Origin of the sequence: Frigidibacter oleivorans, assembly GCF_003993775.1 — a bacterium.
Classification (GTDB): domain Bacteria; phylum Pseudomonadota; class Alphaproteobacteria; order Rhodobacterales; family Rhodobacteraceae; genus Frigidibacter; species Frigidibacter oleivorans.
In genome coordinates, this window is the sequence record NZ_RJRZ01000026.1 from 1 (window position 1) to 41,403 (window position 41,403).

General features: G+C 70.1%; 40 protein-coding genes and 3 tRNA genes. 27 read left to right on the plus strand and 16 right to left on the minus strand.

Going from position 1 to position 41,403, the window contains the following annotated elements:
* A partial coding sequence (locus EEY80_RS19225) for a hypothetical protein (protein WP_126979439.1) occupies positions 1-2,489 on the minus strand: 2,489 nt, incomplete at its 3' end.
* A gap of 164 nt (positions 2,490-2,653) precedes the next feature.
* Between EEY80_RS19225 and EEY80_RS19230 the strand changes: the two genes are divergently transcribed.
* A complete protein-coding gene (locus EEY80_RS19230) occupies positions 2,654-3,400 on the plus strand; it encodes an SIMPL domain-containing protein (RefSeq protein ID WP_164738330.1) in 747 nt (248 codons plus the stop codon).
* 64 nt (positions 3,401-3,464) lie between these two features.
* Here EEY80_RS19230 and EEY80_RS19235 read toward each other — a convergent pair whose 3' ends face one another.
* The 3 genes from EEY80_RS19235 to rlmB form a co-directional block, all read right to left on the minus strand.
* Positions 3,465-3,914 (minus strand): CoA-binding protein, encoded by a 450-nt coding sequence (locus tag EEY80_RS19235; protein WP_126979443.1) that lies wholly within the window; start codon positions 3,912-3,914, stop codon positions 3,465-3,467.
* A 213-nt stretch (positions 3,915-4,127) separates the two neighbouring features.
* Positions 4,128-4,598, minus strand: coding sequence for a YHS domain-containing (seleno)protein (locus tag EEY80_RS19240; protein ID WP_126979445.1), 471 nt, complete (start codon positions 4,596-4,598; stop codon positions 4,128-4,130).
* A 108-nt stretch (positions 4,599-4,706) separates the two neighbouring features.
* Complete coding sequence (rlmB, locus tag EEY80_RS19245) at positions 4,707-5,504, minus strand: 23S rRNA (guanosine(2251)-2'-O)-methyltransferase RlmB (protein WP_126979447.1); 798 nt, start codon at positions 5,502-5,504, stop codon at positions 4,707-4,709.
* Between the two features lie 178 nt (positions 5,505-5,682).
* Between rlmB and EEY80_RS20235 the strand changes: the two genes are divergently transcribed.
* Positions 5,683-5,766 (plus strand) — tRNA-Tyr (locus EEY80_RS20235).
* A gap of 55 nt (positions 5,767-5,821) precedes the next feature.
* Here EEY80_RS20235 and EEY80_RS19250 read toward each other — a convergent pair.
* Both EEY80_RS19250 and EEY80_RS19255 read right to left on the minus strand, forming a co-directional pair.
* Positions 5,822-8,485: a cation-translocating P-type ATPase gene (locus EEY80_RS19250; RefSeq protein WP_126979449.1), complete on the minus strand. Its 2,664-nt coding sequence runs from the start codon at positions 8,483-8,485 to the stop codon at positions 5,822-5,824.
* A 119-nt stretch (positions 8,486-8,604) separates the two neighbouring features.
* Positions 8,605-9,768, minus strand: a complete 1,164-nt coding sequence (locus tag EEY80_RS19255) for an alpha/beta hydrolase family protein (protein WP_126979451.1) — start codon at positions 9,766-9,768, stop codon at positions 8,605-8,607.
* Positions 9,769-10,172: 404 nt separating this feature from the next.
* On the opposite strand from EEY80_RS19255, the gene EEY80_RS19260 reads away from it, so the two are divergent.
* From EEY80_RS19260 to EEY80_RS19310, 11 genes are all read left to right on the plus strand, one after another.
* Positions 10,173-11,243, plus strand: a complete 1,071-nt coding sequence (locus EEY80_RS19260; RefSeq protein WP_126979452.1) for an HlyD family secretion protein — start codon at positions 10,173-10,175, stop codon at positions 11,241-11,243.
* Positions 11,240-14,011 carry a ribosome-associated ATPase/putative transporter RbbA gene (gene rbbA, locus EEY80_RS19265; RefSeq protein ID WP_126979454.1) on the plus strand — a complete coding sequence of 924 codons (2,772 nt, stop codon included), beginning with the start codon at positions 11,240-11,242 and terminating at the stop codon, positions 14,009-14,011. Before EEY80_RS19260 ends, rbbA begins: the two co-directional genes overlap by 4 nt.
* Entirely contained in the window at positions 14,011-15,120 is a 1,110-nt protein-coding gene (locus EEY80_RS19270) for an ABC transporter permease (protein WP_126979456.1), read from the plus strand. Before rbbA ends, EEY80_RS19270 begins: the two co-directional genes overlap by 1 nt.
* A 264-nt stretch (positions 15,121-15,384) precedes the next feature.
* Positions 15,385-16,668 (plus strand): WcaI family glycosyltransferase, encoded by a 1,284-nt coding sequence (locus EEY80_RS19275; protein ID WP_126979458.1) that lies wholly within the window; start codon positions 15,385-15,387, stop codon positions 16,666-16,668.
* Positions 16,665-17,786, plus strand: coding sequence for a GDP-mannose 4,6-dehydratase (gene gmd / locus EEY80_RS19280; RefSeq protein ID WP_126979460.1), 1,122 nt, complete (start codon positions 16,665-16,667; stop codon positions 17,784-17,786). The genes EEY80_RS19275 and gmd overlap by 4 nt, the downstream gene beginning before the upstream one ends.
* Positions 17,787-17,788: 2 nt before the next feature.
* Positions 17,789-18,832 (plus strand): sulfotransferase family protein, encoded by a 1,044-nt coding sequence (locus tag EEY80_RS19285; RefSeq protein WP_126979462.1) that lies wholly within the window; start codon positions 17,789-17,791, stop codon positions 18,830-18,832.
* Positions 18,829-19,764 (plus strand): GDP-L-fucose synthase, encoded by a 936-nt coding sequence (fcl, locus tag EEY80_RS19290; RefSeq protein WP_126979464.1) that lies wholly within the window; start codon positions 18,829-18,831, stop codon positions 19,762-19,764. The genes EEY80_RS19285 and fcl overlap by 4 nt, the downstream gene beginning before the upstream one ends.
* Complete coding sequence (locus EEY80_RS19295; protein ID WP_126979466.1) at positions 19,752-21,191, plus strand: hypothetical protein; 1,440 nt, start codon at positions 19,752-19,754, stop codon at positions 21,189-21,191. The genes fcl and EEY80_RS19295 overlap by 13 nt, the downstream gene beginning before the upstream one ends.
* Positions 21,188-21,745 (plus strand): putative colanic acid biosynthesis acetyltransferase, encoded by a 558-nt coding sequence (locus EEY80_RS19300; RefSeq protein ID WP_126979468.1) that lies wholly within the window; start codon positions 21,188-21,190, stop codon positions 21,743-21,745. The genes EEY80_RS19295 and EEY80_RS19300 overlap by 4 nt, the downstream gene beginning before the upstream one ends.
* A 302-nt stretch (positions 21,746-22,047) precedes the next feature.
* Entirely contained in the window at positions 22,048-22,806 is a 759-nt protein-coding gene (locus EEY80_RS19305; protein ID WP_164738331.1) for a glycosyltransferase family 4 protein, read from the plus strand.
* A complete protein-coding gene (locus EEY80_RS19310) occupies positions 22,803-23,936 on the plus strand; it encodes a glycosyltransferase (protein WP_126979472.1) in 1,134 nt (377 codons plus the stop codon). Before EEY80_RS19305 ends, EEY80_RS19310 begins: the two co-directional genes overlap by 4 nt.
* Positions 23,937-23,942: 6 nt before the next feature.
* Here EEY80_RS19310 and EEY80_RS19315 read toward each other — a convergent pair whose 3' ends face one another.
* The 6 genes from EEY80_RS19315 to EEY80_RS19340 form a co-directional block, all read right to left on the minus strand.
* The gene (locus EEY80_RS19315) at positions 23,943-24,539 is read right to left on the minus strand and encodes an MATE family efflux transporter (protein ID WP_126979474.1); all 597 of its coding nucleotides are present in this window, start codon (positions 24,537-24,539) and stop codon (positions 23,943-23,945) included.
* Positions 24,509-25,168, minus strand: a complete 660-nt coding sequence (locus tag EEY80_RS19320) for a polysaccharide biosynthesis protein (RefSeq protein ID WP_126979476.1) — start codon at positions 25,166-25,168, stop codon at positions 24,509-24,511. The genes EEY80_RS19315 and EEY80_RS19320 overlap by 31 nt, the downstream gene beginning before the upstream one ends.
* Before the next feature lie 116 nt (positions 25,169-25,284).
* Entirely contained in the window at positions 25,285-25,956 is a 672-nt protein-coding gene (locus tag EEY80_RS19325) for a polysaccharide pyruvyl transferase family protein (RefSeq protein WP_126979478.1), read from the minus strand.
* A 42-nt stretch (positions 25,957-25,998) separates the two neighbouring features.
* Positions 25,999-26,349 carry a hypothetical protein gene (locus EEY80_RS19330; RefSeq protein ID WP_126979480.1) on the minus strand — a complete coding sequence of 117 codons (351 nt, stop codon included), beginning with the start codon at positions 26,347-26,349 and terminating at the stop codon, positions 25,999-26,001.
* An 81-nt stretch (positions 26,350-26,430) separates the two neighbouring features.
* On the minus strand, positions 26,431-27,864 hold the full coding sequence (locus tag EEY80_RS19335; RefSeq protein WP_126979513.1) for a mannose-1-phosphate guanylyltransferase/mannose-6-phosphate isomerase: 1,434 nt from the start codon (positions 27,862-27,864) through the stop codon (positions 26,431-26,433).
* Positions 27,865-28,333: 469 nt separating this feature from the next.
* The gene (locus EEY80_RS19340) at positions 28,334-29,533 is read right to left on the minus strand and encodes a glycosyltransferase (RefSeq protein WP_126979482.1); all 1,200 of its coding nucleotides are present in this window, start codon (positions 29,531-29,533) and stop codon (positions 28,334-28,336) included.
* Between the two features lie 181 nt (positions 29,534-29,714).
* Here EEY80_RS19340 and EEY80_RS19345 point away from each other — a divergent pair, with 181 nt between their 5' ends.
* Positions 29,715-30,671, plus strand: a complete 957-nt coding sequence (locus tag EEY80_RS19345) for a DUF6635 family protein (protein ID WP_235829919.1) — start codon at positions 29,715-29,717, stop codon at positions 30,669-30,671.
* 21 nt (positions 30,672-30,692) lie between these two features.
* Here EEY80_RS19345 and EEY80_RS19350 read toward each other — a convergent pair whose 3' ends face one another.
* Complete coding sequence (locus EEY80_RS19350; RefSeq protein WP_126979484.1) at positions 30,693-31,106, minus strand: NUDIX hydrolase; 414 nt, start codon at positions 31,104-31,106, stop codon at positions 30,693-30,695.
* 378 nt (positions 31,107-31,484) lie between these two features.
* Here EEY80_RS19350 and EEY80_RS19355 point away from each other — a divergent pair, with 378 nt between their 5' ends.
* The 5 genes from EEY80_RS19355 (at position 31,485) to EEY80_RS19375 (ending at position 34,242) form a co-directional block, all read left to right on the plus strand.
* Entirely contained in the window at positions 31,485-32,558 is a 1,074-nt protein-coding gene (locus EEY80_RS19355) for a glycosyltransferase family protein (protein ID WP_235829920.1), read from the plus strand.
* Between the two features lie 41 nt (positions 32,559-32,599).
* Positions 32,600-32,980, plus strand: a complete 381-nt coding sequence (locus tag EEY80_RS19360; protein WP_126979486.1) for an MAPEG family protein — start codon at positions 32,600-32,602, stop codon at positions 32,978-32,980.
* 85 nt (positions 32,981-33,065) lie between these two features.
* Positions 33,066-33,140, plus strand: a tRNA-Gly gene (locus EEY80_RS19365).
* Between the two features lie 164 nt (positions 33,141-33,304).
* Positions 33,305-34,105 carry a DUF72 domain-containing protein gene (locus EEY80_RS19370; RefSeq protein ID WP_126979488.1) on the plus strand — a complete coding sequence of 267 codons (801 nt, stop codon included), beginning with the start codon at positions 33,305-33,307 and terminating at the stop codon, positions 34,103-34,105.
* Positions 34,106-34,167: 62 nt separating this feature from the next.
* A tRNA-Gly gene (locus tag EEY80_RS19375) sits at positions 34,168-34,242 on the plus strand.
* A 52-nt stretch (positions 34,243-34,294) separates the two neighbouring features.
* Here the strand turns inward: EEY80_RS19375 and EEY80_RS19380 are convergent.
* Entirely contained in the window at positions 34,295-35,500 is a 1,206-nt protein-coding gene (locus EEY80_RS19380; RefSeq protein WP_126979493.1) for an MFS transporter, read from the minus strand.
* A gap of 108 nt (positions 35,501-35,608) precedes the next feature.
* Here EEY80_RS19380 and EEY80_RS19385 point away from each other — a divergent pair, with 108 nt between their 5' ends.
* The 3 genes from EEY80_RS19385 to hisH all read left to right on the plus strand — a co-directional run bounded on the left by EEY80_RS19385 (position 35,609) and on the right by hisH (position 37,259).
* The gene (locus EEY80_RS19385; RefSeq protein ID WP_126979495.1) at positions 35,609-35,941 is read left to right on the plus strand and encodes an ArsR/SmtB family transcription factor; all 333 of its coding nucleotides are present in this window, start codon (positions 35,609-35,611) and stop codon (positions 35,939-35,941) included.
* A 92-nt stretch (positions 35,942-36,033) separates the two neighbouring features.
* Positions 36,034-36,621: an imidazoleglycerol-phosphate dehydratase HisB gene (gene hisB, locus EEY80_RS19390; RefSeq protein ID WP_126979497.1), complete on the plus strand. Its 588-nt coding sequence runs from the start codon at positions 36,034-36,036 to the stop codon at positions 36,619-36,621.
* Complete coding sequence (gene hisH / locus EEY80_RS19395; protein WP_126979499.1) at positions 36,621-37,259, plus strand: imidazole glycerol phosphate synthase subunit HisH; 639 nt, start codon at positions 36,621-36,623, stop codon at positions 37,257-37,259. The genes hisB and hisH overlap by 1 nt, the downstream gene beginning before the upstream one ends.
* Before the next feature lie 16 nt (positions 37,260-37,275).
* On the opposite strand, the gene EEY80_RS19400 is transcribed toward hisH, so the two are convergent.
* Complete coding sequence (locus EEY80_RS19400) at positions 37,276-37,656, minus strand: DUF2147 domain-containing protein (protein WP_126979501.1); 381 nt, start codon at positions 37,654-37,656, stop codon at positions 37,276-37,278.
* A 173-nt stretch (positions 37,657-37,829) separates the two neighbouring features.
* Here EEY80_RS19400 and hisA point away from each other — a divergent pair, with 173 nt between their 5' ends.
* The 5 genes from hisA to EEY80_RS19425 all read left to right on the plus strand — a co-directional run bounded on the left by hisA (position 37,830) and on the right by EEY80_RS19425 (position 41,211).
* Positions 37,830-38,561 carry a 1-(5-phosphoribosyl)-5-[(5-phosphoribosylamino)methylideneamino]imidazole-4-carboxamide isomerase gene (gene hisA / locus EEY80_RS19405; RefSeq protein ID WP_126979503.1) on the plus strand — a complete coding sequence of 244 codons (732 nt, stop codon included), beginning with the start codon at positions 37,830-37,832 and terminating at the stop codon, positions 38,559-38,561.
* On the plus strand, positions 38,561-38,848 hold the full coding sequence (locus tag EEY80_RS19410) for a hypothetical protein (protein ID WP_126979505.1): 288 nt from the start codon (positions 38,561-38,563) through the stop codon (positions 38,846-38,848). Before hisA ends, EEY80_RS19410 begins: the two co-directional genes overlap by 1 nt.
* 67 nt (positions 38,849-38,915) lie before the next feature.
* Complete coding sequence (gene hisF / locus EEY80_RS19415; protein WP_126979507.1) at positions 38,916-39,677, plus strand: imidazole glycerol phosphate synthase subunit HisF; 762 nt, start codon at positions 38,916-38,918, stop codon at positions 39,675-39,677.
* Entirely contained in the window at positions 39,674-39,985 is a 312-nt protein-coding gene (locus tag EEY80_RS19420) for a phosphoribosyl-ATP diphosphatase (protein ID WP_126979509.1), read from the plus strand. The genes hisF and EEY80_RS19420 overlap by 4 nt, the downstream gene beginning before the upstream one ends.
* Before the next feature lie 59 nt (positions 39,986-40,044).
* Entirely contained in the window at positions 40,045-41,211 is a 1,167-nt protein-coding gene (locus EEY80_RS19425; protein ID WP_126979511.1) for an MFS transporter, read from the plus strand.
* 34 nt (positions 41,212-41,245) lie between these two features.
* Here EEY80_RS19425 and EEY80_RS20745 read toward each other — a convergent pair.
* Positions 41,246-41,403 (minus strand): biotin/lipoyl-containing protein (locus tag EEY80_RS20745; protein WP_164738312.1); only part of this gene is annotated, 158 nt, incomplete at its 5' end.

A 41,403-nucleotide genomic window follows, 5' to 3' on the forward strand; every position in this document is an offset into this window, starting at 1 on the left:
GGCGCGTCGGTGGCGCGGTCGGGGGCGGGGGCAAGCGCCGCCACCTCGCGGTCGGCCAGCGCCGGATCGGCGGCCGGCGGGGGCAGGCCCTCGGTCGCGTCGGGCAGCGGCCCCGCCGCCGGGGCGGCCGTCTCGGCGGTCAGATCGGGCGGATCCGGGGACGGCGCGGCCTCGGGTGTCGCGGCCGGAGCGTCGGCCGTCGACGCAGCGGCGGCAACGTCGGCGGCAGGGTCATCGCCCGGCGCGGCAGGGGGCTGCTGATCGGCGGGCAGGGGCGGGGGCGGGTCGGCCTCGTCCTCGGCCGCCGGGGTCACGTCGATCATGGCCGGGTCCGGGCCGGTGTCGCCGTCGCCGTCCGCGATCGTGGCGGGGTCCACGTCCAGCGGCAGGTCGTCATCGGGCACCGGCGCATCCGACAGCGCGACACCCGGCTCGGCCTCTTCGCCATCGGCGGCGATCTCGGCCTCGGTCTGTTCGCTGGCATCGAGTGCGGTGCCCGCCGCGATCTCGGACGGCAGGTCCGGCGCAGGCACCTCTTCGACGGCGGGTGCGGAGGCGGTGGAGGGTTCCATCCCCGGGTCCGCCAGCAGCGACCACAGCGCCACCGCTGCCATCAGCAGCACCAGCCCCAGCGTCAGCGCCAGGCCCAGGTAGCGGGGCTTGCGCGGCGGCGTGGCCTCCTGCCGGCGGCTGCCGAACACCGTGACGCCCGGATCGGCCTGTGCGGCATCGATCGCCTGCGCCACATCCGTCCGCCGCGGCCGCCCGCCGATCCGCGCGTCGCGCGCGGCTCGGGCAGCCTTGCCCGCGGCGATCACCGCCTTGCCGAGCTTTTCCTTTGCCGCGGCCTTCGCGGGCCCGACCTTGGCGCGCGGGTCGGCGGGGTGCCGCGGGTCGGGCGCGATCCCCAGCCGGGGGGCGATCACCGAGGGCGGCGTCTCGCCGGGCGGAACGGTCGCACCGGCCTTGCCTGCGGGTCGGGCGGCCATGTCGGCAGTGGCGTCACCCGGGGCACGCAGGCGCGGCGGCAGGCCGGGATCCCGGCGCAGCGGCGGTTCCACCCCCGGCGCAACCTTGGGCGACAGCGTGGCCGCCGCCGCCGTGGCGAAGGCGGGCGGGGTCAGATCCTCGGCGCGGGGCGGCGCCTCGGCCCTCGGCAGGGCGCTGTCGGCGGCGTCCGCGGCATCCGGCGGCAGGTCCGGTCCGATGGTGTCGGGGGCGGAACCGGCGGCGCGGAGGCTGTCCTCGCCCTCGTCCTCCCTGCCGTCCTCCCCCGCGTCCTCAATGGCGATGTAGGGCGCATCTTCCACCGGGTCCGGGTCGGTCTCTCCGGGGCCAGCCGCCGCCTCGGTCGCCGCATCGGCAAACGGCAAGGCGGCCTCGGCAGGTGCGACGGGACCGGCGGCAGGCTCTTGCGGCTCTGGCTCCGGTTCCGGGGCGGCCTCGGTGGCCGGTGTCTCTTCTCGGGCGGGGGCGATGCCCTCTGCGGTGACGCCCGCGCCTTCGTCCGGGGACGGGGCGTCAGCGTTGTCCTGCGCCGCCTCGGCCGGCATCTCGGGTTCCGGCGGGAAGCCGGGCAGGCCGGCCTGCGTCGCGGGCGGGGGTGGAGGCGCGGGCGCGTCGTCCTGCGTCTGCTCGGCCCCGGTCCGGCGCCCCGCCCGGGCGCGGCGCCGCTCTGCCCGGCTTTGCGGCGCGGGCTCCGTCTCGGCGGGGTCCGACGCCGCGACCGGCGAGGCCGCATCGTCCGGCTCCGGCAGCTCGGCAGAACCGGCCTCCGCCGGATGCGACGGCGGGGGAGGGGTTATGTCCCCGAACGCTTCAACCGTCTCCCCGGTCAGCTCCGCCGGCGCGCCTGTCCCGGGCTCCGGCTCTGCCGCGGGTGCGGCGACCTCCGCGACCGCCCCCGCCGTGGCGGCCAGCGCCGTCAGCTCCTCGATGCTCAGCGCGCCGGTGACGCGCACCGGGTCCTGATCGCGGACCAGACGCTCGCCCTCGGGGATGAAGGCCCTGGCCGATCCGGTCTGGCCGAAGAAGGGCTCGCCGCGGAAATGGCCGTTCTCGGGCACCGCGGCGAAGGAGACCGGGTTGAACATATGTTCGAGCGCAAAGGCCTCGGCCTCTTCCAGCGTCTCGCGCGCCACGACCGCCACATTGACCTGCGGCCCCGTTCCCGACCAGTCGAAGACCAGTTCCTCGACATCGTAGGGCGTGCGCCCGACGAGCGCCCGGGCGATCTGGCGGCGGCGGCTGGCGGCATCCGGCCCTGGAGCATCGACCGAGACGTAGAGAATCTGCGACGGCGGCAGCAGCAGCTTGGTGGTGAACCCTTCGGGATGCAGGGTTTCCGCAAGCTCGCGCAGCGCGGCCATGTCCTGCCCCACGTCCTCGCCATCCAGCGGCACCTCCGCAGCCTTCAGCCAGCCGCCGCCGGTGCGTTGCAAGAGGCGGATGCCGTCGGGGGCAAGGTCGAGAGCGAAGGCTGGTTTCATTCCGAGGCTCTGGCTGGAGGATGCGGGCGCCCCCCGCAGGGACCCCGCCGGGGACGCGTCCCGTCCTACAGCAGCTTTCCGCACATGGGAAGGAATTCGGCCCGGAACGGCTTGCCATGCGCGCGATGATGCCCAATCTGCGAAGGGCCCGAACGGAGGATATCATGAAGGCATTTCACACGGTTGCGGCGCTGCTGACGCTGGCTTTGACGACGGCTTCGCCGGCCGCGGCGCAAGAGGTCGGCGGGCCGGGACCGGGCCGGGGTCACATCACCGTGACCGGCGAGGGCATGGTGCAGGCCAGCCCCGACATGGCGACGATCGCGCTGGGGGTCGAGACCGAGGCCGCCACCGCCGCCGAGGCGATGGACGAGAATTCCGCGGCGCTGTCGGGGGTGATGGAGACGCTCTCCGCAGCGGGGATCGCGCCCCGCGACATCCAGACCAGCGGTCTGAACCTGAGCCCGGTCTATGAGGAATACCGCGAAGGCGCGCCGGCCGACGGCCCCCGCGTCCGCGCCTTCCGCGCGCAGAACACCGTGACCGTGCGCGTGCGGGCGCTGGACCAGCTGGGCGGTGTGCTGGACGCGGCGGTGGGCAGCGGCGCCAACACGCTGTACGGGCTGGGCTTCGGTCTGCAGGACCCGCAGCCGAAGATGGACGAGGCGCGCGCCGCCGCCGTGGCCGATGCCCGGCGCAAGGCCGAACTCTACGCGGAGGCGGCGGGCGTGACGCTGGGGCCGGTGGCCGCGATCAGCGAACAGGGCGGCATGCCGGTGCCGATGATGGAAATGCGCGCCGCGAGCTTCGCCAAGGACGCGGGCGTGCCGGTGTCGGCGGGCGAGCTGGATCTTTCCGCCAACGTGACCGTGGTCTGGGAACTGGGCGAGGCGCAGCCGCCCCGGCCGTGACCGGCCTCGGGGCGGCGAGGCCCGGGGCCGATGTCAGGCCCCGGCAAGCCGCGGCCCCGGGACACTACGCCCCGGCCAGCGGCGAGGCGCCGGCGAAGAGGCGCGGGATCTCGATCTTCGGGCAGCGGTTCTCGACGACGGCCAGCCCCGCCTCGCGCGCCGTCAGGGCCGCGCCCTCATGCGCCACGCCGATCTGCATCCAGACGGTGCGCAGATGCGGCAGATGGGCGATGGCCTCCTCGACGATTGCCGGCACCGCCTCGGGCTTGCGGAAGATGTTGACCATGTCCACGGGCACATCCCCGGCGATGTCCGACAGCCGCGCCACCACCGTTTCGCCAAGCGCGGTCTTTCCGGCCTGACCGGGATTGACCGGAATCACCCGGTAGCCCTGCTGCTGCAGATAGCGGGCCACGCCATGCGAGGGCCGGTCCGGATCGGGCGAGAAGCCGACGACGGCGATGACGCGCGTCGAGGCCAGCGTGTCGCGAAGGAAGGTATCGGTGTCGGTCATCGGAAGCTCCTGCAAGGGACCCTGGTCACCGCCGGACAAAAAAGCGCCCGGGGTAAAGCCCGGGCGCCAGTGGCGGAACGAGGGACAGTGAAGAGAAACACGACAGTTCCGTTGCCGTCTTCCTGAACAGGAGATAGGGGCGATCCTGTGTCATGGAAGACACGCTGACGAAAGCGTGAACACGAAAGTTCTTGCCGTCGCCCGGACGGGGTGTCACCGCGCGCGAAGCAGCTTCCACGCCACATCCGCCTGCATCCGGAAACCGGCCGGATCGTCCAGCATCGCCGCCCGTTCGGCGGCCGAGCCGAACAGGTACAGCCGCCCGTCCAGCACCAGATAGTGATCCGGATCGCCGGCGCGCGGCTTGCCCGCAATCACTGATTTCACTCCGTTGCCGCCATAGCGCGGCGCATAGGCGGCGGGATTCGCCTCGAACTGGTTCAGGCTTTGCGCGCTGGCAAAGAACCAGACCAGCCCGCGCCAGTGCAGCGCATGGCCGGCGAGCCCGGGCTTCGGCCCCTCGGCGGTGAAATAGCTGACCGCATCGCGCCCCTCCAGCGCCAGCCGCCCCTCCGCACGCAGCGGCGCGGGCCAGGCGGCAGCCCCCAGCCCCGCGACCAGCGTCAGCAGGGCGAGCGTCATCCGGAGGGTGGCGGGCGGCTGGAACGAGGGATGCAGGGTCATCGGCTTCGGCAGATCGGGCGGTGGGTCAGGGGCAGGGGCGACATCGGGGCAGACAATGCCAGCAGCCCGCGCGGCCCGAAACCCCGGGGTGGCGCGCGGACCAACACCTTATCGTGTGGCCGCGGCATAGAGCGCGATCGCCGCCGCGTTCGAGACGTTCAGCGAGCCGAAGCCCGAAGCCGCCGGGATCCGCGCCAGGTGGTCGCAGGTGGCGCGGGTCTTGTCGCGCAGCCCCGGCCCCTCCGCCCCCAGCACCAGCCCCACCGGGCGCGGCCCGGCCTCGGCCAGCGCGGCGTCGAGCGTCGTCTCGGCCTCGCCGGCCAGGCCGATCAGCACGAAGCCCGCGTCGCGCAGCTTCTGCATCGCGTCGGCCAGGTTCACCACCCGCAGATAGGGCTGGCGTTCCAGCGCCCCAGAGGCCGTCTTGGCCAGCGCACCGGTTTCCGGCGCCGAATGCCGCGCCGTCGCCACCACCGCCCGGGCGCCGAAGACCTCGGCCGAGCGCAGGACCGCACCCACGTTATGCGGGTCGGTGACATGGTCGAGCAGCACCACCAGCGGCCGTCCCTCCTGCTCGGACAGGCTGCCCGCGATGCAGACCTCCTCGAGGCTGCCCCAGGCCAGCGGCTTCACCTCCAGCGCGGCGCCCTGATGCACGCTGTCGGGGGCGAGCGGCACGGCGGCGTCGAACTTGCGGGCATCGACGATCTCGGGGGCGATGTCGGCGGCGTCGAGCGCCGGCCCCAGCCGGTCGGCGGCGTTCTTGGTCAGCACCAGCCGCAGACGCTTGCGCGCCGGATTGGCCAGCGCATCGCGCACCGCATGCAGGCCGAACAGCCAGACCGTCTCGGCCGCGGCGGCCCGCTTGGCCCGTTCCTTGTCGATCACCCAGCTGGGTTTCTTCATCGCGTTCCCCTTCCGACAGCGCCGGACAATGGCCAATGCCGGGCGCCAAGGCAAGCGCGGCGGGCCTTGCGCGCGGCACCGCGCCGGAGGTCCCGCCGGCGCCGGGGCCGGCGAAAAACCCGGCGGAAAAACCCGCTTGACGCCCCCTGGACCCTCCGCTATCCCCGCCGCCAGCGTCGGGCGACGAGCTGCAAGGTGCGGCAGCGGACTGTAACTCCGCCGGGGAGACCCATGCCTGGTTCGATTCCAGGGTCGCCCACCATTTCCTCCCGCGCATCCTTCAGTTCCGGCGCCTCGCCGCGGTCGATGACACCCCGTCACGGGTCAGACGCCCCCCGTCCCTCCCGCGCGACGGGGCGGCGCGGCCGCATCCGGCGGGCCGCCTCTTCCACCGCCAGCGGCGCGAGGCTGAGGCCGAGGATCAGCGCCCAGGCCCTGGCGTCCGGGGGCGTGAGGCCGAAGAGATCGGCCAGTGGTCCGACATAGGGCGGCACGGCCAGCAGCGCGGTGCAGAGGCCGAGCGCGCCCCAGACCCAGGGGTTGCGCGTGATCTCGTTGCGCCAGATGCCGGCGCCCTCGGACCGCATGCCGAAGACCTGCCAGAGTTGGGCGAAGGCCAGGGTCAGGAAGGTCATCGTCACCGTCGTGGCGGCATCGAGACCCAGCCACAGCCGGCAGGCCGCCAGCTGGGCGAAGGTGGCGCCGGCCATCAGCGCCGCCTGCCACAGGATCCGGCGCCATTGCGGCCGGCCGAGGATCGGTTCGCGCGGGTTGCGTGGCGGCCGGTCCAGCGCCGCGCCATCGCCCTCGCCAAGCGCAAGGGCAAAGGCGGGGAAGACATCCGTCACGAGGTTCAGGTAGAGGATCTGCAGCGGCAGGATCGGCAGCGGCTGCGCGGCGAGGACGGCAATCCCGACCACCAGCACCTCGGCCAGGTTGCAGGCGAGCAGGTAGGCCGCGAAGCGCCGGATATTGCCGAAGATCACCCGCCCCTCGCGGATCGCGGCGACGATGGTCGGAAAGGCGTCGTCGAGCAGGATCATCGCGGCGGCCTCGCGCGCGACATCCGTGCCGCGCAACCCCATTGCGACGCCGATATCGGCCTGCCGCAGGGCCGGCGCGTCGTTGACACCGTCGCCGGTCATCGCCACAACCTCGCCCCGGGCCTGAAGCGCGCGCACCAGCTCGAACTTCTCCTGCGGGCTGACCCGGGCGAAGATGTCGGTGCCGGTCAGGCTGCCGCCATCGCCTTCGGCCAGCGCGGCAAGGTCCAGCCCTTCGGCCACGGCGGCCGTGGCGGACAGTCCCACCGCGCGGCCGATGCTGCGGGCGGTGGCGGCGTGGTCGCCCGTCGCCATCACCACGCGGATGCCCGCCCGCTGGCAGGCGAGGATCGCGGCCGGGACATCGGCACGCGCCGGATCCTCCAGCCCCGCAAGCCCGAGAAAGATCAGGTCGGCATAGGGTGCGACCTCGGACGAGGCCGCGGTCTTGCTGGCGAAGGCCAGCACCCGCAGCCCGCGATGGGCAAGACCGGCGACATGCGCGGCCCAGGCGGCGCGATCCTCCGCCGTCAGGGCCCGGGCGGCGCCCTCCGCCGCGATGAAACGGCTCGCCGCCAGCACCGCCTCGGGCGCGCCCTTGACGGCGACGAGACAGGCGTCGTCCGCGGCGTGCACCGTCGCCATCATCCTGGTAAAGCTGTCGAAGGCGTGCTTGCGCAGCAGCGGCATCGCCGCCAGCAGGCCGTTGCGGTCAAGGCCGGCCTCCTGCCCCGCCCGCAGCAGCGCCCGTTCCATCGGGTCGCCGACGCCCGCCCCGTCGCCCCCGATCGCCGCGTCGTTGCACAGCACCGCGACCCGCAGCAGCGCCCGGGCATCGCCCTCCTGCCCGGCCTCGCCGGTCGTCGCCGCCTCGATGGCGACCTCGCCCGAGGGCAGCCACAGGCGACGGACCGTCATCCGGTTCTCGGTCAGCGTGCCGGTCTTGTCGGTCAGGATGACCGTCGTGGCGCCCAGCGTCTGGACCGCGGGAAGGTGCTGGATCAGCGCGTTCTGCCGGGCCATGCGCCACATGCCGCGGGCGAGGGTGAGGGTTGCCACGATCGGCAGGCCTTCGGGAACGGCGGCCACTGCCAGCGCGATCGCCGCCTCGACCATCAGCAGCGGATCCTCGCCCGAGGCGAAGCCGAGCGCCGCGATTGCCGCCGCCAGTGCCAGCATCGCCCACAGCAGCTGGGTCGACAGCTGCGTCAGCTTGCGCTCGATCGGGGACAGTCCCGCATCCGCCTCGGAGACCAGCCTGCCGATCTGCCCCAGCTCCGTCGCGGGGCCGGTCGCCACCACGACCGCCAGTGCGCTGCCCCGGGTGATCGAGGTGCCGCGGAACAGCATCGGGGCGCGATCGGCCAGCGATGTCGCGGCGGGCACGGGGGCGGGGGATTTGGTCACGGGCGCGGATTCGCCGGTCAGCGCCGATTCGTCCGCCTGCAGGTGGGAACAGTCGATCAGCCGCAGGTCGGCCGGAACTGCATCGCCCGCGTCGAGGCGCAGGATGTCGCCGGGCACCAGCGTTTCGGCCGGGACCAGACGGTCCTGCCCGTCGCGCCGGACCCGGGCAAGGCGGGTGTCGAGCGCCCGCAGCGCCTCGATCGACCGCGCGGCCTTGCCCTCGGTCACGAATCCGATGGTGGCGTTGAGGGCCAGCACCGCGGCGATGGCGAGCGCCTCCAGCCGTTCGCCGAAGATCCAGGCCAGCGCGGCGGCGCCCGCCAGCAGCCAGATCACCGGGCTGACGAACTGATGGGCCAGAAGCCGCAGCAGGCTGTGCCGGCGGCGCTGTTCGATCCGGTTCGCGCCGGCGGCGGCGCGCCGCGATGCCGCCTCGGCCTCGGTCAGTCCCCGCGCGGGATCGACCTGCTGCCGCGCCAGCACCTCTTCTGCGGGAACGGCATGGGATGGGCCGCCTGCTGCCTGCGCCATTTGGCATGATCCGATCGCTTTGGCTGTCGCCTTCCACTGTTAGATGCTGCGGCGGGCCGATCCCTTGATCCACGTCAGCGAAAAGCGGATTTGTGGCGCCGGATTCACCGCGGGCCGGCTCAACCGGCGGAGGCCGGGGACCCGCGCGTCGCATCCGGGGCCGGGCCGCGACAATGGGCGCGGATCGCCGGCAGGACCGCGCGCCGGCAGATCTCGCCGTGGAACAGCGAGAAATGCCCGCAGTCTTCCACCACGAGCGCCTGCCGTTGCCCGGCGGAAAGACCGGGGCAAAGCCCGTGCGCGGCGCTGGTCTGGCCCGGCGCGGCGATGTCGTCGCTCGCACCCTCGACGGTCAGCAGCGTCGTGTCGCGGATCGCCGAGGGGTCGATGCGGCGGCCGTCGAAGAAAAGCCGTCCCCGGGCCAGGTCGCGGCGCAGAAACACGCGGTCGATATTCTCGGCGAAATGCCGGGCGTCGATGTCCATCACCGAGGTGACGAGGTCCAGGAACGGAAAGCGCAGCGGGTCTAGGCCGTCGTCCTGCCGGATCTTGCGGGCGATCTCTCCGTCGACCGGCAGTTGGGCGAGCAGGTACAATTGCAGCGCCGCAAGCTGGGTCCGGGCAGGATAGACCCAGCGGCTGGCACCGGGCCATCCGCCGGGCACGCGCCCGATCGGCACGATCTGGTACCAATAGACGCTGTGGCCGGACAGCCGCGCCCCCAAGGCGGTCGGATTGACCGCGGGGTCGATGGGCGCGCCCATCAGGACCAGATGCGCGGGCGCCGCATCCGGCGACCGGGCGGCGATGTCGGCAACGGCGGCGAGGCTGGGAACGCCGCCCTGGCAGATGCCGAGCACCGACGCCCGGGGGCCAAGCCGCCGGATCGCGGCGGTGATGGCCCGGAGGTTGTCGTCGAACCCGAAGCGGCCGCAGGACGGCGGAACATGCCGGACATTGGCCCAGTCCAGCACATGCAGCCGGAAATCGGCGAGCAGCCCGACCATCAGGTCATGCAGCAGCGCCGGAAACAGCCCCGAGATCGGTGGAACGACCAGCATCGGCGGCAGGCCGGCGCCGCCATCGCGCGTGAAACGGCGCAGCGTCCAGAACGGCGTTTCCTCCAGCGTCGTCTGGTGCAGCCTGCGCCCCCGGCCCGGCTGGAGGACATCGAGGCCAAGGTCGCGATACTTCGGCTGCCGCGCACCCTGGAACAGGGCACAGGCATCCCGGTGCGCGATGCGCGCGCCCCCGGTCTCCTCTTGCCTTGTCCGTCTGGCCACGGCGCGCCTCGCTGATGGCGGAGGTCCCCCCTCCTGTGGTCCCGCCGGCGGCGACAGGCGGCCCGGACCCCGGCCCGGATGGCGGCGGGCATCGGAAGGCCAGGGGCGGATGCAGGCGTGGCGGCTGTCCGCCGCGCTTTCCCGGGCCTCCGGATCGAGGGTCCGCCCGAGGTCGGGTCGCTGTCAAGCGCGGCCACCCTGGGTCACGCGCTTCTGTTGTCGCAGCCCCCGGCACCGGTTGACCTCGATCAAGGCCGCCGGGCGCGATTCCGTGTTCGTTGGCGCCGGAACTCTTGGACGCGAACGGAGGTCGGGACTGTGGAGCGGTGGGATCGTCCTGCGGGCGTGGTGTCTGCCGATGGGGCAGGGGATGGGCGGCGGCCTCTGCAATGGCGGTGGTCGGCATGACCCTTCGCCGCGGCGGCTGGATGACGCTCGCCCTGATCGCGGCACTTGTCGCCGGGGGCGCCTGGACATGGCAGCAGGCGCGGTCCGGCCGGCTGCCCCCCGGGATCGCGAGCGGCAACGGCCGCATCGAGGCGGTCACCATCGACGTGTCGGCGCGCTCCGCCGGCCGGATCAAGGAGATCCTGGTCGAAGAGGGCGGTTTCGTGGCCGAGGGCGAGGTGCTGGCCCGGATGGACACGGCCCAGCTCGAGGCGCAGCGGCGGCGCGCCGAGGCGGAACGGCAGCGCGCGGAGGTTGCCGTCGACACGGCCCGGGTGCTGATCGCCCAGCGGGAGGCCGAGCGCAATGCCAGCCTCGCGGGGGTCGAACAGCGCGAGGCGGAATTCGAGGCGGCGCGGCGGACGCTGCAACGATCCGAGCAGCTGGCGGTCACGGACACGATCTCGCAGCAGCTTCTCGACGATCACCGGGCCAGCGAGCGCAGCGCGGCCGCGGCCATTTCCGTCGCGCGGGCGCAGGTCGCGGTCAGCGAGGCGGCCATCGACGCGGCACGGGCGCAGGTCGTGGATGCGGGCGCGGCGGTGGCGGCGGCCCAGGCCCTGATCGACAGCATCGACGCGGAAATCGACGACGCGGCGCTGCGGTCGCCCCGCGACGGGCGCGTCCAGTATCGCGTGGCCGAGCCGGGCGAGGTGGTCGCCGCCGGCGGCCGCGTCCTCAGCCTTGTGGATCTGGCCGATGTCTACATGTCCTTCTTCCTGCCGACGGCGCAGGCCGGCCGCGTCGCCATCGGGGCAGAGGTCCGCATCGTGCTGGATGCGGCGCCGCAATACGTCATCCCCGCGAAGGTCACGTTCGTGGCAGACGTGGCGCAATTCACCCCGAAGACGGTGGAGACCGAGGAGGAACGCCAGAAGCTGATGTTCCGCGTGAAGGCGCGGATCAGCCCCGAGCTGCTGCGGAAATACGTCCAGCAGGTGAAGACCGGCCTGCCCGGCACGGCCTATGTGCGGATCGATCCGGACATCGACTGGCCGCCGCAGCTGCAGGGGATCCTGCTGCAATGAGCGGGGCGGAAATCGCGGAGGCGGGGCGCTTCGTGGCCCGGCTCGACGGGGTCGGCCTCGGCTATGGCCGGACCCGCGCGCTCGACGGCGTGTCGCTCGACATTCCCGCGGGCTGCCTCGCCGGGGTGATCGGGCCGGACGGGGTCGGCAAGTCCAGCCTCCTGTCGCTGGTGGCGGGCGCGCGGCGCCTGCAGGACGGCCGCCTGCAGGTGCTGGGGGGCGACATGGCCGATGCCCGCCACCGGCGCGCCAGCTGTCCGCGGATCGCCTACATGCCCCAGGGCCTGGGCCGGAACCTTTACCCGAGGCTGTCGGTCTTCGACAACGTGGACTTCTTCGGCCGCCTGTTCGGCCATGCGCGGCAGGAACGGCACAGGCGCATCCACGCGCTTCTGCAGGACACCGGGCTGTCGCCCTTCGCCGACCGGGCGGTGGCGCATCTGTCGGGCGGGATGAAGCAGAAGCTGGGCCTGTGCTGCGCGCTGATCCACGACCCGCAGCTGATGATCCTCGACGAACCGACGACCGGCGTGGACCCGCTGTCGCGACGCCAGTTCTGGCGGCTGATCGACCGGATGCGGCAGGACCGCGGCGGGATGAGCGTCATCGTCGCCACCTCCTACATGGAGGAGGCGGCGCGGTTCGACTGGCTCGTCGCCATGGAGGCCGGACGGGTGCTGGCCTTTGGGTCGCCGGCGGAGCTGATGGCGCGCACCGGGACCGCCGACCTCGACGCGGCTTTCATCGCGCTGCTGCCCGCGGACAAGCGCCGGGACCACCGGACCGTCGTGGTTCCGCCGCGGCCGCAACCCGCCGCCGCGGTGCCGGTGATCGAGGCAGAGAGCCTGACGCGGCGCTTTGACGGCTTCACCGCGGTGGACGATGTAAGCTTTCGCATCCTTCCCGGCGAAATCTTCGGCTTCATCGGGTCGAACGGCTGCGGCAAGACGACGACGATGAAGATGCTGACCGGCCTGCTGGACCCGAGCGAAGGGCAGGTGCGGGTCTTCGGCCGGCGCCCGGATCCGCGTGACCCGGGCCAGAGGCGCCGCGTCGGCTACATGTCGCAGGGCTTCTCGCTCTATTCCGAACTGTCGGTGCGCCAGAACCTCGACCTGCATGCCCGGCTGTTCGACCTTCCGGCATCCGGCATCGCCGCGCGGATCGACGAGGTCGCCACCGAGTTCGAGCTGCAGCCCCATCTCGACATGCTGCCCGGCGCGCTGCCGCTCGGCCTGCGCCAGCGCCTGTCTCTGGCCGTGGCGACCATTCACTCGCCCGAGATCCTGATCCTCGACGAACCGACCTCCGGGGTCGATCCGGTGGCGCGCGACCGGTTCTGGCAAAGCCTCGTGAACCTGTCCCGGCAGCGGGGCGTCACGATCTTCGTCTCGACGCATGTGATGACCGAGGCCGAGCGCTGCGACAGGGTGGCGCTGATGCATGCGGGCCGGGTGCTGATCAGCGGCAGCCCCGGCGAAATCACCGCCAGCCGCGCCGCCGCCACGCTGGAAGAGGCCTTCGTCGGATATCTGGAGGCATCGGCCGGCGGATCGGCCGGCAACGAGGACGGGATCCCCGCCGGGATGCCCGCCGCGGCGCCGTCCGGGGTCGCCACGGAGACCGCGTCGCAGCCGCAGACCTTCGCCCTCGCGCGCCTGTTCGCCTATGCCCGGCGCGAGACGCTGGAACTGGTCCGGGATCCGATCCGCGCCGCGCTGGCCACGGTCGGCAGCCTGCTGCTGATGTTCGTCATCGGCTATGGCGTGAACATGGACGTCGAAAACCTCAGCTTCGCCGTGCTGGACGGTGACGACAGCGTCCTGAGCCGGGACTATGCGCTCGACCTGTCGGGGTCGCGCTATTTCACCGAAAGGCCGCCGCTGACCGGCTATGACGACCTCGACCGCCGGATGGAGGCGGGCGAACTGAGCTTGGCAATCGAGCTTCCGCCGGGCTTTGGCCGGGACGTGTCGCGCGGTCGCGGGGTGACGGTCGGCGCCTGGGTCGACGGGGCGATGCCGGCGCGGGCCGAGACGGCGCTGGGCTATGTCCAGGCGATGCATGCAGACTGGCTGGCCCGCAGGCTGCGCGAGGCGGAAGGGGAGGCCGCGGCCATCGGCGACTACCGGCTGGAGATCCGCTATCTCTATAATCCGGACGTCCGCAGCCTCGACGCCTTCGCGCCGGCGGTCATTCCGATGCTGCTGCTGCTGATCCCCGCGATGCTGGCGGCCCTGAGCGTGGTGCGCGAAAAGGAACTCGGCTCCATCGTCAATTTCTACGTCACGCCGGTGACCCGGCTGGAATTCCTGCTCGGCAAGCAGATGCCCTATGTTCTGGTCGCGATGGTGAACCTGCTGCTGCTCGTCGCCTTCGCCCGCTATGGCTTCGGCGTGGCCTTCACCGGCAGCTTCGCGGCCTATCTGCTGGGGGCGTTCCTCTACGTGATCGCGACGACCGCGCTCGGGCTCCTGCTGTCCAGCGTGATGGACAGCCAGATCGCAGCCATCTTCGGCACGGTGCTGGCCACCATGGTGCCCGCATCGCAATTCTCGGGGCTGATCGACCCGGTCACGTCGCTGCAGGGCATCGGCGCCTTCATCGGCCGGATTTATCCCACCACCTATTTCATCTCGATCTCGCGGGGCGCTTTTTCCAAGGGTCTCGGCGTCCCGGATCTGGCGCGCGACTTCCTGCCCCTGTTGATCGCGATCCCGGTGCTCCTGGCGCTTGCGGCCGCCGGATTGCGCAAGCAGGCCCGCTGATGCGCCTTGCCAACATCCTGAACCTCGGCATCAAGGAACTGCGCGGCCTGCGCAGGGACCGGGTCCTGCTGATCCTGATCCTCTACGCCTTCACGCTGGACGTCTATGCCGCCTCCAACGCCATGCCGGAAACGCTCCATCGCGCGCCGATCTCCATCGTCGACGAGGACGGGTCGACGCTGTCGCGCGGGATTGCGGACGCCCTGCTGCCGCCCTACTTCCTGCCGCCGCGGCTCATTTCGCCGCACGAGATGGACAGTCGCATGGATGCCGGGCTCGACACCTTCGCGCTCGACATCCCGCCGAACTTCGAACGCGATCTGCTGGCGGGACGCGCGCCTGTCCTGCAGCTGAATGTCGACGCCACGCGGATGTCGCAGGCCTTTACCGGCGGCGGCTATGTCCAGTCCATCGTCGCGGGCGAGGTGTCGGCCTTTCTCGACCGCCCGGGCGGAGACCCCGGACCCGTCGCGCTGGACCTGCGGGCGAGGTTCAACCCCTCGCTCGACAAGGGCTGGTTCGGCGCGGTGACCAGCCTGATCGACTCGATCTCGATGCTCTCGATCGTGCTGACCGGCGCCGCCCTGATCCGCGAGCGCGAACATGGCACCATCGAGCATCTGCTGGTGATGCCGGTCACCCCCTTCGAGATCATGGCCAGCAAGATCTGGTCGATGGGGCTCGTGGTGCTGCTGGCCTCGGGCCTCTCTCTGGCCGTCGTCATCCAGGGGCTGCTGTCGGTGCCCCTGAACGGGTCGCCGGTGCTGTTCCTGGCCGGGGCGGTGCTCGACATCTTCGCGATGACCTGCCTCGGCATCTTCCTGGCCACGCTCGCGGGCTCGATGCCGCAATTCGGGCTTCTGCTGATGATGGTCCTGTTGCCGCTGCAATTGCTGTCCGGCGGCGTGACCCCGCGCGAAAGCATGCCCGAGATCATCCGCGCGATCATGTTTTTCGCCCCGAACACCCATTTCGTCAGCCTCGCGCAGAGCGGCCTCTTCCGCGGCGCCACCCTCGCCGCCGTCTGGCCGCAACTGCTGATGCTCGCCGCCATCGGTTGTACCTTCTTCGCGCTGTCGCTCGGCCGCTTTCGCAGGACCCTGCGTTAGCCTCGCGATCTGCGGCGCGGGCGCCCATCGCTTGCTCCGTGATGCGACCCCGGCGAGAATGACCCGGGTCGCGCGATGCCGCGCAAGGCGCGGCCCGAGCCGCTGCCGAGTGGCAGAAATGCGCCGAACCTGGTTCGCGCAAGTTCCAATTTTGCACCCGCAGCATTTTACGGGTTGCTTCGAGAGCGTGGGCGGCCGAAGTATCGACCGTCCCGCGGGGAGGGCGTGACTGCGGGGCAAGCGGCAAGAAAAGGGTTTCAGAACATGAAGTTAATGGTCCTCGGGATCAATTTCGCGCCTGAGATCATCAGTACCGGCCTCTACACGACCGGCCTTGCCGAGGGGATGCAGACGCGCGGTCACGACGTTTGTGTCATAACTGCGCATCCCTACTATCCCGCCTGGAAACGGTTCGAGGGCTACCCCGCCTTCGCCTACCGCCGCGCAACATTGCCCGGCGGGGTGCGCGTCACCCATTGCCCGCATTACGTCCCGGCCCGGCCGACCGGCGCCCGCCGAATCGTTCATCACCTGAGTTTCGCCCTGACGGCGCTGCCGGTCGCCGTCTGGCGGGCGCTGCGCGAGCGGCCCGATGCCGTGATCGTGGCGGCGCCGGCGCTGGTGCCCGCGCCGGTCGCGCTGCTCTGCGCACGGCTGGTCGGCGCCAAGGCATGGCTGCATATCCAGGACCTCGAGGTGGAGGCGGCCTTCGCCACCGGCCTGTTGAAACAGGGCAGCCGGGCAGGGCGCGCGGCGCTCTGGTTCGAGCGACGGATGCTGCGCAGCTTCGACATGGTCAGCTCGATCTCGGCCCCGATGATGCAGAGGCTGCGCGACAAGGGCGTCCCTGCCGGCCGGATGTACGAGTTGCGCAACTGGGCCGACCTCGCCGCCGTGACGGTGGAGCCCGCGGAGCCGCCGCTGAAGGCGGAACTCGGCATCGGCACGTCGCATGTGGCGCTCTATTCCGGGAACATCGCCAACAAGCAGGGCATCGAGATCATCGCCGCGGCGGCCCGGCGGCTGCAGCACCGCGACGACCTGACCTTCGTGATCATCGGCGACGGGCCGTTCCTGCCGGACCTGAAACGCCTGTCGGAAGGCCTGGCGAACATCCGCTTCCTGCCGCTGCAGCCCCGCGCGCGGTTCAGCGAGGCGCTGGGCATGGCGACCGTGCATCTGCTGCCCCAGATGGCGGGCGCGGCGGATCTGGTCCTGCCGTCGAAACTGACCAACATGCTCGCTTCGGGCCGTCCGGTCGTGGCCACGGTCGACACCGGAACCGCGCTGGCCGACGAGGTCGAGGGCTGCGGCGCGATCACGCCCCCCGGCGACGAGGCGGCCTTCGCCGCGGCGATCGAGGCCCTGATCGACGATCCGGCCCGCCGCGCGGCGCTCGGCGCCGAGGCCCGGGCAAGGGCGCTGGACCGCTGGGACGGCCAGCGCATTCTCGACAGGTTCGCGCAGCGGCTTTCCGCGCTGTGCATGGCGTCGAAAGACGTGGCACAAGATGCCGCCATAAGCTCCAAAGAGGGACAGAACTCGTGACGAAGAAGGCACTGATCACCGGGATCACCGGTCAGGACGGTTCATACCTTGCCGAGTTCCTGCTGGAGAAGGGCTATGAGGTGCACGGCATCAAGCGGCGCGCCTCGCTGTTCAACACCCAGCGGGTCGATCACATCTATCAGGATCCCCATGTCGACAATGCCCGGCTGAAGCTGCATTACGGCGACCTGTCCGACACGTCGAACCTGACGCGGATCCTGCAGCAGATCGAGCCGGACGAGGTCTACAACCTCGGGGCGCAGTCCCATGTGGCGGTGTCCTTCGAGGCGCCGGAATACACCGCCGATGTCGATGCCATCGGCACCCTGCGCCTGCTGGAGGCGATCCGCTTCCTGGGGCTGGAGAAGAAGACCCGCTTCTATCAGGCCTCCACGTCGGAGCTCTACGGTCTGGTGCAGGAGATCCCGCAGCGCGAGACGACGCCCTTCTACCCGCGCTCGCCCTATGCCGTGGCGAAGATGTATGCCTACTGGATCACCGTGAACTATCGCGAGGCCTACGGGATCTATGCCTGCAACGGCATCCTGTTCAACCATGAAAGTCCCCGCCGGGGCGAGACCTTCGTCACCCGCAAGATCACCCGCGGGCTGGCCAACATCGCGCTGGGGCTGGAGCCCTGCCTCTACATGGGCAACATCGACTCTTTGCGCGACTGGGGCCATGCGAGGGACTATGTCCGCATGCAGTGGATGATGCTGCAGCAGGAGGCGCCCGAGGATTTCGTCATCGCCACCGGCGTGCAGTATTCGGTGCGCGAGTTCATCACCTGGACGGCGGCAGAACTGGGGATCACGCTGGAATTTTCGGGCAGCGGCACCGGGGAGGTGGCGACGGTGACCCGGATCGAGGGCGAGATGGCGCCGGCCCTGAAGCCCGGCGATGTGGTCATGCGCATCGACCCGCGCTATTTCCGCCCGGCCGAGGTGGACACCCTGCTGGGCGATCCCTCCAAGGCCAAGCAGAAGCTGGGCTGGGTGCCCGAGATCGCCGCGCAGGAGATGTGCGCCGAGATGGTGGCCGAAGACCACAAGGCCGCGCGCCGGCTGAAGCTGCTGAAGGAACACGGGCTGGAACTGCCGGTGAGCGTGGAGGGGTAGGGATGGGCGTCACGGCGGACGATGTGAACTTGGACAGCGCCCATGCATTCGGCGCGGCCCAGTCGCATGCTGCGCAGCGTGAAGAAGCCGATGAGGTAATCGCGCAGGCTAAAGACACGGCGCCCGATTTCATCGTGATCGGGGCGCAGAAATCCGCCTCGACCTTCATTCAGAACTGCCTGACCGATCATCCGGACATCTATCTGCCGCATGGCGAGACGCCCTATTTCGAGGATCCCGACTACGGCGACGCCGATGCGGACTATTTCCGCCGGCTGTTCGCGAACCGGACCGAGCGGCTGCGGGGGATCAAGCGGCCGAACTACATCGGCCGCACCGAAGTCCCGGCCCGGATCACGCGCGACCTGCCGGACATCCGGCTGATCGCGGTGCTGCGCAACCCGGTGGAGCGGATCGTCGCGGCCTATTTCCACCAGATCAAATACGGAACCCTGCCGCCGCTGCCGCTGGAACAGGGTCTCGCCGACGTGCTGGACGGCGGGCCGGTGTCGCGGGCCTGGCCGCGCAGCACCGAGCTGCTGAGCTTCGGTCTCTATGCCCGGCATCTGGAGGGGTATCGGCACTTCCTCGACAAGGGGCGCCTTCTCTGCCTGCTGCATGACGACATCGTCGCCGATGCGCTGGCGGCGGTGCGGTCCTGCTATGACTTCCTCGGCGTCGATCCGGCGCATCAGCCGGCCAGCCTGGGCGGGCGGCCGCAGAAGGTGATCTATTCGGTGGGGCGGCTGCGCTTTCTCGGGCTGCGCAACCGTTTCCTGCACGACTACAACGCCGACCGCACGCGGCTGGCCGTCCGGCGGATGAACCCGGCCGAATGGGCGGTGGTGGCCGCGATCAGCGGCATCGACCGCTATGTGCTGGACCGCATCGTCCCGAACGACAAGCCCCGGCTGTCCGCCGCGCTCGAAGCGCGGCTGATCGACTATTACCGCGACGACGTGCTGGCCCTGCAGGCGATGCTGGGCCGCGACCTGTCGCACTGGCTGCGCCCGCGCGCCGTTCCCTCGAAGGAGACCGCCTCGTGACCTATGACCTGACCGGCAAGCGCATCTGGGTTGCGGGCCATCGCGGCATGGTGGGGGGCGCGGTGGTGCGCCGGCTGGCGCGGGAGGACTGCGAGGTCATCACCGCCGGGCGCGAGACGGTCGATCTGGTCGACCAGCGCGCGGTGCATGACTGGATGGCGCAGACCCGGCCGGATGCCATCGTGCTCGCAGCGGCGAAGGTCGGCGGCATCCAGGCCAACAACACCCGGCCCGTGGATTTCCTTTACGACAACCTGATGATCGAGGCGAACATCATCCACGCCGCGCATGAGGCGGATGTGGAACGGCTGCTGTTCCTCGGCTCGTCCTGCATCTATCCGAAGTTCGCGCCCCAGCCGATCCCCGAGGACAGCCTGCTGACCGGGCCGCTGGAGCCGACCAACGAATGGTATGCCATCGCCAAGATCGCGGGGATCAAGCTGGTCCAGGCCTATCGCAAGCAATACGGGCGCGACTGGATTTCGGCCATGCCCACCAACCTCTACGGTCCGGGCGACAACTACGACCTGAATTCCAGCCATGTCCTGCCGGCGCTGCTGCGCAAGTTCCACGAGGCGAAGCTGGCCGGGGCGGGCGAGGTGGTGGTCTGGGGCTCGGGCACGCCCCTGCGCGAATTCCTGCATTGCGACGATCTCGCCGATGCGCTGGTCTTCCTGCTGAAGGGCTATTCCGGCTATGATCACGTCAATGTCGGCTCGGGGGTCGAGGTCTCGATCCGCGAACTGGCCGAAACGATTGCGAAGGTGGTGGGCTATCGGGCCGATCTGGTCTTCGACAGCACGAAGCCGGACGGCACGCCGCGCAAGCTGATGGATTCGGGGCGGCTGCAGGCCATGGGGTGGAACAACGTGCGGACGCTGGAGGAGGGGATCGCGGGGACGTACCGGGAGTGGTGTAATTGCGTAGCCTGAGCGCCGCATATTCCCGTCCCCACTCCCGGTCGAACGTCCTGCAACTGGCCATTCTGACAGTCAACGCCCTCATCGGCCTGTGGCTGATGACGGTCGGAGACTCGGGGCTGTTCGCGTCGCTGATGATGTTCGCTGCTCTACAAATCAGCGGCGCGATGTTCGCGTATGTCGTTGCGTCCGATAAACCACGTGCTGTGAGCTTTGTTCTTCTGGTTTTCTATTGCTATGGGTTCATTATGCCTGGGCTGTACCAGTTGCGGGCAGATGATTATTATTGGCCAAGTGTGGCAACAGATGTTGCTACTGCCACGATTGCATCTTTCATAGTGTTCATCTCGGTGATATTTTTCGCTGTAGGATACTTTACAAGTTTAAAACTATCGTTCGGTCGACCCTCGATTTCGGTCGAATCCGGCGGTTCGGTGTGGCCTCAACGCCGGCATGCGGGATCGAGGTGGGTGATTTTTGCGATTTCATGTCTGGCACTGGCGTATGTAGTGTTTCTTCTGGGGAAGTTTGGACCGGCGATGTTCTTCGGTACACGGTACGAAATCAGCCAGGCAATCGCCGATGCAGGGCTGGATCGATCTTCTCGCGGGCTGACCCGAACCCTTAGCCAAGCACTCGGGCTGGGCAGCCTTGCGATCGCCGGATATGCGAGGTTTCGGATTGGCGTGCGCGGCTTTTTAGTCACGACCGCTTTTTTCGTTGCCCTCCTTGCAAATTCCATTGCAAACTTCCCCACCTCAATCCCTCGATACTGGCTTGTTGCTACGGCGTTCGTGCTGTTGTTCACTGTGTTTTACCGCGTCTTCGTCTCGGCGCGGCGTTTTATATACGTGGCTACCCCTTTGATGCTTTTCTTAGTTTTTCCCACTTTGGGGAGCTACAATCGGCGAGGCAGCGAAGTCGACCTTACCTTCAAAGTCGTAAATCCTGCGGACTACATGGCAAGTGGCGATCTGGATGGGTTTCAGTCAATCCTCAATGTTGTCTACATGGTTTCTCAAGAGGGGATCAGCTGGGGGGCTCATATGATGTCGGTACTGTTGTTCTTCGTGCCGAGGTCCATTTGGTCTGGAAAGACGTTCAGTGTCGGCTCAGAGGCGGCCGACACTGTCGGGTACGAGTTCCTGACCATTAGCATGCCTTTTCCAGGAGAGCTGTATGCAAACGGAGGTTTTGCGGCAGTGATACTTGGTATGGTGGCGTTCGGCATGCTTGTTCGGCGGATGGATTCTACCTTCGATGAGGCAGCCGACAATCGGGGTGGCCCGTATGTTGCAACTGCCGCGATCTTGCTTGGAGCGTTTATGCCAATTCTGTTTCGCGGGTCGCTGCTCGGCAGCTTTGCAGGATTTGCCTCGGCCATAGGATTGGTTGTCGGATGGTGCTACCTGAGCAAGGTAAGATTGAGGCTTCGATGACGAAGACTACCCAATCGCTCTCCACATTCAGTGTCCCCTCCGGATTCCGCGGTCGTTCGGCGCCCTACACGCAACTATGGTGGCTGGTGCAGGCCCTTCTGATCCGGCCCTCCCCCCAGCCGTTCTACGGTTGGCGCGTTTTTTGGCTGCGGTGTTTTGGGGCGAAGATCGGCAGGGGCGTCAAGCTGCGTCAATCGGCTCGGGTTACCTACCCTTGGAAAGTGTCGATCGGGGATCACAGTTGGATCGGGGACCGGGCGGAGCTTTACAGCCTCGACCGGATCGACATCGGCGCAAACGTTTGCATCTCCCAGGATTGCTACATCTGCACCGGCTCTCACGATATGTCCGACATCGCTTTCGGCTATGACTGCGCCCCGATCCGGATCGAGGATGAAAGCTGGCTCGCCGCGGGTACATTTGTCGCCCCTGGGGTGACGGTTGGCCGGGGATCGGTCGCGGGCGCGCGGTCGCTCGTGCTCCGGGACATGGTGCCCGGGATGGTCTACGCGGGTCATCCCGCTCGGCCCATGCGCCCGCGGGTCACTCGGTGAAAGGCGGGGTTCTGGTCCTGGGGCCGTTCCCGCCGCCGGTTCATGGCTTTTCGGCTATGACTGCCGCGCTGGCCAACCATTTGGCAAATCTGAGGGACGTGCGCCGCGTCAACCTTGCGTCGCAGGCTCGGTCCGGCGTTCTGCGCCATCTCGATCAGGCCCTTCGCTGCCTGACTGCCGTCTGCCGGATCGGAGGGCACAGGTTGCGAGGTAACCGCGACCTGTCCATCGGATGCAACGGCGGCTTGGGGAAAGTCTACACGCTTACGCTGGTCGCGGCTGGCCGTATCACGGGTGCGCGAATGACGCTGCACCACCACTCCTACGACTACCTTCTTGCGCAATCCCGCCTGATGGCGGCGGTCTGTGCGGTGGGCGGGCGGCGGCTGACCCATGTGTTCCTCGCGCCCTCGATGCAGGCGACCTTCTTCGCCCGCTACCCGCAGCGCGGCCCCGCGGCGGTGGTCGCCAATGCGATGTTCGTGCCGGAACGCCGGCTGCGGCAGGGGGTGCCGGGGCGGCTGACCGTGGGGCTGATCAGCAATCTGGCGCCCGAGAAGGGGCTGACGGATTTCATCGCCACCGCGCGGCTGGCCCGGGCCGAGGGCCTGCCGGTCGAGATGGTGCTGGCCGGGCCCGCGCCCGACCCCGCCGACCGCGCCGCCATCGACGCCGCGGTGGCCGATGGCGTGCTGCGGGCGGTCGGGCCGCTCTACGGGCCGCAGAAGGACGCCTTCTTCGAAAGCCTCGACCTGTTCCTGTTCCCCACCCGCTATCGCCACGAGGCGCAGCCGACGGTGATCTACGAAGCCTTCGCCGCCGGGGTGCCGGTGATCGCCTTCGACCGGGGCGCCATTGTCGATCAGGTGGGCGACTGCCTGCTGACGGTCCCGCGCGAGGCCGATTTCGCCGCGGCCGCCGTGGCCGAGATGCGGCGGCTGCTGACGCTCGATGCCGAGGGTCGGGCGGCGCTGCACGCCCGGGCCCAGGCCCGCCATCGCGATGCGACCGAGGACGGCATCCGCACCATCCGCGCCCTGTTTCAGGAGACTGCCCCGTGACCGACCGGTCCCGCACCATCGCCCTCGTCTGGGACAACTACGGCCCGATGCATGTCGACCGCGGCGAGGCGGTGCAGCGGCTGCTCGGCCCCGGCTGGTCGGTGGTGGGGATCGAACAGTTCGGCACCTCCGACACCTATGCCTGGGTGCCCGAAGCCGGGAAGGGCTTTCGCAAGGTCACCGTCATGTCGGGCGAGGAGCGGGGGCTGGGCACGGTCCGCAAGACCCGCAAGCTCCTCTCCGCGATCTCGGCCGCCGGTGCCGGCCATGTGGTGATGTGCAACTACGAGCGGCCCGAGGTGCTGACGGCGGCGACCATCCTGCGGCTGCGGGGGCGGCGGCTTTACGTCATGGGCTGCTCGAAATTCGACGACTACGACCGGTCGCTGCGGCGCGAGGCGCTGAAAAGCCTGTTCTTCCTGCCCTATCAGGGCGGCATCTCCTCGGGCTACCGGGCGCGGGACTACATGCGCTTCCTCGGGTTGCCGAAGGACAAGGTGCAGGTGGAATACAACACCCTCTCCATCGACCGGATCCGGCAGGCGGCGGGCGTGCCCCCCGCGCCGGGCGGGCTGCCCTTGGCCAGGCGGCACTTCACCATCGTCGCGCGCTTCGTGCCGAAGAAGAACCTGCACATGGCGCTGCGGGCCTATGCCGCCTATCTCGGCATGACGCAGGACCCGCGCGAGCTGCACCTTTGCGGGTCGGGCGAGCTGGAAGGCGAGCTGCGCGCGCTGGCGGCCGAACTGGGCATCGCCGACCGGGTGATCTTCCGCGGCTTCCTGCAGACCGCCGAGATCGCGCAGGTGCTCGGATCCAGCCTCGCGCTGCTGCTGCCCTCGATCGAGGAGCAGTTCGGCAATGTGGTGATCGAGGCGCAGGCGATGGGCCTGCCGGTGATCCTGTCCGACAATTGCGGCGCCCGCGACCGGCTGATCCGCAGCGGCTGGAACGGCTTCGTCGTCGAACCGGACAATCCCGAGGGCATGGCCTGGTTCATGGCGCGGCTGTCGGAGGACGCGGCGACCTGGACCCGCTTTGCCACCAACGCCGCCGCGACCGCGCCGAAGGGCGACGTGGAGCGCTTCGCCGAGGCGGTGGCGCGGCTGGTGGGGGCAGAGGCGGGCTGAGGCCGTTCACGCGGCCGGTCCGGCCGCATTCCTGATCCGCTGCGACAGGCGCAGGTAGTTGCCGAACATCAGCATCAGCGAGACGGTGGTCGCGAATGCAGCGCCGTCTGCCCCGTAGCGGGGGACGAGGAAGAAGTTCATCGCGATATTCAGGACCGATGCGAAGGCGGCAACCTTCGCCATGTCGCGGTTGAAGCCCAGGGCGGTGAACAGGACGATCACCGGCGCGAAGACGGCCGTCAGCGTCTTTCCCACCTGCAGGATCACGAAGGTCCACGCCACGTCCGCGTATTCCGCGCCGAAGATCAAGGTGATGATCTGGGTGCGGAACAGCAGCAACGGGATGACGGTGACCGCCAACGCGCCCGCCTGCAGCGCGACGGCCGTCTTCAGGATCCGCCATTGGGCCGCGCGGTCGCCGCTCGCCCCGATCCTGATGATCTTCGGCGCCATGAACAGCGCGACGATCTCTGTCAGCACCATGGCGAGGAAGGTCATCCGCATGGCGACGCTGTAGGTGCCGACCTCGACGGCGCCAGCAAGGGGGCCGATCATGATGACGTCGATCTTGTTCAGGGCGATGGCGCTGCCCTGGGCCACCATGGACGGCAAGGCGATCGCGGACAGGACGGCGAGGTACTTGCGGGACGGCAGGCTGGGCGCAGAGGTACCTGCCGTCTCATGCGCAGCTTTCGCAACGTGTGCCAGACGGCGAAGACGCCCGATCCCACGGAGGCGACCAGAACCGCCGCAAGTCCTGCGGAGCCCTGGAGCGCAGACCCGCTATGGATCAGCGACAGGCCGACGATCATCACGATCAGCAGGGCGTTGTAGGTAATGTTCTCGTGGAGGATGCTGATGTCTCTGCGGTCCTCGATGGTGAAGATCATCTTCGCCATCTGCCGCATCGCCCCCATGAAGCAACTGACGGCCAGAACCAGCACGGCGATTCCACCGAAGCTCTGCCGCGCCTCTTCCATGAGCAGGGCCATGAGCGCCACGATGATCGACGGAAAAATGGCGACCAGCATGGAGAGGTTGAAGATCTGCCAGTTCCGTACATGGCGTCCGCGCCGAAGGTTGCGCGAGTAGTAGTAGCTCGACGCGGTCGACAGCCCGAGGGTCGAGACCGAGACGCTGAGGGTGATCAATCCGGTCAGGAAGAAGACGACGCCCGAGGTCTCGCGGTCGAAGTAGCGCGCGATGATCGTCGCGGACAGCAGCGCCAGCACCTTGGACAGTCCGAGGGTGGTGATCAGAGGTATGGCGCGCCGGAGCCGCCTTGACAGGGTGGAGCGGCTCTTGGGTGGTTCGCTTGACATGGAAGGGGTCTCGCCGGGAGACCCTGCTATCGCGCAGGGCCCAGATGTTGATCGAAGAACTGCTGCAGGCGCGTCGCGTTCGAGTGAAACGCCGTCTCGACCGCGTTCATGTGCGAGGCTCGTTCATCAAGCAAGGCGCCCGCCCTCTCGGCGATGTCAGGACCGAACGCACAGACGGTCGCTCCCAGCCCCGCCTCCTCGAAGACGCTTCGCACCTTCGTCTCGCGAGCATCCAGAACCGGAACCGGCAACGCCCCCCGCGCGCCCGCGATCAGCAGCGAATGCAGCCGGTTGCTGAAGATAACATGCGCGTTGTCATAGAGGGCCTGTGCGGGTCCGAGGCGCGATTGGGTCAATCCCAGTTCGACGAGATCCACGCCCGCATCGGCGGCGAGTTTCCTGCTGAAATCGGCATCATGCCCGACTTGCCAGGTGATCACCGGCCGCAGGCCCCGGGACCGCGACAGTTCGGCCAGCAGTTTCGTGGTCGGAAGCGCCTCGGGATAGAGGGACGAACGCTGGTCGCGAAACGAGATCAGCGCCAGCGGCTGGCCGGTGCCCTCCGACGTGGTGCTCTGGAACGGCTGCAGGAAGGCGAGGTCGGGGACGACCGGAACCTCGATACCGGCGTCGCGCAGAACCTGCTGGGATCGTGCGTCCCGGACCGAAAGGCCGCGACGCCGCAGGCCCTTCAGCAACCATGACCGCGATCCCGAGATGGAGGCGTAAGAGGCGCCGACCTACGCCAGCGTCATGCGCGGCAACTGCAAGGTTGCAGCCAGCGGCAGAACCTTTGCGTAGTGGCTCTTCGTCGAGGAGACGGCACCGCAGGACAGGAACTGGACGCTCTCCTGTCCCGAAAGGCTGTTCAGCGTCAGGGCCTTGAAGAAGTCGCGGCTGGAGGAGACGACCTCCAGACGCTCCGACAGCGGCCCGAGGTTTTCCCTGATGTTGGCGACGTACCAGTCCGGCGCGCCGCCGGCCCAGGCAACGGTCCTGCACCTGCGACAGATCTCGGAAATCAGGAGACTGTTGATCGCTTCGTCGCCCAGGTTCGCGTACTGGGTCTTGAGAGACAGAAAGGCTTTCATTCTCATGTCATTCCGGGGAGCGAGATCGGGTGCAGCGGTCGGTCCGGGTTCTCGCGGACAGAACGTGGCCTTGCTCAAGCCTCACCCCTTCGCCCCCTGTCCGCGCGCATAGACGTCCTCATAGCGCACGATGTCGTCCTCGCCCAGGTAGGCGCCGGTCTGGACCTCGATCAGGACCATGGGCACCTTGCCGGGGTTCTCCATCCGGTGGACGGCGCCGAGGGGGATGTAGACGGACTGGTTTTCCGTCAGCAGCTTCACCTCGTCGTCCACGGTGACCTTCGCGGTGCCCGAGACGACGATCCAGTGTTCCGAGCGGTGGAAATGCGATTGCAGCGACAGCGCCGCGCCGGGATGGACGACGATGCGCTTGACCTGGAACCGGCCGCCGAGCGCCAGCGTCTCGAACCAGCCCCAGGGGCGGTGGTCGCGGGGGAAGGCCTCGGCCTGTTTCGCGCCGCGGGCCTTCAGCGCCGTGACCGCCTTCTTCACGTCTTGGGCGCGGGACATGTCGGCCACCAGCACCGCGTCGCCGGTGGCGACGGCGATGACGTTCTTCAGCCCGATGCCGACCAGTTCCACCGTCTCGGCCTCGGATCGCAGCAGGCTGTCCTCGCAGTCGATGGGGGTGGCATTGCCGCCGGTGACGACGCCCGAGGCATCGGCCTCGGTCTCGCGCCAGACGGCGTCCCAGCCCCCGAGGTCGGACCATGCGCCGGCATAGGGCACGACGGACAGGTTCGGCGCCTTCTCCATCACCGCGTAGTCGATCGAGATCTCCTCGGCCCCGGCCCATGCGGCGGGGTCGAGCCGCAGGAAGCCCAGGTCGGTCCGCGCCGCCTCGACCGCGGCGCGGACCGGGGCCAGCAGGGCGGGGGCATGGGCCTCGAAGGCCGCGACGATGTCCTGCGCCGCGGCGAGGAAGATGCCGGCGTTCCACAGATAGGTGCCCGCCGCCAGCATCGCCTGCGCGGTGGGAAGGTCCGGCTTCTCGACGAAGCGGGCCAGCGGCACCGGCTGGCCGCTGCCATCGGGGGCGGCGGTCAGTTCCAGATAGCCATAGCCGGTCTCGGGCCGGTCGGGCGCGATGCCGAAGGTCACCAGCTCGCCCCGCGCCACGGCCGCCATCCCCGCCGTCACCGCCGCGCCGAAGGCGGCCTTGTCCGGGATCACGTGGTCCGAGGGCGCGACCAGCATCACCGCCCGCGGATCCTCGGCCAGCAGGTGCAGCGCGGCGGCCAGCACGGCGGGGGCGGTGTTGCGGCCCTCGGGTTCGATCAGGATGGCGCCGGGATCGATGCCGGCCTCGGCCAGCTGTTCGGTCACGATAAAGCGGAAGTCGGATCCGGTGACGACGACGGGGGCGGCAAAGGCGGGGCCGGACAGCCGTTCGGCCGAGGCGGCGAAGAGCGAGGTCTGCCCCGTCAGCCGGGCGAACTGCTTGGGATAGCTCTTGCGCGACAGCGGCCACAGCCGCGTGCCGGATCCCCCGCACAGCAGCACCGGCGTGATCATCGCCAGCCGACCCTGCGGCGCAGCCGGCGCGGGCTCGTCAGCGACGGGCTGCGGGGTTCGGGCAAAGGCCATGCGAAGTCTCCGTGGGCTTGGCCGGATGGGGCGATCCGGACCGGAAGGGGCAAACCGGCACACTCGTCAGCGAACGTGTTCGCAGTTGCAGCATGAACGGGCTGCTTGGCAAGCGAAAGCGCATTTGCCTCTGCCGGCTGAACTTCGCCGACCTGTGGCCGGGACCGGCCGCCGCGGGTGGTGCAGGCATCGGGGTCCCGTCCGGGCCGGGTGGCGGCGGCCGGTTCCGGCGACGGTGCGGCATCGCGGGCAGTTTCGTTTCCGCACCCGTCAGGCCGTCGCCGCACCGGTGCCGCAGCCCCGGCCGCGCTGCCCCCTGCGCCCTGTTCTTCGGCGCACGCAAGCCGGCGCGGCGCAGACCGGGCCTCGCCGTCCATCGACCGTGCCGGCGCGAGAATCACCCCGACACCCGCAGGCCGGTCGCGGCGGGCACGGGCTGCGGCCGCAGCCGGTCATAGACGGCGGCATGGGCCGCGACATAGGCGGGCAGGGCGTAGTGATCGGCGATCCGCTGCCTCGCGGCCTGGCCCAGCCGGGCGCGTCCCGCCGCGCCCAGGCCGATCAGCGCCTCGACCCCCGCGACGATGGCCTGCGGATCGGCGGGCGGGATGGCGAGGCCTGTCTCGCCCAGCAGATCGGCCACGCCGCCCACCTCGGTCGCGATGCAGGGCAGGCCGCAGGCCATCGCCTCGGCGGTCGCGATCGAGAAGGTCTCGCCCCAGGCCGAGGACAGCACGAAGGCATCGAACCCCGCCACCAGCGGCGCCACCTGCAGCACCGGCCCCGCCAGCGTCACCCGGTCGGCCAGCGCCAGGTCCGCCACCATCCGTTCGGTGGTGCCGCCGCGATGGCCGTCGCCCGCGATCAGCGCGTGCACCGGCTGGCCACGATCCCGCAGCATCGCCAGCGCCCGGATCAGCGTGGCATGGTCCTTCATCGGATGGGCGCGCGCCACATTGCCGATCAGGAACCGGTCCGCCGGAATGCCATAGGCCGCGCGGACCCGGGCGCGGGCGGCGGGGTCGGGGCAGAATTCCGCGGCATCGACGGCATTGGGGATGACCGCCCCCCGCGTCACGTCATAGCCGAGCCGGGCATGCTGGTCGCGCGCCACCGCCGAGGTGAAGAGAATCGCCCCGACCGAGGCCGACAGCCGGCAGGACAGGCGCAGCACCGCGCGCGTGGCCATCTTCTCGCGCGGCAGGCTGCCCAGCGAATGGTGGACGCTCCAGATTACCGCGGGCCGTGGCCCGGCCATGCCCGCGCGGGCCAGCGTGCAGGCGAGGTTGCCGTGATACATCCAGCCGTGCAGCACGTCCGCCGCGGCCTCGCGCACCCGGCGGCGCAAGGCGGGCAGGGCGAAGGGGGCCAGCGCCGGATAGCGGATGCCGAGGCTCGCCACCGGGACGCCCAGATCCTCGATCCGGCCGCGCACCGCGCCACCTTCCAGCAGGCTCAGGACCGAATGACCGGCGACGCGGGGACCCAGGGCGCGCAGATAGCGCCACAGCATGATCTCGGCGCCGCCGAGGTGCAGACCGGTGATGACATGCAGAACGCGCAAGGACTGATACCCGCCCCCGACCGGTGGGGACATGATCCAGACTATCCGCAACCCCGAGGCTGCGCCTAGCGGATTCCTGCAGCCTGCGCGGGTCCGTCAGCGGGGGCCGCGACCGGTTCCGCCGCCCGCGCCCCGCTTGGCGCGCGCCGCATCGCACGCCATATCTTCCGGCAGGGCGGACCCGCGCCGCCCCCCGCGCAGGGATCGCGCCAGGATGAGGGACCCGAAACCGATGGACCAGCCCGTACAGACCGCGGCGGCGCCGCCCGAGGCCGCGCAGGTCTTCGATGCCGCGCGGGCGCGGATCGATGGCTTCGTCCGCGCGAACTTCGGCTGGCGCGGCACCATCGGCCTGCACCGGCGCGCCTTTGGCTGGGATCTGCTGCGCGCCCCGTTCGGGGTGATGCTGGCGCCGTTGCATGTGCTGATCCGACTCGCCGCGCCCCTGCTGCGCCGCCTCGGCGCACGGGGGCTGGCGGCATGGCTCGACCGGCGGCAGCTGGTGCTGAAGACCGCCGTCGCCCGCGAGATCGAATTGCGGATCGCCGCGGGCCTGATCGGGGTCGCGGTGGTGCCCGGGGACCGGCGGCCGATCGCCCGGATCATCGCCGGCGCGCCGGAACTGCGCGACCTGCTGCGCCGCGCCGGCAGCCCGGACGAGGCCGATGCCCGCACCCGCCGCGTGGCGGATGCCATCGCCGCCTATTCCGGTACCCGCTCGGCGGTGGCCGAGATCACCACCGCCCTGATCGCGCTGGTGCTGGGGGCGGTGCTGTTCCGCGCGGCGACGCCGGGCATGGTGTCGATGGCGCCGCGGCTGGCCGACAGCTGGACCCGCGACACGGCGATCAGCGCCTTCCCGCTGGGGTCGGGGCTGGGGCGGATGTGGTACGGGATCTTTCCGGTGGACACACCGGTGGGGGCGGTGGTCGCGATGGTGATCCTGCTGATTTTCGCCGCATCGGCGCTGACCGCCTTCGCGGGCGTGCTGGCCGACCCGCCGCAGGCCTGGGCCGGCGTGCACCGCCGCCGCCTGCAGCGCCTGATCGACACCATCGAGGCGGACCTGACCGGCGCCCCGCCGCGCCCCTTCGCGGCGCGCGAGCACTACTATGCCCGCATGGCCGATGTGGTGGACATCGGCTCGGCGCTGGCGCGGCTGTTCCGCTAGGGGCGGACCCCCCGCGGCGGCTCAGCCCTCCGCCTCCGCCGGCAGCGATTCCAGGATCGCCACCAGCCCCGGCTCGCCGACAATCGCCACCGCCGCCTCGACCGTATACCAGGCGCGGCTGCGTTCGTGCATCTCGTCCCAGCGGCGGCGCAGGCGGGTGACGTCCAGCCGGAACACCTCGACCTCGCAGGGCTGGACCGTCCCGTCCTCGAACCGCTTCTCGGCAAGATAGGTGCCGATGGGGTCGGGCCGCAGGCGGCCGGTGGCACCGGCCTCTTCCTCGGCCTCGATCCGGGCGGATTGCGCCGCGGTCTTGCCGGGGATCAGCCAGCCGCGCGGCGCGATCCAGCGCCGCGTCTCGCGCGTGGTGACGAGCAGAACCTCGATGCGGCCCTTCTTGATGCGGACGGGGAGCGCGGCGACTTGACGGAGCATGAAACCTGTTTCTTCCGAATGATCGCATACAACTAGACATCTGGCGGGGGTGCAATGGATAAACGCATCAGCGCAGCGGGCCGGGGCCGATTGTTCCGCATGGATCTTGACGCTACGGCGACGGGGTCCGAAACTTGGACGCATCAGAAGGAATGACCCGATGAAGACTCTTGCCGGCCTCGCGCTTCTGCTGATCCTCGCCGCCTGTGACGTGGTGCCGGTGGTGCCCTTGGTCTGATCCGTCCGCGCGCCCCGCCCGGTTGCACGCGGCGGCGCGGCACGTATAGTCCGCCCGCGACCCGGCAGCGCCGCCGGGGCTGACAGGTCGCGACGCGACGGCCGCGACGAAGGGCCGGCGGCCGGACCGGCGAGGAACCGATGCCTGCCTCAAAGACGCCTGCCGCCCCCCCGCCCGAGACGTCGCCCGAGACGGGGCCCGAGACGACCCGCGAGACACTTCCGGGGCCGGCGCCCTTCAACGTGCTGGCCGTGGTCCAGCGCGGCCGGCTGGAATACGAGGCGCTGATCCTCGCCGCCAGCTTCCGTGCCGCGCATCCCGACCCGGCGACCGCCCCCCGCCTGATCCTGGCCGAGCCGCAGCCCGGCCCCCGCTGGTCCGACGATCCGCGCATCACGCCGCAGGTGCGGGCGGCGCTGGAACGGCTGGGGGCCGAGATCCGGCCCTTCGACAACCGCGACTTCGGCCACTCCTGGCCCTATGGCAACAAGATCGAGGCGCTGGAGGCGTTGCCCGAGGGCGAGCCCTTCCTGTTCCTCGACACCGACACGCTGATCCTGGGGCCGCTGACGGACCTGCCCTTCGACTTCACCCGTCCCGCCGCCTCGATGCGGCGCGAGGGCACATGGCCCGACCCGCCGCTGTACGGGCCGGGCTACGGGGCGATCTGGAAATCGCTCTACGACCGCTTCGGGCTCGACTTCGCCGGCACGCTGGATGAAAGCCAGCCCGACGAATACTGGCGGCGCTATCTGTATTTCAACGCCGGCTGGTTCTTCCATGCCGATCCGCGCGCCTTCGGCCGGCGGTTCCGCGACTATGCCGTCGCGATCCGCGACGACCCGGGCGAGGCGCTGGCCAGCCAGACGCTGGACCCCTGGCTGGACCAGGTGGCACTGCCGCTGGTGATCCGCTCCTTCGGCGGCGGGCGGCCGGGGCCGGACCTGTCGGGGCTCGACGGGGACCGCACCTGCCACTACCGGACCCTGCCGCTGCTCTATGCGCGCGAGGGCGACGCGGTGGTGGCATGTCTGGAAGAGGTGACGGCCCCGAACCCGGTGAAGCGGCTGCTGAAGGAGTGGGAGCCGGCGAAACGGCTGATCTATCAAGGACGGGGCGCCCGGGTGCGGGCACTGTTCGACCGCCGCGACCTGCCCCGGCGCGAGGCGGTGATCCGCAACCGAATCAAGGCAGAGGGCCTGTGGTTCCGCTAGGCTGCGCCCGAACCCCACCCACGGCAATGACGGAGCCGCCGATGATCGCTGCCCTCTATGCACCGCCGCTGGTGCTGCTCCTGTTCGTGCTGACGATGCAGGTGGTCTCCCGCCGCAAGTCGCGGGCGATCTCGCTGGGGGATGGCGGCGATCCGGCGCTGCTGGCGCGCATCCGCGCCCATGGCAACTGCGCCGAATATGCGCCCCTCGGCCTGCTGCTGATGGTCGTCGCCGAACTGTCGGGGGCGGCGCCAGCGGTGGTGCACCTGTCCGGTCTGGCGCTGGTCGCGGGACGGCTGCTTCACGCCTGGGCGCTGGCCTGGCGCGGGCCCTTCGCGGCCCGTGCCGGCGGCATGGTGCTGACGCTGACCTCGCTGGTCCTGTCCTCGCTGGCGGGGCTGGTGGGGGTGCTGGCGGCGTAAGGCCCGGCCGCCATCGTCCGGCGCTGCACTTTCCCCCTTGCGCGACGGCCGGCAAGCGCCTAAATCCGCCGGCACCGAACGGAGTGCGGGCGTAGCTCAGGGGTAGAGCATAACCTTGCCAAGGTTAGGGTCGTGAGTTCGAATCTCATCGCCCGCTCCAGTTCGAGGCACAGCAGGGCCGCCCTCGGGCGGCCCTTGCCGTTGAGGGGCCGCGCTTCGACCATCCCCGCCTCGCCGGCGAAAGCCCGCCCCGCATCCCGCGCCGCATCTTCCCAAGCGCGCCCGCCGCCGCCATCCTGCGGGCAGTGACAGCAGGAGGCCGGCATGGCAGGCAGGATCCGCATCGGCATCGGGGGCTGGGTCTTCCCCGAATGGCGGGACAACTTCTATCCCAAGGGCCTCGTCCAGGCGCGGGAGCTGGAATATGCCGCCGGCCGGCTGACCGCGATCGAGATCAACGGCACCTTCTATCGCACCCCTTCCGACCAGACGTTCCGGGACTGGCACGATGCGGTGCCCGAAGGCTTTGTCTTCGCGGTCAAGGCGCCGCGCTATGCCACCAATCGCAAGGTGCTGGCCGAGGCGGGCGACAGCGTCGGGCGGTTCATGGACAGCGGCCTGCGCCTGCTGGGGGACAGGCTGGGGCCGGTCAACTGGCAGTTCGCGCCGACCAAACGCTTCGACCGCGACGATTTCGCGGCCTTTCTCGACCTGCTGCCCGACCGTCTGGGCGACCGGCCGCTGCGGCACGCGGTCGAGGTGCGGCACGAGAGCTTCCTTTGCGCGGAGTTCGTCGATCTGTGTCGTGACCGGGGGATCGCGGTGGTGACGGCGGGGGATTCGGACCATCCGCAGATTGCCGACGCGACCGCCCCCTTCCACTATGCCCGGATCATGGGCACGACCGAGGAGCATCCCGCGGGCTATGGCCCGCAGGCGCTGGACCGCTGGGCGGCGCGGGCGGGGGACTGGGCGGCGGGGCGGCGTGCCGAGGGTCTGAACCACGTCACGGCCGAGGATCCCGCGGCCGGGGCCCGCGACGTCTTCCTGTTCGTCATCTCGGGCGCCAAGGCCCGCAACCCCGCCGCGGCACTGGCGCTGATCGAGCGGGTCGGCAGCCGCTGAGCCCGCCGCGAAATTCCCCTTGCGCGCCCTCGCGCTCGGGGCTATCAGACGCGCCACGGAGTGCGGGCGTAGCTCAGGGGTAGAGCATAACCTTGCCAAGGTTAGGGTCGTGAGTTCGAATCTCATCGCCCGCTCCAAACGAAAAGGCCGGTCCCTTTGGGGCCGGCCTTTCGCGTTCCGGGGGCGTCGTCAGTCCTGCGTGGCGAACCGCCGCCAGCCCCAGGCCACGGCGGCGGCCAGTGCCACGATCAGGCCATATCCCGTCGCCGTCGCCAGCAGGCCGGCCTGCGGGGCGATCAGTCCGGCGATGATCGTGGGCAGGCCGAAGGCTAGGTAGGACAGGGTGTAGAGCGCCGCGAACATCTCGCCCCGCGTCTCGGCCGAGGCGAGCGGGGCGAGGCTGCGGATGGTGCCGTAAAAACAGGTGCCGAAGCCCACGCCGCTCAGCCCCAGCCCCAGAAGATACAGCGTGATCCCTCCGGTCTGCATCCCCAGCAGCGACACCAGCGTTCCGATTGCCAGGGTCGCGGTGCCGGTCAGCATGACCTGCCGCTGATGCACGCGGCGCGACACGAAGGTCGACAGCGCCCCGGTTCCCGCCAGCAAGAGCACGACCCCGGCTTCGGCCACCGGATCGCGGATGCCGAAGACCTGCGACACGATCCCGGTGCCGAGCGACAGGTAGAGCCCGCCGATGGCCCAGCCGGCAAAGACCGCCGGCGCGCTGCGCCAGAAGGTCGCCCGTGCCGGGGCCGGCAGGCCGACGCGGGGCCGCAGGGCGCGCCGCAGGCCTTCGAGGCGGGGGGAGGTCTCGGGCAGGAGCCAGCACAGCGGCGCCCCCAGCAGATAGAGCAGCGCCAGCCCGCCGAACACGTCCGCGCCCGGATGGCGGGCGTATTTCATGGCGAGGCCGGACAGCATCGCCCCCGCCGCCAGCCCGCACAGCGGCGGCACCGCCGTCCAGACCGCGGCGGTGCCGGGCCGGTCGCGCGGTTCCAGTTCTGCCGCGAAGGCCGTCAGCGCCGGCATCAGCAGCCCGGTCGCCGCCCCCTGCACCGCCCGCGCCGTCAGCAACCCGCCCACGCTGTCGGCCTGCCAGAACAGCAGCACCGCCAGCGCCAGCCCCGCGAAGCCGAGGCTCAGCGCCGGGCGTCGCCCGATATGGTCGGAAACCGATCCCACGACCAGCAGCGCCGCCAGCAGCGCCGCGGCATAGATCGCGAAGATCGCCGAGATCATCGCGGGCGAAAAGCCGATCTGCTGCTGCAGCACGGGATAGAACAGCGTCGGCGCCGCGGCCCCCGCCATCATGAAGAAGGCCCCGGCAAGGGTGAAGGCGAAACCCGCCCCGCCCAGCGACAGGGCGGCGGCGGGGCTGGGGGAGGGTGTCGGCATGCTGCGGTCCTCGGGTCCGGATCCGGCGCGGCCGGATCTGTCACGGTTCGAATTCTTTCGAACCGATATCTACTACCGTCGCGCATATGGTTCAACTATATTCGAACCATGGATATCGAAGACCCTCCCATCGAGGCGCTCGACCTGCCGCATCCGGCGCGGGACGACATCGCGCTGACGCAGGTTCTGTTCGCGCTGAGCGACCCGGTCCGGCTGGAACTGGTGCGCGAGATCGCGGCCGGCCCGAAGGAGATGGCGGCCTGCGACGCGCTGCGCCCGGACATCCCGAAATCCACGCGCTCGCATATGGTCAAGGTCCTGCGCGAGGCAGGCGTGCTGCGCAGCGAGCCGCTCGGCCGCTGCCGCCTGTTGCAGCTGCGCCGCGCCGATCTGGAGGCGCGCTTTCCCGGCCTGCTGGATGCGGTCCTGACCCGGTCCTGACCCGGCCCCTCTTGCGACGCGCGGGGGCGATCAGCGTTTGCCCGCCACCCCGCGCCGCCCTATAAGGCGGCGTGCCGACAGGAGAGATGCCGATGCGCAGCGCCACGATCACGCGCAAGACTGCCGAGACCTCGGTTTCGGTCATGCTGGAACTCGACGGGACCGGAAGCTACCGGAACGAGACGGGCGTGGGCTTCTTCGACCACATGCTCGACCAACTGTCGCGCCATTCGCTGATCGACCTGAACGTGCACGCCGAAGGCGACCGCCATATCGACGACCACCACACGGTCGAGGATACCGGCATCGCCATCGGGCAGGCGCTGGCCAAGGCGCTTGGCGACAAGCGGGGCATCCGCCGCTATGGCCATTTCGCGCTGGCGATGGACGACACGCTGGTGACGGCGGCGCTCGACCTGTCGGGGCGGCCCTGGCTCGCCTGGAACCTGCCGTTCACGGCGGGACAGATCGGCAGCTTCGACACCGAACTGGTGCGCGAATTCTTCCAGGCGCTCAGCACCCATGGCGGCATCACCCTGCATGTGGACCTGATCCGCGGGGTGAACAGCCATCACATCGCCGAGGCCGCGTTCAAGGCCGTCGCCCGCGCACTGCGGATGGCGGTGGAGCCTGATCCGCGGATGGCCGGCGCGCTGCCCTCGACGAAGGGGGCGCTCTGATGCTGACGGCGCTGGTCGATTACGACAGCGGCAACCTGCATTCGGCGGAAAAGGCCTTCCAGCGGATGGCGGCAGAGACCGGGTCTGGCCGGGTCGTCGTCACCTCGGACCCCGATCTGGTGGCCCGGGCGGACCGGATCGTGCTGCCGGGCGACGGGGCCTTTCCCGCCTGCCGCGCGGCGCTTGGCGCACATGGCGGGCTGTTCGAGGCGATCGAGGCGGCGGTGCAGGGCCGCGGCGTGCCCTTCCTCGGCATCTGCATCGGCATGCAGATGCTGGCGACGCGCGGGCGGGAATATGCCGAAACGGCGGGCTTCGGCTGGATCGGGGGCGAGGTGGTGCGCATCGCCCCCGCCGATCCGGCGCTGAAGGTGCCGCATATGGGCTGGAACGATCTGGTGGTGGACCATCCGCATCCGGTGCTGGACGGGATCGCCACGGGCGATCACGCCTATTTCGTCCATTCCTACCATTTCCGCGTCGCCGATCCGGCGCAGCGGCTGGCGCATGTGGACTACGCGGGCGAAATCACGGCCATCGTCGGGCGCGACACCATCGTCGGCACGCAGTTCCACCCGGAAAAGTCGCAGGCGACCGGCTTGCGACTGATCGCCAACTTCCTGCGCTGGCGGCCCTGATCGGCGGCGCGCGGGTTCAGTTCACCCGGCGCCAGGTCTGGGCCTTGCAGAACGGCCCGACGCAGCCCGACACCTTCAGATTGTCGCCCGACAGCGCCATCTTGGAACTGTAGACCTTGCCGGTCGAGGGTTGCCAGATCTTGCCGTCGCGGTATTGCCCCGGATCGCCGGGCCGCATGTCCCAGACGATGGGCTTGCCGAGGTTTTCCGACTTGTATTCGCCGCTCGCGTTGAAGGTGCGGGCGATGGTGCCGCAGATCGCCGGGCCGCAGGGCGCGATGGCCACATGCGCATAGGCGCCGTCATCCACCTCGGTCTGCCAGACGCCCTCGACCGGATCGGCCTGCGCGGCGGCGGCGGCCAGCATCAGCGCCGCCGCGATCATTGTGGTCTTCATGTCGATCCTCCCCGATCGGACAACTCCCTGTCCGTCAGCATCGCGCCGCCGATGGCTCCGGCAAGCATGACGTGGCGTCCGCGTGCGGCCCCCGGCCCGGCTTTTCTTTGGCCGCGCCCTGTGGCAAGAGCCGCCCGGACCCCGCAGGGGGCCGCAGGCCGAAAGGAAGCGTCATGATCCTGTATCCCGCCATCGACCTGAAGGACGGCCAGTGCGTCCGGCTGCTGCGCGGCGAGATGGACAAGGCCACGGTCTTTTCCGACGATCCCGCCGCGCAGGCCGAGGCATTTGCCGCCGCCGGCTGCCAGTGGATCCACCTCGTGGACCTGAACGGCGCCTTCGCCGGCGCGCCGGTCAACGCGGCGGCGGTGGAGGCGATCCTCGCCCGCGTCGACGTGCCCTGTCAGCTGGGCGGCGGCATCCGCGACATGACTACCATCGAGGCCTGGCTGCAGAAGGGGCTGTCGCGGGTCATCCTCGGCACCGTGGCGGTGGAAAACCCCGCGCTGGTGCGCGAGGCGGCCGCGGCCTTCCCCGGCAAGGTGGCGGTGGGGATCGACGCGCGCAACGGCCGGGTGGCGACCAAGGGCTGGGCGGAAGAGACCGAGGTGAAGGTGATCGACCTCGCCCGCAGCTTCGAGGATGCGGGCGTGGCCGCGATCATCTACACCGACATCGACCGCGACGGCGCGATGGGCGGCCCGAATGTCGAGGCGACGGCGGCGCTGGCGCGGGCGGTGACGGTGCCGGTGATCGCCTCGGGCGGCGTCTCGTCGCTCGACGACCTGATTGCGCTGCGCGACTGCGGCGCGGCGCTGAACGGGGCGATCTCGGGCCGGGCGCTCTATGACGGCGCCATCGACCTGAAGGCGGCGCTGAAGGCGCTGAAGCCGGTCCGCGCCTGATGTCGCGGCGCTGGCGCCTGATCGTCGCGCTGGCGGTGTTGCTGACCGGGATCGCGCCGGTCCTGTCGGTGGTGATCGCGGGGGCGCTGGCCTCGGCCCATGGCTGCACCCTTCACGAGGGCTTCGTCAATCCCTGCGTCATCCTCGGGAAGGACCGGGGCGAGACGCTCTATACGATGGCGGTCGCCGGCTGGTTCGCGCTGGTGACCCTGCCGCTGGCCGCGCTGGCGGCGCTGGCCCTGGCGATCGAGGGGGTGGCGGCGCTGGTCCGCAGGCTGCGGCGCTGATCCGCTTGGCCCGCCCGGCGAATGGGGCTAGGAACGCGGTCAAAGACCCGCCGATCCCGAGGACGCGATGCTGAAGACCCGGATCATCCCCTGCCTCGACGTGGCCGATGGCCGCGTCGTCAAGGGCGTCAACTTCGTCGATCTGGTCGATGCCGGCGACCCGGTAGAGGCGGCGAAGGCCTATGACGCGGCGGGGGCGGACGAGCTGTGCTTCCTCGACATCCACGCCACCCATGAAAACCGCGGCACGATGTTCGACCTCGTCACCCGCACCGCGGAACAGTGCTTCATGCCGCTGACCGTGGGCGGCGGTGTCCGCACGCCCGAGGATGTGCGCGCGCTGCTGCTGGCGGGGGCGGACAAGGTGTCGTTCAACTCCGCCGCCGTCGCCGATCCCGATGTCGTCGCCCGCAGCGCCGACCGCTTCGGCAGCCAGTGCATCGTCGTCGCCATCGACGCCAAGACCGTGGCGCCGGGCCGGTGGGAGATCTTCACCCATGGCGGGCGCAAGGCCACGGGCATCGACGCGGTGGCATTCGCCCGCACTGTCGCCGCCAAGGGGGCGGGCGAGATCCTCCTGACCTCGATGGATCGCGACGGCACCCGCGCCGGCTTCAACCTGCCGCTGACCCGCGCCATCTCGGACGCGGTGGAGGTGCCGGTGATCGCCTCGGGCGGGGTCGGCACGCTCGACCATCTGGTCGAGGGGGTGACGCAGGGCGGAGCCTCGGCGGTGCTGGCGGCCTCGATCTTCCATTTCGGCGATTTCACCATCCGGCAGGCCAAGGAACACATGGCCGCCGCCGGCATCCCGATGAGGCTCGCATGACCCCGCTGCACCGGCTCGCCGCCACCGTCGAAGCCCGTCGCGGCGCCGATCCCGACAGTTCCTGGACGGCGAAGCTGTTCGCCAAGGGACCCGAGAAATGCGCCGAGAAATTCGGCGAGGAGGCGGTGGAGGCAATCATCGAGGCGGTGAAGGGCGACCGCGACCGCCTGACCGCCGAGGCGGCCGACGTGCTGTATCACCTGCTGGTCATGCTGGCCGCGCGCGGCGTGACGCTGGCCGAGGTCGAGGCCGAGCTGGAACGCCGCGAGGGCATCTCGGGCATCGCCGAAAAGGCCGGGCGGGGGTAGGGCGCGGCGCGTCTGGGGCGCGTCATCGTCCCGTCACAGCCGGACCCTAGCGAGGACGGATGCGCAATCGCCTGTTCGTCCTGACCGTTCTCGCCGCGACCCAGCTGTTCGGATGGGGCAGCGTCAACATCCTGCCGGTGCTGGCCGCACGGATCGCCGCGGATCTGTCGGTGTCGCTGCCGACGGTGTTTCTGGGCAGTTCGGTGATGTTCGTGTCGATGGGTCTGGCGGCGCCTGTCGCGGGCCGGGCCTTCCGCCGCTTCGGCGCGCAACGCGTGATGGCGGCGGGGGCGGCGCTCCTCGGGTGCGGGATCCTGGCCGTGGCGGCGGCGCAGACGGTGACCGTCTTCCTGATCGCTTGGGGGCTGACCGGCGCGGCGGGGGCCCTGTTCCTGACCACCTCGGCCTTCGCCTATATCGCGGAATTCACCCCGGACCGCGCGCGCGGCATGATCGGCAGCCTGATGCTGGTCACCGGGCTGGCGGGCAGCGTCTTCTGGCCCGTCACCGGGTTTCTCGATCACCTCGCGGGCTGGCGGGGCGCGCTGATGCTCTACGGCGCCGGATTGCTGCTGATCGTGGCGCCGCTCTCCTTGGTCGCGCTACCCGCGACCGCGCCGCGCGGCCGGGCCGCAGAGGCCCCCGCGCGACGGCGCGGCACGGGGGCCGTCTTCTGGCTGATCGTGCTTGCCATCACCCTGAACAGCTTCGTCACCTTCGGGGTCGAGGCGGTCGGGATCGAGCTGTTCCGCGCGATGGGCGCCGACCTTGCGCAGGCCGTCGCCATCGCCTCGCTGCTGGGCGTGATCAAGGTCGGCGGACGGCTGATCGACCTCGCCGGCGGGCGGCGATGGGACGGGCTGTCGACGGCGCTGGTCGCGGGGGCGATGATCCCGGCCGGGGTCGCCGTCCTCGCCTTCGGCGGGATCGGTCCGGTGCCGCTGGTGGCCTGGCTGGCGCTCTACGGTCTCGGCAGCGGCGCCTTCGCGGTCGCGCGCGCGACCATGCCGCTCGTCTTCTACGAGAAGGCGGATTACGCGGCGGCCATGTCGGCCATCGCGCTGCCGATGAACCTGATCAACGCGCTCGCCCCGCCCGGGCTGGCGGCCCTGATGTCGGCCGCGGGGCCGCGGCCGGTATTCGGGCTGCTGGGCGGCCTCAGCGCGGCCGCGCTGCTGGTGCTGTGGCGGCTGAACGCCCTGCGCGGCCTGACCGCCGCGCGCTGACGGGCCCTGCGCGGACGGCGCGCCCCCGGTCGTGTCACTCGAGTTCGACGAGCAGGTCCTTTGCGTCGACCTGGGTGCCCGGGGTGACGTGGAGGGCCTTGACGGTGGCGCTGCGGTCGGCGTGGATGCCGGTTTCCATCTTCATCGCCTCCAGCGTCAGCATCAGGTCGCCGGCACTGACCTTCTGCCCCA

Bases quoted from the DNA above. Each gene is read 5' to 3' on its own strand.
- EEY80_RS19230 (WP_164738330.1), top strand. From the start codon at position 2,654: ATGAAGGCATTTCACACGGTTGCGGCGCTGCTGACGCTGGCTTTGACG.
- EEY80_RS19235 (WP_126979443.1), bottom strand. From the start codon at position 3,914: ATGACCGACACCGATACCTTCCTTCGCGACACGCTGGCCTCGACGCGC.
- EEY80_RS19240 (WP_126979445.1), bottom strand. From the start codon at position 4,598: ATGACCCTGCATCCCTCGTTCCAGCCGCCCGCCACCCTCCGGATGACG.
- rlmB (WP_126979447.1), bottom strand. From the start codon at position 5,504: ATGAAGAAACCCAGCTGGGTGATCGACAAGGAACGGGCCAAGCGGGCC.
- EEY80_RS19250 (WP_126979449.1), bottom strand. From the start codon at position 8,485: ATGGCGCAGGCAGCAGGCGGCCCATCCCATGCCGTTCCCGCAGAAGAG.
- EEY80_RS19260 (WP_126979452.1), top strand. From the start codon at position 10,173: ATGACCCTTCGCCGCGGCGGCTGGATGACGCTCGCCCTGATCGCGGCA.
- rbbA (WP_126979454.1), top strand. From the start codon at position 11,240: ATGAGCGGGGCGGAAATCGCGGAGGCGGGGCGCTTCGTGGCCCGGCTC.
- EEY80_RS19270 (WP_126979456.1), top strand. From the start codon at position 14,011: ATGCGCCTTGCCAACATCCTGAACCTCGGCATCAAGGAACTGCGCGGC.
- EEY80_RS19275 (WP_126979458.1), top strand. From the start codon at position 15,385: ATGAAGTTAATGGTCCTCGGGATCAATTTCGCGCCTGAGATCATCAGT.
- EEY80_RS19285 (WP_126979462.1), top strand. From the start codon at position 17,789: ATGGGCGTCACGGCGGACGATGTGAACTTGGACAGCGCCCATGCATTC.
- EEY80_RS19300 (WP_126979468.1), top strand. From the start codon at position 21,188: ATGACGAAGACTACCCAATCGCTCTCCACATTCAGTGTCCCCTCCGGA.
- EEY80_RS19305 (WP_164738331.1), top strand. From the start codon at position 22,048: ATGACGCTGCACCACCACTCCTACGACTACCTTCTTGCGCAATCCCGC.
- EEY80_RS19315 (WP_126979474.1), bottom strand. From the start codon at position 24,539: ATGGTGGCCCAGGGCAGCGCCATCGCCCTGAACAAGATCGACGTCATC.
- EEY80_RS19330 (WP_126979480.1), bottom strand. From the start codon at position 26,349: ATGAAAGCCTTTCTGTCTCTCAAGACCCAGTACGCGAACCTGGGCGAC.
- EEY80_RS19335 (WP_126979513.1), bottom strand. From the start codon at position 27,864: ATGATCACGCCGGTGCTGCTGTGCGGGGGATCCGGCACGCGGCTGTGG.
- EEY80_RS19340 (WP_126979482.1), bottom strand. From the start codon at position 29,533: ATGTCCCCACCGGTCGGGGGCGGGTATCAGTCCTTGCGCGTTCTGCAT.
- EEY80_RS19345 (WP_235829919.1), top strand. From the start codon at position 29,715: ATGAGGGACCCGAAACCGATGGACCAGCCCGTACAGACCGCGGCGGCG.
- EEY80_RS19350 (WP_126979484.1), bottom strand. From the start codon at position 31,106: ATGCTCCGTCAAGTCGCCGCGCTCCCCGTCCGCATCAAGAAGGGCCGC.
- EEY80_RS19355 (WP_235829920.1), top strand. From the start codon at position 31,485: ATGCCTGCCTCAAAGACGCCTGCCGCCCCCCCGCCCGAGACGTCGCCC.
- EEY80_RS19360 (WP_126979486.1), top strand. From the start codon at position 32,600: ATGATCGCTGCCCTCTATGCACCGCCGCTGGTGCTGCTCCTGTTCGTG.
- EEY80_RS19370 (WP_126979488.1), top strand. From the start codon at position 33,305: ATGGCAGGCAGGATCCGCATCGGCATCGGGGGCTGGGTCTTCCCCGAA.
- EEY80_RS19380 (WP_126979493.1), bottom strand. From the start codon at position 35,500: ATGCCGACACCCTCCCCCAGCCCCGCCGCCGCCCTGTCGCTGGGCGGG.
- EEY80_RS19385 (WP_126979495.1), top strand. From the start codon at position 35,609: ATGGATATCGAAGACCCTCCCATCGAGGCGCTCGACCTGCCGCATCCG.
- hisB (WP_126979497.1), top strand. From the start codon at position 36,034: ATGCGCAGCGCCACGATCACGCGCAAGACTGCCGAGACCTCGGTTTCG.
- hisH (WP_126979499.1), top strand. From the start codon at position 36,621: ATGCTGACGGCGCTGGTCGATTACGACAGCGGCAACCTGCATTCGGCG.
- EEY80_RS19400 (WP_126979501.1), bottom strand. From the start codon at position 37,656: ATGAAGACCACAATGATCGCGGCGGCGCTGATGCTGGCCGCCGCCGCC.
- hisA (WP_126979503.1), top strand. From the start codon at position 37,830: ATGATCCTGTATCCCGCCATCGACCTGAAGGACGGCCAGTGCGTCCGG.
- EEY80_RS19410 (WP_126979505.1), top strand. From the start codon at position 38,561: ATGTCGCGGCGCTGGCGCCTGATCGTCGCGCTGGCGGTGTTGCTGACC.
- hisF (WP_126979507.1), top strand. From the start codon at position 38,916: ATGCTGAAGACCCGGATCATCCCCTGCCTCGACGTGGCCGATGGCCGC.
- EEY80_RS19420 (WP_126979509.1), top strand. From the start codon at position 39,674: ATGACCCCGCTGCACCGGCTCGCCGCCACCGTCGAAGCCCGTCGCGGC.
- EEY80_RS19425 (WP_126979511.1), top strand. From the start codon at position 40,045: ATGCGCAATCGCCTGTTCGTCCTGACCGTTCTCGCCGCGACCCAGCTG.